This window comes from Photobacterium arenosum, assembly GCF_014841115.1.
GTDB lineage: Bacteria > Pseudomonadota > Gammaproteobacteria > Enterobacterales > Vibrionaceae > Photobacterium > Photobacterium arenosum.
In genome coordinates, this window is sequence record NZ_JACYTP010000001.1 from 402,939 (window position 1) to 458,186 (window position 55,248).

At 48.5% G+C, this 55,248-nt stretch carries 64 protein-coding genes and 2 pseudogenes (2 of these 66 running past the window's edge); 19 read left to right on the forward strand and 47 right to left on the reverse strand.

The annotated features are described in order from the left end of the window. The 8 genes and pseudogenes from IFO68_RS01840 to hisC all read right to left on the reverse strand — a co-directional run. Positions 1 to 119 carry the start of a hypothetical protein gene (locus tag IFO68_RS01840; protein ID WP_192014131.1) on the reverse strand. Its footprint begins 400 nt before the window's first position, so 119 of the gene's 519 nt are visible here — the first part of the coding sequence; the start codon lies at positions 117 to 119; its stop codon lies beyond the left edge, outside the window. 95 nt (positions 120 to 214) lie between these two features. Continuing rightward, the gene (locus IFO68_RS01845; RefSeq protein WP_192014133.1) at positions 215 to 1,252 is read right to left on the reverse strand and encodes a S66 family peptidase; all 1,038 of its coding nucleotides are present in this window, start codon (positions 1,250 to 1,252) and stop codon (positions 215 to 217) included. Between the two features lie 184 nt (positions 1,253 to 1,436). Next, entirely contained in the window at positions 1,437 to 2,285 is an 849-nt protein-coding gene (locus IFO68_RS01850) for an NAD-dependent epimerase/dehydratase family protein (RefSeq protein ID WP_192014135.1), read from the reverse strand. Between the two features lie 807 nt (positions 2,286 to 3,092). Then, a pseudogene (locus IFO68_RS01855) lies at positions 3,093 to 3,676 on the reverse strand (transposase); the annotation flags it as partial. A 106-nt stretch (positions 3,677 to 3,782) separates the two neighbouring features. Next, entirely contained in the window at positions 3,783 to 4,052 is a 270-nt protein-coding gene (locus tag IFO68_RS01860) for a Txe/YoeB family addiction module toxin (RefSeq protein WP_192014137.1), read from the reverse strand. Beyond that, positions 4,045 to 4,299, reverse strand: coding sequence for a type II toxin-antitoxin system Phd/YefM family antitoxin (locus IFO68_RS01865; RefSeq protein WP_005526636.1), 255 nt, complete (start codon positions 4,297 to 4,299; stop codon positions 4,045 to 4,047). The genes IFO68_RS01860 and IFO68_RS01865 overlap by 8 nt, the downstream gene beginning before the upstream one ends. 758 nt (positions 4,300 to 5,057) lie before the next feature. Beyond that, a complete protein-coding gene (locus tag IFO68_RS01870; protein ID WP_192014139.1) occupies positions 5,058 to 5,831 on the reverse strand; it encodes an ABC transporter substrate-binding protein in 774 nt (257 codons plus the stop codon). A gap of 33 nt (positions 5,832 to 5,864) precedes the next feature. Next, complete coding sequence (hisC, locus tag IFO68_RS01875) at positions 5,865 to 6,950, reverse strand: histidinol-phosphate transaminase (protein ID WP_192014141.1); 1,086 nt, start codon at positions 6,948 to 6,950, stop codon at positions 5,865 to 5,867. A gap of 182 nt (positions 6,951 to 7,132) precedes the next feature. Between hisC and IFO68_RS01880 the strand changes: the two genes are divergently transcribed. Then, positions 7,133 to 8,017: a LysR substrate-binding domain-containing protein gene (locus IFO68_RS01880; protein ID WP_192014143.1), complete on the forward strand. Its 885-nt coding sequence runs from the start codon at positions 7,133 to 7,135 to the stop codon at positions 8,015 to 8,017. Here the strand turns inward: IFO68_RS01880 and IFO68_RS01885 are convergent. The 3 genes from IFO68_RS01885 to IFO68_RS01895 form a co-directional block, all read right to left on the reverse strand. Next, on the reverse strand, positions 8,009 to 9,091 hold the full coding sequence (locus IFO68_RS01885) for a hypothetical protein (RefSeq protein WP_192014145.1): 1,083 nt from the start codon (positions 9,089 to 9,091) through the stop codon (positions 8,009 to 8,011). The two genes, IFO68_RS01880 and IFO68_RS01885, sit on opposite strands and share 9 nt — an antisense overlap. 49 nt (positions 9,092 to 9,140) lie before the next feature. Further along, positions 9,141 to 10,190: a hypothetical protein gene (locus tag IFO68_RS01890; RefSeq protein WP_192014147.1), complete on the reverse strand. Its 1,050-nt coding sequence runs from the start codon at positions 10,188 to 10,190 to the stop codon at positions 9,141 to 9,143. A 302-nt stretch (positions 10,191 to 10,492) separates the two neighbouring features. Further along, the gene (locus tag IFO68_RS01895; protein WP_192014539.1) at positions 10,493 to 10,714 is read right to left on the reverse strand and encodes a hypothetical protein; all 222 of its coding nucleotides are present in this window, start codon (positions 10,712 to 10,714) and stop codon (positions 10,493 to 10,495) included. Positions 10,715 to 10,980: 266 nt separating this feature from the next. Here IFO68_RS01895 and IFO68_RS01900 point away from each other — a divergent pair, with 266 nt between their 5' ends. Both IFO68_RS01900 and IFO68_RS01905 read left to right on the forward strand, forming a co-directional pair. After that, complete coding sequence (locus IFO68_RS01900; protein ID WP_370630711.1) at positions 10,981 to 11,559, forward strand: glutathione peroxidase; 579 nt, start codon at positions 10,981 to 10,983, stop codon at positions 11,557 to 11,559. Positions 11,560 to 11,722: 163 nt separating this feature from the next. Continuing rightward, positions 11,723 to 12,700 (forward strand): hypothetical protein, encoded by a 978-nt coding sequence (locus tag IFO68_RS01905; RefSeq protein WP_192014149.1) that lies wholly within the window; start codon positions 11,723 to 11,725, stop codon positions 12,698 to 12,700. A 94-nt stretch (positions 12,701 to 12,794) separates the two neighbouring features. Here IFO68_RS01905 and IFO68_RS01910 read toward each other — a convergent pair whose 3' ends face one another. Then, complete coding sequence (locus IFO68_RS01910) at positions 12,795 to 13,247, reverse strand: AraC family transcriptional regulator (RefSeq protein WP_192014151.1); 453 nt, start codon at positions 13,245 to 13,247, stop codon at positions 12,795 to 12,797. Positions 13,248 to 13,416: 169 nt separating this feature from the next. Here IFO68_RS01910 and IFO68_RS01915 point away from each other — a divergent pair, with 169 nt between their 5' ends. Then, a complete protein-coding gene (locus tag IFO68_RS01915; protein ID WP_161455251.1) occupies positions 13,417 to 13,797 on the forward strand; it encodes a PH domain-containing protein in 381 nt (126 codons plus the stop codon). 45 nt (positions 13,798 to 13,842) lie between these two features. Here IFO68_RS01915 and IFO68_RS01920 read toward each other — a convergent pair whose 3' ends face one another. Beyond that, the gene (locus IFO68_RS01920; RefSeq protein ID WP_192014153.1) at positions 13,843 to 14,511 is read right to left on the reverse strand and encodes an alpha/beta hydrolase; all 669 of its coding nucleotides are present in this window, start codon (positions 14,509 to 14,511) and stop codon (positions 13,843 to 13,845) included. Positions 14,512 to 14,623: 112 nt separating this feature from the next. On the opposite strand from IFO68_RS01920, the gene IFO68_RS01925 reads away from it, so the two are divergent. The 3 genes from IFO68_RS01925 to IFO68_RS01935 are packed head-to-tail and all read left to right on the forward strand — an operon-like array spanning position 14,624 to position 16,840. Continuing rightward, the gene (locus IFO68_RS01925) at positions 14,624 to 15,370 is read left to right on the forward strand and encodes a CPBP family intramembrane glutamic endopeptidase (RefSeq protein WP_192014155.1); all 747 of its coding nucleotides are present in this window, start codon (positions 14,624 to 14,626) and stop codon (positions 15,368 to 15,370) included. Positions 15,371 to 15,401: 31 nt separating this feature from the next. Continuing rightward, entirely contained in the window at positions 15,402 to 16,037 is a 636-nt protein-coding gene (locus IFO68_RS01930; RefSeq protein ID WP_192014157.1) for an HAD family hydrolase, read from the forward strand. Positions 16,038 to 16,075: 38 nt separating this feature from the next. After that, a complete protein-coding gene (locus IFO68_RS01935; protein ID WP_192014159.1) occupies positions 16,076 to 16,840 on the forward strand; it encodes a class I SAM-dependent methyltransferase in 765 nt (254 codons plus the stop codon). A gap of 59 nt (positions 16,841 to 16,899) precedes the next feature. On the opposite strand, the gene IFO68_RS01940 is transcribed toward IFO68_RS01935, so the two are convergent. Together IFO68_RS01940 and IFO68_RS01945 are read right to left on the reverse strand one after the other, a co-directional pair. Beyond that, on the reverse strand, positions 16,900 to 17,235 hold the full coding sequence (locus IFO68_RS01940; protein WP_192014160.1) for a tRNA-binding protein: 336 nt from the start codon (positions 17,233 to 17,235) through the stop codon (positions 16,900 to 16,902). 102 nt (positions 17,236 to 17,337) lie between these two features. Further along, complete coding sequence (locus IFO68_RS01945) at positions 17,338 to 18,048, reverse strand: AraC family transcriptional regulator (protein ID WP_192014161.1); 711 nt, start codon at positions 18,046 to 18,048, stop codon at positions 17,338 to 17,340. Positions 18,049 to 18,180: 132 nt separating this feature from the next. On the opposite strand from IFO68_RS01945, the gene IFO68_RS01950 reads away from it, so the two are divergent. Continuing rightward, on the forward strand, positions 18,181 to 18,822 hold the full coding sequence (locus IFO68_RS01950; RefSeq protein WP_192014162.1) for a DJ-1/PfpI family protein: 642 nt from the start codon (positions 18,181 to 18,183) through the stop codon (positions 18,820 to 18,822). A gap of 1 nt (position 18,823) precedes the next feature. Here the strand turns inward: IFO68_RS01950 and IFO68_RS01955 are convergent, their stop codons facing one another. The 4 genes from IFO68_RS01955 to IFO68_RS01970 form a co-directional block, all read right to left on the reverse strand. Next, positions 18,824 to 19,156 (reverse strand): DUF1840 domain-containing protein, encoded by a 333-nt coding sequence (locus tag IFO68_RS01955; protein WP_192014163.1) that lies wholly within the window; start codon positions 19,154 to 19,156, stop codon positions 18,824 to 18,826. 11 nt (positions 19,157 to 19,167) lie between these two features. After that, positions 19,168 to 19,746 (reverse strand): rhomboid family intramembrane serine protease, encoded by a 579-nt coding sequence (locus IFO68_RS01960; protein ID WP_225445001.1) that lies wholly within the window; start codon positions 19,744 to 19,746, stop codon positions 19,168 to 19,170. A gap of 66 nt (positions 19,747 to 19,812) precedes the next feature. Beyond that, complete coding sequence (locus tag IFO68_RS01965; RefSeq protein ID WP_192014164.1) at positions 19,813 to 20,622, reverse strand: crotonase/enoyl-CoA hydratase family protein; 810 nt, start codon at positions 20,620 to 20,622, stop codon at positions 19,813 to 19,815. A gap of 103 nt (positions 20,623 to 20,725) precedes the next feature. Then, positions 20,726 to 21,235, reverse strand: coding sequence for a hypothetical protein (locus tag IFO68_RS01970; protein ID WP_192014165.1), 510 nt, complete (start codon positions 21,233 to 21,235; stop codon positions 20,726 to 20,728). 109 nt (positions 21,236 to 21,344) lie between these two features. On the opposite strand from IFO68_RS01970, the gene IFO68_RS01975 reads away from it, so the two are divergent. Beyond that, complete coding sequence (locus IFO68_RS01975; protein ID WP_192014166.1) at positions 21,345 to 21,887, forward strand: DUF4136 domain-containing protein; 543 nt, start codon at positions 21,345 to 21,347, stop codon at positions 21,885 to 21,887. Positions 21,888 to 21,991: 104 nt separating this feature from the next. Here IFO68_RS01975 and aroG read toward each other — a convergent pair whose 3' ends face one another. The 6 genes from aroG to IFO68_RS02005 form a co-directional block, all read right to left on the reverse strand. Further along, positions 21,992 to 23,047, reverse strand: a complete 1,056-nt coding sequence (aroG, locus tag IFO68_RS01980; protein WP_192014168.1) for a 3-deoxy-7-phosphoheptulonate synthase AroG — start codon at positions 23,045 to 23,047, stop codon at positions 21,992 to 21,994. 273 nt (positions 23,048 to 23,320) lie between these two features. After that, complete coding sequence (locus IFO68_RS01985; RefSeq protein ID WP_192014170.1) at positions 23,321 to 24,817, reverse strand: cobyric acid synthase; 1,497 nt, start codon at positions 24,815 to 24,817, stop codon at positions 23,321 to 23,323. A 134-nt stretch (positions 24,818 to 24,951) separates the two neighbouring features. Further along, a complete protein-coding gene (locus tag IFO68_RS01990) occupies positions 24,952 to 25,887 on the reverse strand; it encodes a bile acid:sodium symporter family protein (RefSeq protein WP_192014172.1) in 936 nt (311 codons plus the stop codon). Between the two features lie 24 nt (positions 25,888 to 25,911). After that, the gene (locus IFO68_RS01995; protein ID WP_192014174.1) at positions 25,912 to 26,739 is read right to left on the reverse strand and encodes an alpha/beta fold hydrolase; all 828 of its coding nucleotides are present in this window, start codon (positions 26,737 to 26,739) and stop codon (positions 25,912 to 25,914) included. A gap of 188 nt (positions 26,740 to 26,927) precedes the next feature. After that, a complete protein-coding gene (locus IFO68_RS02000) occupies positions 26,928 to 28,292 on the reverse strand; it encodes an MATE family efflux transporter (protein ID WP_225445002.1) in 1,365 nt (454 codons plus the stop codon). Positions 28,293 to 28,420: 128 nt separating this feature from the next. Beyond that, positions 28,421 to 28,999 carry a nucleoside triphosphate pyrophosphohydrolase family protein gene (locus IFO68_RS02005; RefSeq protein WP_192014176.1) on the reverse strand — a complete coding sequence of 193 codons (579 nt, stop codon included), beginning with the start codon at positions 28,997 to 28,999 and terminating at the stop codon, positions 28,421 to 28,423. 575 nt (positions 29,000 to 29,574) lie between these two features. On the opposite strand from IFO68_RS02005, the gene IFO68_RS02015 reads away from it, so the two are divergent. Next, positions 29,575 to 30,294: a glycerophosphodiester phosphodiesterase family protein gene (locus IFO68_RS02015; protein ID WP_192014180.1), complete on the forward strand. Its 720-nt coding sequence runs from the start codon at positions 29,575 to 29,577 to the stop codon at positions 30,292 to 30,294. A 180-nt stretch (positions 30,295 to 30,474) separates the two neighbouring features. After that, positions 30,475 to 31,767: a DEAD/DEAH box helicase gene (locus IFO68_RS02020; protein ID WP_192014181.1), complete on the forward strand. Its 1,293-nt coding sequence runs from the start codon at positions 30,475 to 30,477 to the stop codon at positions 31,765 to 31,767. A gap of 56 nt (positions 31,768 to 31,823) precedes the next feature. Here IFO68_RS02020 and IFO68_RS02025 read toward each other — a convergent pair whose 3' ends face one another. The 8 genes from IFO68_RS02025 to IFO68_RS02060 all read right to left on the reverse strand — a co-directional run bounded on the left by IFO68_RS02025 (position 31,824) and on the right by IFO68_RS02060 (position 38,506). Further along, a complete protein-coding gene (locus IFO68_RS02025) occupies positions 31,824 to 32,780 on the reverse strand; it encodes a sensor domain-containing diguanylate cyclase (RefSeq protein ID WP_192014182.1) in 957 nt (318 codons plus the stop codon). A 301-nt stretch (positions 32,781 to 33,081) separates the two neighbouring features. Next, positions 33,082 to 33,591 (reverse strand): GNAT family N-acetyltransferase, encoded by a 510-nt coding sequence (locus tag IFO68_RS02030; RefSeq protein ID WP_192014183.1) that lies wholly within the window; start codon positions 33,589 to 33,591, stop codon positions 33,082 to 33,084. 63 nt (positions 33,592 to 33,654) lie between these two features. Continuing rightward, on the reverse strand, positions 33,655 to 33,816 hold the full coding sequence (locus IFO68_RS02035; protein ID WP_192014184.1) for a hypothetical protein: 162 nt from the start codon (positions 33,814 to 33,816) through the stop codon (positions 33,655 to 33,657). 65 nt (positions 33,817 to 33,881) lie between these two features. Beyond that, a complete protein-coding gene (locus tag IFO68_RS02040; RefSeq protein ID WP_192014185.1) occupies positions 33,882 to 34,472 on the reverse strand; it encodes a GNAT family N-acetyltransferase in 591 nt (196 codons plus the stop codon). 20 nt (positions 34,473 to 34,492) lie between these two features. Continuing rightward, positions 34,493 to 35,218: an esterase/lipase family protein gene (locus IFO68_RS02045; RefSeq protein ID WP_225445003.1), complete on the reverse strand. Its 726-nt coding sequence runs from the start codon at positions 35,216 to 35,218 to the stop codon at positions 34,493 to 34,495. A gap of 231 nt (positions 35,219 to 35,449) precedes the next feature. Then, a complete protein-coding gene (locus IFO68_RS02050) occupies positions 35,450 to 37,510 on the reverse strand; it encodes a PhoX family protein (protein ID WP_192014186.1) in 2,061 nt (686 codons plus the stop codon). 168 nt (positions 37,511 to 37,678) lie between these two features. Then, a complete protein-coding gene (locus tag IFO68_RS02055) occupies positions 37,679 to 38,077 on the reverse strand; it encodes a carboxymuconolactone decarboxylase family protein (protein WP_192014187.1) in 399 nt (132 codons plus the stop codon). A 75-nt stretch (positions 38,078 to 38,152) separates the two neighbouring features. Next, positions 38,153 to 38,506 (reverse strand): DUF2750 domain-containing protein, encoded by a 354-nt coding sequence (locus tag IFO68_RS02060; protein ID WP_027254236.1) that lies wholly within the window; start codon positions 38,504 to 38,506, stop codon positions 38,153 to 38,155. 248 nt (positions 38,507 to 38,754) lie between these two features. Between IFO68_RS02060 and IFO68_RS02065 the strand changes: the two genes are divergently transcribed. Together IFO68_RS02065 and IFO68_RS02070 are read left to right on the forward strand one after the other, a co-directional pair. Beyond that, positions 38,755 to 39,372 (forward strand): class I SAM-dependent methyltransferase, encoded by a 618-nt coding sequence (locus IFO68_RS02065; RefSeq protein ID WP_237795271.1) that lies wholly within the window; start codon positions 38,755 to 38,757, stop codon positions 39,370 to 39,372. Positions 39,373 to 39,387: 15 nt separating this feature from the next. After that, complete coding sequence (locus IFO68_RS02070) at positions 39,388 to 40,176, forward strand: ceramidase domain-containing protein (protein WP_225445021.1); 789 nt, start codon at positions 39,388 to 39,390, stop codon at positions 40,174 to 40,176. A gap of 1 nt (position 40,177) precedes the next feature. Here the strand turns inward: IFO68_RS02070 and IFO68_RS02075 are convergent, their stop codons facing one another. The 3 genes and pseudogenes from IFO68_RS02075 to nrdD all read right to left on the reverse strand — a co-directional run. Further along, positions 40,178 to 40,441 (reverse strand): DUF2960 domain-containing protein, encoded by a 264-nt coding sequence (locus tag IFO68_RS02075; protein ID WP_120512255.1) that lies wholly within the window; start codon positions 40,439 to 40,441, stop codon positions 40,178 to 40,180. A gap of 201 nt (positions 40,442 to 40,642) precedes the next feature. Beyond that, entirely contained in the window at positions 40,643 to 41,158 is a 516-nt protein-coding gene (nrdG, locus tag IFO68_RS02080; protein WP_192014189.1) for an anaerobic ribonucleoside-triphosphate reductase-activating protein, read from the reverse strand. A gap of 14 nt (positions 41,159 to 41,172) precedes the next feature. Continuing rightward, a pseudogene (gene nrdD / locus IFO68_RS02085) lies at positions 41,173 to 42,996 on the reverse strand (anaerobic ribonucleoside-triphosphate reductase); the annotation flags it as partial. 258 nt (positions 42,997 to 43,254) lie between these two features. Between nrdD and IFO68_RS02090 the strand changes: the two are divergent. Together IFO68_RS02090 and IFO68_RS21970 are read left to right on the forward strand one after the other, a co-directional pair. Beyond that, on the forward strand, positions 43,255 to 44,235 hold the full coding sequence (locus IFO68_RS02090; RefSeq protein WP_192014191.1) for an endonuclease/exonuclease/phosphatase family protein: 981 nt from the start codon (positions 43,255 to 43,257) through the stop codon (positions 44,233 to 44,235). Between the two features lie 203 nt (positions 44,236 to 44,438). Then, positions 44,439 to 44,567 carry a hypothetical protein gene (locus IFO68_RS21970; RefSeq protein ID WP_255558089.1) on the forward strand — a complete coding sequence of 43 codons (129 nt, stop codon included), beginning with the start codon at positions 44,439 to 44,441 and terminating at the stop codon, positions 44,565 to 44,567. A gap of 77 nt (positions 44,568 to 44,644) precedes the next feature. Here the strand turns inward: IFO68_RS21970 and IFO68_RS02095 are convergent, their stop codons facing one another. The 6 genes from IFO68_RS02095 to IFO68_RS02120 form a co-directional block, all read right to left on the reverse strand. Continuing rightward, complete coding sequence (locus IFO68_RS02095; protein WP_192014193.1) at positions 44,645 to 45,991, reverse strand: VpsR-related response regulator; 1,347 nt, start codon at positions 45,989 to 45,991, stop codon at positions 44,645 to 44,647. 272 nt (positions 45,992 to 46,263) lie between these two features. Beyond that, positions 46,264 to 46,791, reverse strand: coding sequence for a hypothetical protein (locus IFO68_RS02100; protein ID WP_192014195.1), 528 nt, complete (start codon positions 46,789 to 46,791; stop codon positions 46,264 to 46,266). A gap of 15 nt (positions 46,792 to 46,806) precedes the next feature. After that, entirely contained in the window at positions 46,807 to 47,487 is a 681-nt protein-coding gene (locus tag IFO68_RS02105) for a C39 family peptidase (RefSeq protein ID WP_192014197.1), read from the reverse strand. 148 nt (positions 47,488 to 47,635) lie between these two features. Further along, positions 47,636 to 48,184: a hypothetical protein gene (locus tag IFO68_RS02110; protein WP_192014199.1), complete on the reverse strand. Its 549-nt coding sequence runs from the start codon at positions 48,182 to 48,184 to the stop codon at positions 47,636 to 47,638. A 180-nt stretch (positions 48,185 to 48,364) separates the two neighbouring features. Next, complete coding sequence (locus IFO68_RS02115) at positions 48,365 to 48,697, reverse strand: carbon storage regulator (RefSeq protein ID WP_192014201.1); 333 nt, start codon at positions 48,695 to 48,697, stop codon at positions 48,365 to 48,367. Positions 48,698 to 48,741: 44 nt separating this feature from the next. Then, positions 48,742 to 49,407: a hypothetical protein gene (locus tag IFO68_RS02120; protein WP_192014203.1), complete on the reverse strand. Its 666-nt coding sequence runs from the start codon at positions 49,405 to 49,407 to the stop codon at positions 48,742 to 48,744. 365 nt (positions 49,408 to 49,772) lie between these two features. On the opposite strand from IFO68_RS02120, the gene IFO68_RS02125 reads away from it, so the two are divergent. The 3 genes from IFO68_RS02125 (at position 49,773) to IFO68_RS02135 (ending at position 51,899) form a co-directional block, all read left to right on the forward strand. Then, complete coding sequence (locus IFO68_RS02125) at positions 49,773 to 50,801, forward strand: transporter (protein ID WP_192014205.1); 1,029 nt, start codon at positions 49,773 to 49,775, stop codon at positions 50,799 to 50,801. 201 nt (positions 50,802 to 51,002) lie between these two features. Then, on the forward strand, positions 51,003 to 51,404 hold the full coding sequence (locus IFO68_RS02130; RefSeq protein ID WP_192014207.1) for a DUF2750 domain-containing protein: 402 nt from the start codon (positions 51,003 to 51,005) through the stop codon (positions 51,402 to 51,404). Between the two features lie 126 nt (positions 51,405 to 51,530). After that, positions 51,531 to 51,899, forward strand: coding sequence for a HopJ type III effector protein (locus IFO68_RS02135; protein WP_192014209.1), 369 nt, complete (start codon positions 51,531 to 51,533; stop codon positions 51,897 to 51,899). A 56-nt stretch (positions 51,900 to 51,955) separates the two neighbouring features. Here IFO68_RS02135 and IFO68_RS02140 read toward each other — a convergent pair whose 3' ends face one another. Continuing rightward, complete coding sequence (locus IFO68_RS02140; RefSeq protein WP_192014211.1) at positions 51,956 to 52,399, reverse strand: methyltransferase family protein; 444 nt, start codon at positions 52,397 to 52,399, stop codon at positions 51,956 to 51,958. Between the two features lie 231 nt (positions 52,400 to 52,630). Between IFO68_RS02140 and IFO68_RS02145 the strand changes: the two genes are divergently transcribed. Further along, on the forward strand, positions 52,631 to 53,053 hold the full coding sequence (locus tag IFO68_RS02145; protein ID WP_192014213.1) for a DUF3010 family protein: 423 nt from the start codon (positions 52,631 to 52,633) through the stop codon (positions 53,051 to 53,053). Positions 53,054 to 53,105: 52 nt separating this feature from the next. Here IFO68_RS02145 and IFO68_RS02150 read toward each other — a convergent pair whose 3' ends face one another. The 4 genes from IFO68_RS02150 to IFO68_RS02165 all read right to left on the reverse strand — a co-directional run. Continuing rightward, entirely contained in the window at positions 53,106 to 53,339 is a 234-nt protein-coding gene (locus IFO68_RS02150; RefSeq protein WP_192014215.1) for a DUF3820 family protein, read from the reverse strand. 46 nt (positions 53,340 to 53,385) lie between these two features. Continuing rightward, on the reverse strand, positions 53,386 to 54,003 hold the full coding sequence (locus IFO68_RS02155; protein ID WP_192014217.1) for a fumarylacetoacetate hydrolase family protein: 618 nt from the start codon (positions 54,001 to 54,003) through the stop codon (positions 53,386 to 53,388). Between the two features lie 76 nt (positions 54,004 to 54,079). Then, positions 54,080 to 54,667, reverse strand: coding sequence for a YceI family protein (locus tag IFO68_RS02160; RefSeq protein ID WP_192014219.1), 588 nt, complete (start codon positions 54,665 to 54,667; stop codon positions 54,080 to 54,082). A gap of 158 nt (positions 54,668 to 54,825) precedes the next feature. Further along, positions 54,826 to 55,248, reverse strand: the 3' portion of a protein-coding gene (locus IFO68_RS02165) for an NUDIX hydrolase (protein ID WP_192014221.1). 111 nt of this gene lie beyond the right edge of the window; only the last 423 of its 534 coding nucleotides appear in the window; its start codon lies off the right edge, out of view; it ends in the stop codon at positions 54,826 to 54,828.

Genomic DNA, 55,248 nt, shown 5'->3' on the forward strand with positions numbered 1-55,248 from the left:
GCGGAATGCAACCCAAGCAGACGGGCCGCTTTTTCTTCAAGATACCGGGCGCGGCACTGTTCGTCTGATAAAGCCGTGCGAACATGGTGATACAGCACGGCCATGTTGTCTTCTCTCATAGCATCAAGGCTTACCTGTTGGCAGTAAATCCGTTCCTGAGAGTATAGACGCTACGGCAAGCCACGAAGTATCAGTCACTTGCCATTCTTCTGGATCAGCTTAATGTCTGATGAACCCAAGCCTGTCCTTCAGCTACATGAATCTCTGCAACAGCACCGTTCATTAATGGCATATTGGGTGCCAGATGGCCGATGTCAGCGTTCAGGATGACAGGTACTGAAAGATCGCCCAGCACTTGCTGAATAACCTGAGAATGTGACAGTGATTTTCCGTGACTCAGCGGCGAACCATCCCTACCGAAAATGACCCCGTTGACGGCATCAAACACACCATTGAATTTCATTGCCATCAGCACGCGGGCCATCGCGGTTGGCGATAACTCGGCGTTTTCCAGAAACAGAATCAGGCCGTCCTGAGCATACTGCATTTTCATCTGCGGCAGATTCAGGTACTCGGTACCTGATATCAGGCCCATGGTATCGAGGCAGCCACCGATCAGACGGCCCGAAAACGCTACCGGTTCTGCTGCATCGTTTGCCGATAACACCGTCCATTGCGTTGGCTGAGTGAAAGCGAATTGTGCCTCGGGATCCTTGCCATAATTGGCCGAGGCCAGCTCATAGCAGGACGATTGCTGTAACCTGACAGATTCACCGACAGTCAGGCTCAGCAAAGAAAATATTGCGCTATTGAGCGGATCCGTCACAGCAGGATGAAGCTGCATCAGATTCGCACAATGCAGGCTGGCCCAACCGCAGCGAGCCGTTAAGACAGACGAGATAGTGCTGATATCTGAAAAGCCAATCAGCCATTTAGGTTTGGCGTGACGCAGTAAGTCCAGATCCAGCAATGGCAACAGTTCCATCGCCAGTTCACCTCCCCAGGGCGGCAGGATGGCATCAACGCGATCATCCAGCAAAAACGCCATCAATTCTCTGGCCCGCATTGGCGCCGGAGCACTGACATGGCCGGCATTTTCCCGTAAGCAGTGCCCTTCCAGCACCTTAAAGCCTCTGTCCCGCAACCCCTGGATAACCAGATCGAGACGTGCATGACAATCTTCAGGCACACCTGCCGATAATGCTGTTACTGCTATTGTACAACCGGGAACCAGTGGGGAAGGATAACGCATGGGACCTCTCTTAACCGCATATAACAAAAGCCCACACACTACGCCGGAAGGAAATTAAATCAAGTTAATTCAATAAGTAACAGATGACATAATAACATTTGCTCAACGTTGTGCTGATCGCAGATCAATAAAAAGCAAGTGTTCACTTATCCCGGCATCACTGAGTGTGCCGGTCAAACAAGTATTATGGGAGGTCATGGGCCGGCGTTATCCGCGTTTGAGACAGGTAGGCTGACAGGCTGTTGACCGGCTCGAAATCCGGGCTGATCGGCACGCTCACATTCATGGTTTCTACTTCCAGTACCTCTTCGCCGTATTGTTTGAGAAAGCTTGGCAATGACAAGCACTTCACCCCCTCCGCCCAACCGTATTCCACCAGCATGTCAGCCAGGTTTTCAGGGCTGTAGCGCTTTTCCTCAGCCAGAAAATAAAACGGCGCCAGCGTGTCCTTCTCAATTAAGGTCACGTGAAAAGCCGCCAGATCATCAAGATGAGCGGCATAATACAGGCCGTAAGACGGGATCAGGACAGGAATGCGAAGGCTTTCGCGACGATTCAGTGAAGTATGAATCGGGCATTCGTGACCACCGTACACCAGAGTAGGCACAAAAACGGGTGTCCAGCCCAGTTCTATGGCTTTCTTCAGCACCGGAACCTCTTTTTCTGCCGCAGTCAGGGACTCAAACTGGAGTTCATCGGGTGAACATTCATCGGCGCACCCAAACACTTCGATACCTGATGTATACAGCTTTCTGGCATTCGGTTTCGCAAAGCGCTCTATGCTGTCCATCAATACCGAAAAATCCGGTGCCTGCTTTTCCTGCGCATAAGGTGCCATAACAGGTCTGGCACAGCAGATCACGGCATCAAATTTCCCTGCCATGTGTTCATCCTGCAAAGCAAGCGGGATAGCCAGCGGGTTATCCTGCTCAGGATGCTGACTGAGCGCAAAGACCTGATAACCGTGATCTATCAAGTGCCGGACCACATAGCATCCGAGCACCGAATTGCCCCCTGCGACTAAGACCTTCATTTCTCCTCCTTGTCTGTTCGGTATGCCAAACATGCCTGTTTGCACACGCTAAAAAACGTTCTGTTTTCCTGTCCTTAAGTTATAAGCATAGTCGGTTGAGGTAAAGGCTTTGGCTTTGGGGGGAATAGGAGGATTTCTCTGGATCTGATGATCTGTCTGAGTTTTGCAGGTATGTCGCGCTTGAGTCCGGTGCTTATCTCACCATTATCTGACGCGCGCCAGTTACTCTTTGTGGGTGCAAAGAGTAACCAGAAAACACCTTTTATTCTTTGGCGTTGGCCGGGCCGGTTGTAGGCGCTCACGGCGCCGACAACCTAAAAATTCGTCCTGAATTTTTCCCTGAGATTGTGCCAGCCATGTACATTTTCAACCCGTTATTTCCGCGACAAGCGGGAATCCATACAGCGAGTATGATTTCTAAGGCTGGGTAAGTATGTCGCGTTTGAGTCCGGCGCTTCTCTCGCCATTGTCTGACGCGCGCCAGTTACTCTTTGTTGGTGCAAAGAGTAACCAGAAAACACCTTTTATTCTTTGGTGTTGGCCGGGCCGGTTGTAGGCGCTCCCGGCGCCGACAACCTAAAAATACATCCATGTATTTTTTCCCTGAGGTTGTGCCAGCCAAGTACATTCTCAATCCGTCATTTCCGCGACAAGCTGAAATCCATACAGCGAGTACGATTTCTAAGGCTGGGTAAGTATGTCGCGTTTGAGTCCGGCGCTTCTCTCGCCATTGTCTGACGCGCGCCAGTTACTCTTTGTTGGTGCAAAGAGTAACCAGAAAACACCTTTTTTTATTCTTTGCTGTGGGCCGGGTTGCTTCGACATTAACCCTGCCTCTTTCATCAGGTTACGCACCTTGAAACGACCAACCTGATATCCCAACTCCTGCATCATTAACTTTAGCGATCGGCTACCAGCGGAACCACGGCTCGCCTTGAACAAGCGACGAAGTTCACTTCGAAGCTTCAGTCGCTCGCAATCGACATTACGAATTCGAGCCTTATACTCATAAAAACAGGACGTGGAAATATTGAAAGCGGAGCAGACCAGTTCAGTGGATTCTTGCTCTCTTAACTGGTCTATCAGGGCGTACGTTCGAACTCGTCCGCCATCAAGAGAGCTGTGGCCTTTTTTAAAATCGCTTTTTCGCGTTCTAGCCGGTTGATGCGAGCTTCAAGCTCTTGGATCTTCTGCTGCTCAGGAGTCAAAGCCTTGTTGCTGGGAGTCTTACCACCACGCTCAGCCTGGAGTTAACTGACCCACCGGCAGAGCACTGTTTCCCCAACATCTAAAGAGCGGCTGGCTTTAGCGACCGAATAGCCTTGATCCAATACCAGACATGCAGCTTCCAGTTTGAACTCAGCAGTAAATGAGCGACGCTTTCTTGTCATTAAACACCTCTTTCTTTGGTGGCTACTTTACCACCTAAAATGGTGTCCGGGTTCATTAAACCACTACATATCCTTATTTGTTAGATGCCAGGTCGCTGAACCTTATTTAGTAGTGGTAACGACACGAAATTATCGTTATCGCTTGATCATCGACTGCATAAACAAGCCTGTTAGTGTCATCAATACGACGAGACCAAAAACCAGATAAGTTCTCTTTTAACGGCTCTGGTTTACCGATGCCCTCAAATGGGGAGCGCTTAACTTCATTGATGAGTTTATTGATGCGCTTGAGTGTTTTCTTGTCTTGAGTTTGCCAATACAGGTAGTCATCCCAAGCGTCATCAGTCCACGATAGTAAATGTTGACTACTACTCATCAATTAACTCTCGTGCAGTTGTTTTACCTGCACGGTACTGTGCTATCGAACGGTTTAGGTGTTCAGCGTTTTGAGGAGAGCGTAGTAAGTGAACTGTCTCCATAAGGCTATTGTAGTAGTCTAAAGACATAACTACAGCATCTTCAGAATCACGGCGTGTAATAACTGTTGTATCAGCGTCATTAACTACACCGTCCAAAACAGCTTTGAGACCATTTCTAGCTTCAGTAAAAGATACGATTCTCATAAGAACCTCCACATGTACATTTAATGGGACAAGTATAGTCTTCATCAATCTACTTGTACAGTAAATTGAACATGCGATATTGATAAGGCACATAACATTTTATTCAACGACACCATGTCGTATAACTCTTTTAATCAGAAGCCACTGTAGTGTTTGATCATATTAAACTAACTGCGCATTACCATATAAATATATCAGCAAGATACACGACAGCATGTCGTATATCTTACTCAAACTACTTATGCCACCCTATTGATATTCTTTACTTTTTTGTATTTCATGACTTACCCCAAACAATCAGTGTTTATACACTTGTAACTCAGAGACATCAGTCACTTTCTCCGTGCAAAGATGCCGCAGACATGCGAATACCCACCCAGCCTTAAAAATCGCACTCGCTGTATGGATTCCCGCCTGCGCGGGAATGACAGTAAGGCATTGAATTATAATTAATTTAACTATGTTTGGCGTGTGTTTTAAAAGCAGAAATGAGAAGTTTGAGGTTTGCCTCTCCCCCAGGGAAAAATTCAGGACGAATTTTTAGGTTGTCGGCGCCGGGAGCGCCTACAATCGGCCCGGACCACACCAAAGAACAAAAGGCATTTCTGGGTACTCTTTTTGCCTTTAAAGAGTACCTGGCGCGCATCTGACAATGTCAAATAAGCCACAGAATCAAATACGCGACAAACTCACCCAACCCCAGCGCAAAAAAATCCGAAGCAACCGCTTCGGATTTTTCAGAGAGTAAACGGAAACCCTTACTCACCGTAAATATCAAACTTAAAGTACTTACCGGCAATACGGTCATAGGTACCATTTTCACGGATAGCCTGAATCGCTTTGTTGAATTTATCCGCCAGTGCTTTGTCTGTTTTACGCAATGCCAGGGCTGTTCCCTCGCCAATATAAGCTTTGTCTGTTACTGCTTCACCGACAAACTCGAAATTCTGGCCTTGCTCTTTTTCCAGAAAAGCCAGCGCAAGCTGATCCGAGTTACCAAAGGCGGCATCGAGACGGCCGGTAGTTAAATCCAGATACACTTCGTCTTGCCCTGTGTAACGCTGAATTTTCGCTACATCGCCATACATGTCAGTGACATAACGGTCATGAATAGTGCCCAGCTGAACACCGATCTTTTTCCCTTCCAGGCCGGCTTTATCTATGCTGATACCAGCATCGCTACGAGCAACAAACCGGGCCGGAGTCTGATAATACTTGTCGGTAAACAATACCCGCTGCTTACGTTCCTCTGTGATACGCATAGATGCCATGATTGCATCTGACTTACGGGCTAACAGCGACGGAATCAAACCGTCCCAGCTCTGCGTTACCCAAACGCAGTCCAGTTTCGCTTCCTGGCAGAGTGCATCGGCAATTTCAATATCAAACCCTTTCGGGGTGCCATTCGCGTCTTTGTAGTTAAATGGCGGGTAAGTAAAATCGGATGCTAAACGTACCGGTTTATCCGCAGCCTGAACATTCGCCATCATTGCTGTTGCCAGGATCAGACCCAGACCTAGTTGCTTTTTCATTGTTGTCCCCTCTTACACTGTCGTGTTTATTCTTTAATTTAATGGATACTCTTTTAACGCATCCAGTGTTTCCTGCATGCTGTTTCGGGTACCGATAGAAATACGGACACAGCGAGCCAATCGCGGATCATGAGCCTGATTACGGGTCACTATGCCTTTTTGCAGCAGGTACTGATAGAGGCAATCGTCGGTACTGAATTTAATCAGAACAAAATTGGTGGAAGACGGATACACCTTCTCGACGAAAGCCAGCCCTGCCACTTCCTCAGCAAACCAGTTTCGAATGGACACCAGCTCATCCGCCTGACGACGCATGGCCTCAAGTCCTTCTTCCTGGAGTGCTTTTTTGGCGACCAGCGCACTTGGATCCGCTATCGGATAAGGAGGAATCAAGCGTGCAACATAATCCATCACACTCGTGTCAGCCAGTAAAAACCCTACTCGGATCGAGGCCAGTCCGAACGCTTTGGACAGGGTGCGAATCACAACAAGATGCGGATACTCGGCTATCAGATTCACCACACTGGTGTGCGGCGCAAACTCAATATAGGCCTCATCAACCACCACCAGAGTGGAGTCTTTGCTCGCTTCAAGCAAAGCCACAATTTGCTCGTGAGGGATAACGTTACCTGTCGGATTATTAGGCGAACATAAAAACAGAATTTTACTGTCTTTCAGATAAGGGGTAATCGCCTCCACATTCAGACTGAAGTCCTCTGCCAAAGGCACTTTCACTGTGTTCACTGCAATTGAATCGGCACAGAACTCATACATTGCATAAGTGGGAGGGCAAACAATGATTTGATCATTACCCGGCTGGCAAAACGTCCGAATCAATAAATCGATCCCCTCATCGGCCCCGCGAACCGCCAGCGATTGACATTGCAGCGCTGCGCCACCTAAGACATTTTCGCTGTATTCCAGATACGCTTTTTCAATAACGTGCGGAAGAAAATCAGGGTAGCGATTGTAACTCTCTGATTCGCCGTAACGCTCACTCTGCTCCAGCTCGTTGGCGTTAAGCCAGATATGTCCTTTCCCGCCAATGCGGCGAGCAGACTGATAGGGTATGAGGTTTTTTACTACCTCTGGAACTAATTTCGTAGCTAGCGACGTCACAACACACCTCTTCGCAATGCATGAATAACAAAATTAAGCCCAGATTTATGATTAAACATTCAACCTGAGAATCTTTATATTTTCCGTTTACATAAATTAAACAAATAAATTTGAAATAAGAATCGAAAAGTAGGCATACTAGCCATGAGAAAAACGCATGGCTTGAGAGGTTTGATTCACTGATGCGACTTCCTTCTACCCGAGAGCTTCAGGCTTTCCTGATAACCGCTGAACACTTAAATTTTACGATGGCAGCTAAACACCTGAATGTCACTCAAGGCGCTGTTAGCCGCCAGATTCTGGCTTTGGAAGAACAGTTGAAAGTCAGACTGTTTCAACGCCATGCCCGCGGGCTGACGCTGACAACCAAAGGGCATGCATTTTTACCCATGGTGCAGCATGTCATGACCCAACTGCAAAAGGCAGTCGATCAGGTGTCGAATGAGAAACAGCAAATCAAGTTAAAAGCCCCCAGCTGTATTACCTCCTGGCTGCTGCCAAAACTGATGTCATTTCAGCAGGCCCACCCTGATATTGATGTCGAGTTAACCTCTGCCATCATGCACAGCGTGAATTTCTCGTCCGAACCTTTTGATGCGGCGATTTGCTATGACGAGCAACCTCCCCATAAAGAAGTAAAAACATTTCGTCTGTTTGATGAATACTTGTCACCCATGTGCTCACCAGTGTTATTTCAACACTCTCAACTGCCCGTTTCGCCGGAGCAGCTCAGTCAGCATACCTGGCTGCATGCAACGCCACAGCATACCGACTGGCGGTTATGGCTGACACATATGGGTTATGTGGGTAAACACGCCATCCAGAACCAGCGGTTTGCCACTCTGGATTTAACAGTAAGTGCGGCTATTCAGGGCTTTGGTATCGCGGTGGGGGATGTTGAACTGGCCAAGCAAGACTTAGATGCCGGCCGGTTAATCATGCCCTGCCCGCAAAGTGTGCCTTCGGGTAAACGATATTATCTGGTTCGGCCAAACGTGACTCCGAATGCATCCTTGTCCCTGCTGTTTGACTGGATTCTCAGTGACATTCCGCCCGCCTCAGTCTGAGGCGGCCGATTGCAAAAACTGCATGCGTTGCTGCTCTTCTGGTGTGGGGGTATACGGTTCATCACTCAACAGAGACACGTCTATGGTGCCCAAGGGCCAGACAGGTTTCTGGCTGATACCATATTCCGTTTCTTCACCGGGAAAGCCCGACATTTTCTCTACCTGAAACGTTCTCAGTTCATAGTCATCTGTGTCAGACAGGACACTATTGTGCGCTTTCAATGTGACCGTCTGTTCACCTGCAAAAAGCGATTGCCTGGCGCTCAGAACGGCGACAGGCTTCCCACTCTGGGTATAAAGGTTGGCTCTGACACGGTATATCCCATCACGCTTAACCGACAAAGTGACCGGAATACTCATATCAGCACGCTCGGAAACTGGCTGAGCGACTGCAACAACTTCTGCCACCGGTATGTAATAGCGAAAATCAGCGGTAAGTATGTCGGAGCCTGTTGTGAAGTAAATGTTTGCTCTGGCTCGTATTTCTGACGGCCAGCTCTCGTCAGACTCAAAGAAAACCTGATTGCCCAGTGATTGTTCAGCGGCCAGCTTTTGATATGTATTGACATCAATCAGCTCAACAGATATCGACTCAACCGGCAAACTGCTCTGCACCGTCAGGCTCACAGGATCAGGATAAAAATGCCGAAAGGAATCAAGAAATAACGACGCAGTATGATTACCGTCCATGACGGGAGCCTGCACCGCGACAAACCGGTTCGGCTCAAGCCACTGGGTATCCTGAACCGATAGTGGCCTGGAGTAAGACGGATAAGCCAGTTCTGCAGCGTATACACTTGAAATCACAGCAAATTGATCTGCCATATCAACAGGAAGCGTTATCTCCTTCTGCTCAGGTGCAGTTTTTCTGTCATCTGAAACCGATAAGTGGGGTGTCACTATTGCTGGCTGGGTCGCCACCAAAGCGGCTTTATTGCTGGTACTAACAGTTTCTCTGGCTGCAACCTGCACAGATTCCGTATCCGTGTGCTGAGTTGGCCAAATGCTATAGATGGCAAACATCAACACAGCAGTGCCTGAAAGCCCGACGACTATTATCCTTTTCTTTTTCATATCCAACCTGCTGAGGATGGCTTTGGCCTGCGCCAAAGCCATAACGAGATCATAAGAAAGAATGCACCACTTCAGACATAGTCAGGGTGTCCGAACCATCGACATAACGGTAATAGGCGCCATTTAGCCAGTACCATTCATCGGTAGAATTCACGCGGACAAGGTTTCCATCCAGCAAACTGACCTGCTCCGCGGCCGTTGTAACTTGTCCTTCATGCTTATTATGGATCAGGCCGCTGTGGCTGTAGCCTTCCCCCATCAGTAATGGGTAATGATAAGGCATGAACTGGCTGACACCTCGAGATTGTGTTGTAAGCTTACCGTTATAGCCCACATTCACCGAGCAGCTGGTAAAGTCTCCCGCGTTACTGGCACCGCAAGTGGAATGACTGGCCACTACCCCGTCATCGTTACCGGGCAAATACCCTGAGGTAACCCCCAGATAATCACTGCTGTCGCCGGTAAAACGGATTCTGGGAACACGGCTGTCCGGCAAGGCAGCAAGCTGGCGCGCATTGGCAACACGAAGATCGTTCAATACGCCCGTATTGTTTTTGCTGGGCATCTCTCCCAGCCACAAGGACACTGCGTATTTCAGCATGCTGTTCCATGTTCCGCTGCCTTCAGCAACATTCACTGCCATGTCACCTAATTCAGACCCGCCACCGGCACCCGCAAAATCAAATGTCGCAATAATATTGAGTGGCTGCAGGCCGGCATTTTCCAGCCAGTTTGCCTGGTTATCGATCAGATAGCGCGTCACCAGATCACCGGTTGAATGGGTGACAAACACGCAACCTGGATGACATAAACCTTGCTCCGAAAACGCTTTCAGCTTAGGCCACACGTAATCTGTCGATATTTTTCCCGTAATCCGTTCGTGAGATGGCCAGTCGATACGGGCATCAGCACGGGATTGCCAATAATCTTGCCAGTACGAGGCCCCGTCCAGATTAACCTGACTACTGTCGGGTTTTGATTGCAACTGCCCAGGCTGGAAGCCATGAACCAGGACGACTTTGTAATCGCTCAACGCGGCCTGAGCAGAACCCGCCGCAAGGAGTGTTGCTAAGGTGAGGTAGGTCGAAAGTGTCTTCATAGTCATTCTTCTTCGTTATCAACATTATTCTTTCATGTGGCGCAACAGTCACTTCAGTTGCACTGCATCTAGTATTTGCGACTACGAGCATTTTTTATCTTCTTAATGTTAAAAATTTGATCTAAACCATAACTTTTTTATCACAAAGAAGACGAAAAAACGCATAAAAATGCGCACTTTCGAAAGTGAAAATGTTTGATAATTTTTAAATTTGATTTATTTTTCAGAAGACTAAAGAGATAGGGCTGATTTAAACAAGGCTGCGCTGGTCATTATTCACAGCAGAGAAAAGGAGAAACGAGTTACTTCACTCGCATGACACTATGATGGCTATCGCCTAATGTAAACTCAAGCACCTGAGAGCGCTTCATGCTCTCTACTTCACTCAGCATCGCTTCACTGTAACCTTTCTTGCTCATCCACTGGAGCGGTGTTGTAAAGCTGTCTTCACTCACTATGAATGATTCATCCTGGAAACGGCTTTCACGGACATTGACGACCCAGATCCTCTGCTGAAAGTCCATCACGGACTGAAAAGCCGTCAGCAATCGCTGCCATCCGCTGTTTTTGGGTCTGTTCAAGCGCCCTCCTACAATTAAAGTGTCTATCAATAACTGCCACACGTTAAAGCTTGTCTGTCGGATTGCAAGACTTTGTGCATCAATTCTTACTGCATGCCAAATAAACCTGGTGAATGTCTCGCAATGTTGCGATAAGACGTTAGAATTTATCAACATACAGCTTTAAATAGCCTCTCGGCTGTGGCTGGTTCACACGACAGGATTCACTTATGCTCCGCCCAATGACTAAACACCTGATTCTAGCGACTGCTATTGCCACTGCGTCAGCGACTTTCACTACAGTGCAAGCCGCTGAACCTGAATGTCCGCCATTGTTAAACCATGAGTTCACTAAACTTAACAGTGCTGATTCCGTGAATTTATGCCAGCAATTTCAAGGTCAGGTTCTGCTGGTAGTCAATACCGCAAGCCAGTGCGGTTTCACCCCTCAGTATGAAGGTCTCGAAACCTTGTATCAGACTTACAAAGACCAGGGGTTTGCCGTTATCGGTTTCCCGTCCAATGACTTCTTCCAGGACAGAGGCAATGAAGAAAACACGGCAAAAGTCTGCTACCTGGATTACGGCGTAACGTTTCCCATGATGAATCGCAGCGCTGTTCGCGGCAGCGACGCCAACCCTGTGTTTAAGCAACTGACTAACGACTCGGGTATCACGCCCAAATGGAACTTCTACAAATATCTGGTCGATCGCAATGGCAAAGTACTCACCGTTTTTGCCAGTACCACCAAGCCGAACGATCCTAAACTGACGCAAAGTATCGAACAATTACTGACGCAAGCTCAGTAACCAGACTCCCTGTTTTTGGCCTGCTGCGACTTTTTTCTATGACCCGAATCGCATCAGGCCAATGCTTTGCAATTTTCCTGCTTATTTTTGATTTCACCCCTTGTTCTTTCACGAACAACCTGCGATCTTATCGCCATTCATTACGTTCCATCACACCTTAACCATGTCAGGACACACCATCAAAGGCATCCCTTTAATTCAGGCTTCAGCCCTGTCTCTTATTACGCTTTCCGTTATTTACCCGTTATCAGCCTTGGCTGGCGATCGCCCAGAACTCAGTACTGAACAAATGTGTTCACAAGTGGGTCATATCGAGCTGGCAGCATTAACGCCGGCAGACCGCGAGGCTTATCTGCTGGCACAGGCTGATAACACACTGTACCAAGTGTGGGAAATAGCAGAGAAGGTCTCAACAGGTTCCACTTACCCCCTGACAGAAAAGAATCAGCTTACGCTACAGCTCATCTGCGAAGGCGGATTCGCGCCTGCAGAAGAGAAGTATGCCGTACAGGATGCGTTTGATCATTGGCAACATAATCAGCCATTCACATTTGATTTGTGCCAATACATCACTAGCGGTGTTGGCTCGGCTTTCTGTGCCAATCGGTTTGCCGGTGAACAGCATATTGAAAGAAAACAGCGACAGGATACCGCTATCCAACAGTTGCCTGTTTCTCAGCAGCAAACCATTAAAAACGCGGTCAGAATGGCAGAAGACTTCTTTGAGCACAGAGCAATACATGAAGAACTTCACGGTGGCAGCAGCCATACGGCCTTTCGCATTGAATCGGTATCTAACCAAAACGACAGATATCTGTCGCAAATTCTGGACACGTTAGCGGGTAACCAGCCAGAAGACATTCCATCGTTAGATGAAGCCGATTCTACATTAAGCCAGACTTATGACAGCCTGATTCAGCGCCTGAAAATGGGGCCGATTGAAGACTTTAACCTGGAAGTCACTGCTCGGGATGTTGAAAGCGTACAGAGAGCCTGGCTGATTTACAGAGAACAAACCGCAATGATGCTGGCTTCTCTGAACACTACCCTGACCATGCAGGACTGGCTGGGAATACTCACGGCTGAACGCAACCGGCAATTGTCTGAAATGCTGGAATACATGGATTTAGATAAACGCTAATTTGTTCTGATTTCTGGTATACCGTTATCCGGTTACAGCCACCAGCCCCCGACATTTCACCTGGGTTGGTGGCTGCGATACCAACAGTAGTTCCCTACTTAACCGGAATGCAGAAACTGGTGTCACAAATATCATTTGCTTCATCCACACTGTGGTACAACTCAAAACACGGTCGCTCATCATCGAACTGCATTTTGGTCTCTTCCGCTATCTCCTGATGCAGCTGTTGCCAGTACCTCCCGTATTGCGTCTTATCTGTTACTTGTTTACGTAACGTTGCGTAATCGCCACCCGGTAAATGAGTCAGCGCAATCGGGCCTTCTACCTGAGTGCTTTCAGGCACAGTGATGCCGACACGGGTGCGGCATTCTTGCGGTGGTGTTTTTTCCACATCATCAAGGTAGACGAAAATACACCGCCCTCCCTGCAGCCCTTGCTGTGCCGCCCAGCCAAACAGGGTGCTTAATGCCGGATCATAATTCTCACCGTATGGTCCCTGTACTTCGACATAAGCAAGCCAGTTCGCAGACAATTTTTCCTTTTGCATTATCATTCTCCAGTTAATGAACAACAAAAAAAGCACTGTATAAATATACAAGTCCATTCTGACCTGTCAATATACCGAGCTGGTATATTTCTGCATTGATGCGTATTGTTTAATCAGCGCCACACAAAGCAAATTACTGACTAACGCAATAATTAAAAAGGAAAACACCATGGGCCTACTGGATAAACTACTGGGCAATGCCGGAGAAATGGCGATTTCTGAAGCGACGGAAGAGCTTCAGATCATTCTGGGGCCTAATGAAAAGATTGAGCTGGCCTACAAGCTGATAAGAGACATGCTGATCCTGACCGACTGCCGTTTATTGCTGATAGACAAACAAGGTATGACAGGGCGAAAAGTGGAATATCGTTCAATACCTTATAAGTCGATTACCATGTTTCTTGTGGAATCGACTGGCAATTTTGACTTAGACGCAGAGTTAAAAATCTGGATTTCAGGCCAGCATGATCCAATCGGTATGGAATTTGGCAGCAAAACCAATATCTACCAGCTGCAAGGATTACTTGCCAGTAAAATTGCCGGGAAATAGTCCCGGCTCAGTCGGGTTAATAACAGGCCGGGCGAAAGAGCGAGGTTAATTATCGATATTTAAGGTGTGCTTCAGCCAGTCTGCAATATCTTTAACCTGTTGCATGCACACCTGATGTTCCATGGGGTAAACCCGCCACTGGGGATGAAAGCCGAGCTCCTGTAAATCTTCTACTGCCGATTTACCCATGGATGGCAGCACGACAGGATCAAAGCTGCCATGCATCACTTCGATAGGCAGTTGGCGATTATCAGGTGCCACATCAATGCTTTTAGCGGTCGGAAAATAGGTGGACAGCGCCAGTAAACCGGCCAATGGATGCGGATAGGTTAACGCGGCCTGATAAGCCACTGCCCCTCCCTGAGAGAAACCGGCCAGAATGATCCGATCACTCGCAATGCCCCGCCCACGTTCACGGTCAATCAGATCCGCCACTTTGTCGGCAGATTCCAGCAACTGTTCTTTGTCCAATTTCCGGCCGATACCCATTTCGAGAATATCGTACCAGGCTGGCATCACCATTCCGCCATTAACTGTCACAGGCAACGACGGTGCATGAGGAAAAATAAAGCGCACAGGGGAATTAGCAGGTAACTTTAATTCAGGGAGAATGGCTTCGAAATCATGGCCATTCGATCCCAATCCGTGCAACCAGATAACAGAAGCAGTGGGTTTGACCTTAGGATTGACTTCAACGCAGTCTAATTGAGGCATGATAAATTCCTTATCAATCAGTTCTGTGGTCCATGTTACGCAAGTTAACGAATGCTGACCAGCACGCATTTACCATGTACAATCAGACGCACATAAATAAGTAGGGAAAGCAATGAAAATAGACAAGAATGATTCAACCATTGACGATTTTCCTTTTTATAACGACAAACCTGCTGCCTTCAGCCCCCGCCAGTGGCTACTCCTTGTGGTACTAGTCTTTGCTGGGTTTGCGGTATTGATTACTCCCATCCCACTCTTTGCCACCCCATTTGGACAATTCATTCCCGCCATCCTGTTTTTTGCCATTCCTCTTTTCTATCTTGCCCGGATAGCTCCCTTCCACTGGCGCGCAATCTTTCGCCCGATGTCATTCAATCATCTCAAATGGATGATAGGTATTGGTCTGTTAAATCTAGTAATCAGCGTCTTGCTCGGTTTACTGGTCGTCAAACTTTTTGGTGCCAACCCTAATCATGCTTTGGCACAGTTGTCAGACATGACGACCGTAGAAAAAGTATTGTTTTTTCTCAAGACCTTGCCACAGCTGTTTGGCGAAGAAATTTTCACTATTCTGCCTTTCCTGGCGCTGATGCATGTTTTCTATTCCCACTGCCACTTTTCAAGAACGCGCTCGATTATTCTGGCATGGGTGATCACCGCCGTCATTTTTGGCCTGGCGCATTTACCCACCTATGGCTGGAACCTCTTACAATGTCTGTTAGTCATAGGAACCGCCCGGCTGGTGTTATCCCTTGCTTACCTCAAGACCAAAAGTATCTGGGTTTCTACCGGCGCCCATATTATCAATGACTGGATAATGTTCAGCATGGCACTGTTTGTTGGTGTACCCACCACATAATTAGACGCTATAGGTTCAGGAGACCGCATAAATGAAGCATGACATCTTGATTTTTGATCTGGACGGCACCATCAGTGACCCCAAAGAGGGGATCGTTAAATCATTCAATTACGCCCTCGCCCATGGCGGGCTGCCCGAATTGCCCGAGCAGAAGATAGCCAAATACATTGGACCACCACTGGACAAGACGTTTATCGCGTTAACGGGCAATCATGACCCACAATTCATCGCCGATCTGGTGGCCCGCTACCGTGAGCGATACGCAGACATAGGTTATTCTGAAAACAGGCTTTATGACGGTGTAAAAGACACCTTGCTTACCCTGCACAATCAGAAAATACACATGGGTATCTGCACGTCAAAGCCTGCTGTCTTTGCCAAACAGATTCTGACGCTGTTCGGCCTGGACGGCCTGTTCGAATTTATCAATGGTGGCGATGTCGGGATTGAAAAGTGGCAGCAACTGCAAGACTTGCGGCAGCGGTTCACGATCAGCCAGCATTCACTCATGATTGGCGACAGAGCGGTTGACCTGACAGCGGCCCGCAAGAATGGCCTGCAATCTGCCGGTGTGCTCTGGGGCTATGGTTCAAGCAAAGAGCTGGAAACTGAGCATCCCGCTTATATGTTTGAAACGCCAGCACAATGGCTGCAACTGATTCAATAACCGGTAATCGTATCACTAAATGCAAGGAATCATCTGCTATGACAGGGAATACAGAACGCTTTTCAGACCGGGTCGATGACTATCTGAAATATCGCCCCGGCTACCCGCTCGCCTTGATCGAGACGTTAGTGTCTCAAACCCATCTCGATAGTCAGTCACAGATTGCCGATATCGGCGCGGGTACCGGCATACTGACAAAATTGCTGCTCGATAAAGGGCTTCAGGTGAGCGCCATTGAACCCAATGACGCCATGCGGTTTGCTGCTGATCAGCAACTGGCAGAATACTCTGGCTATACCAGTTCGGCCGCACCTGCTGAACGCACAGGTTTAGCTGATGCGTCGGTTGATCTGATCACCGCCGCCCAGTCTTTTCATTGGTTTTGCAATGAGCAAACCCGTCGCGAGTTTCAGCGCATTGCCAGACCAGGCGCGCATCTCGCGTTAATCTGGAATCAGCGCAAGCTCTGCACACCGATTCAACAGCAGTATGATGACCTGTTGGCCCAGTACGGCACGGATTACACCAGCGTCAATCACATGAATCTGACCGACGGCGATCTCAGTCATTTCTTTGCCGATGGCCAAATGCAAAAACTGGCCTTTGAATACCGGCAATATTTCGACTTAGACGGTTTTATCGGCAGAGTACGTTCAGCGTCTTATTGCCCGCCGCAAGACAGCGCCGCTTACCATGCGCTCACTGATGCCCTGACGACTTTATTTCATACTCACCAGATCGACGGACAGTTGACCTTCGACTACGACACCTACCTCTATCTGGGTAAAATTCACAAACCATAAATCATCCACAGACAGCGGGTACTCTATCCGCTGTCTGCCCTGACCACTTTCTGACCGCTTTATCCGAGCCGCGCACCAACGGGGATATCCTGATCCGGCACAGCCAGCACGACAGAGCCATCTTCGCGATAGAATCCGGTCACCAGGCATTCCGACATAAAGGGGCCGATCTGTTTGGCCGGAAAGTTGACCACTGCCATCACCTTTTTACCGACCAGCGTTGTTGCGTCATATAAGTCGGTAATTTGCGCGCTGCTTTTACGCTGGCCTATGTCCTCACCAAAATCCAGCCAGAGCTTAAACGCCGGCCGCCTTGCTTCCGGAAATGCTTCGACGGCAATGATCTGTCCGATTCTGAGATCCACTTTTTCGAAATCCTGCCAGCAAATATCCATACTCTTTCCTGCCTCACTGATTAAAAGAGGTTAGAAATTAGCGCAGAATTATTCCGCCGTTTTTGCTGAAAAGCCGGTTTTGTATTGCCAGAAGCCGAACTCTCACCGCTGGCGTATCTGTCGGGGCGTTTCCCCCCAGTACACCGAAAAACGACGGCTGAATGCTGACACATCCGTAAAGCCTACCCGCTCGGCAATCAGGGAAACAGGTAAATCTGAATGCGCCAGCAGCGCTTTGGCTTTTGTCATACGCTGAGTGAGCAAGTACTGCCCCGTCGTCATCCCCATATGCTGCTTGAACAGCGTCTTGAACTGGCTGAGACTGAGGCAGGCCCGTACCGCCAGTTCACCAAGAGACGGTGTTCGACTGATGTCTTCATTAAGAAAACGTACGGCTTCACTTATCCGGCCATCACGACAAGCGGGAATGACCTGATTCTGCAATAAGTGATAAAACAGCGCTGACATTGACTCTATCAAACCGGGCTGTGCCGACTGTGTCAGTTGAAGTTCCAGAAACTGACAATAGGCGACCAGTTCAGGCGAAGTCGCAAATACAGGTCGGGGTAACTGCTGCATGCTCTCTGGCAAGTTGTCCAGATCAGCAACCAGAAAACGGCATTTTTCATCCGCTTTAAACTCATGCATCATCTCAGCCCGGATAACCACACACTGCCCAGGTCCGACCTTTCCAGAGTAACCAGGCAATGTCATGGTTATATTGCCATGCAGGGGCAGCACTAACTGATGATACGTATGTAAATGAGCACGCATTACCAGAGAATAACTTCGAATCGATAGTCTGACCGTCATGTAAGCGATATCTCTGTCTCAGGGCTGCCATACCATAGAGAAAATATTACCTCTGGTCTGGCAGGATTTTTTTGGATAACCAGTTAAACAACTATGCTTTACGTTAGGTTGAGCAATTTAAAGTGTGACAGGATGACAGAAGCCCTTGCCCCAGACAAACAGCGTGGAATCAGTATTGTGATCCCCTTATTTCCAGAGTTTTGCCTGCTGGATGTCAGTGGCCCGCTGACGCTGCTGAACGCGCTCGAAGAAGAGATTACAGTGACTCTGGTCTCTGAGAACGCCTCAGCCGTTATCAGTGAGCAGGGTGTCAGCCTGATGACCGAGGCCGACTTTAATGACGATCTGTTCTGCGATTTGTTACTGGTACCTGGTGGTAAAGGCGTCAAAGCCAGCCTGAACAACCCTCAGCTGCTTCAATGGATAAGCCGCCAGGGCCGCAAAGCCAGAATTTGCTGTGCCGTTTGTACCGGATCGGCACTGCTGGCTCAGGCCGGACTGCTGGATCACAAAGCCGCAACCACCAGCAAACACCAGTATCATTGGGTCAGTGAGCTCAACCATAACGTGCAATGGCAGCCTGTTGCCAGATGGGTTCAGGATGCAAACACCTTTACCGCATCCGGCACTGCCGCAGGGCTGGATATGTCGCTTGGTCTCATTGCCTTTTTAATGGGGGAGGAAGCAGCACGTAAGGTTGCCATTGACGCAGAATACCTGTGGCGCAACGATCCGGACGACGATCCTTTTGCACCACTTCATCTGGTCGAGTGAATCAGTTGTCTGATTCCCACATCACCACGACCTCATCCGCGATGGCAGATTCCAGCATCTCAATCAGCGGTCTGGCTCTTGTCATCATACTGATCTGTGGCTCTTGATCTTCCCAGGGATCCTCTTCCGCTTCTGTTTCAGCCTGCTGAACCGCTTCTTGTTTTTCTGCTTCTGCCAGTTTACTTTGCAGATTCGACAACGCTTGCGGCACGTCATCGACATCAATGATACCGGGAATATTTTCGCAGTATCCCATCATATGAATCAGTTGTTTTGCCACATCGCCAAACATGGTGATGTTGGCACTGGCTTGGGAGTGAAAGGTAATTAACATGCGTCATCCTCTTATTGTTCAACATTTGCTATGGCTTTGGCTTTATCCCGCCGGGCGAACACATAGCCGGCCATCACACCGGCCAGCGCGCCGGACAAATGACTTTCGTAGCTTATCCAGCTATGCGCGGGAATGATCCCCGTCAGCATCGGGCCGTAAAAAAACATCACAATCAAAGCAATCGCCATCGACTTGATACTACGTCTGAGCACGGCATAAACCAATAGATACGCCCAGAGTCCGTAGATAATACCGCTTAAGCCAATATGGTAATGCATGCGGCCAAATAACCACACGCCTGCCCCGCTGACCGCCCAACTGATCATAAAGACAGAGATCAATCTGGCCGTCCCTGAGCGTGACACCAGATAAGCCAGGGCTGAAAATGACACCATATTACTGAATAGGTGTGCCCACGAGCCATGAATAAACGGATAGGCTAACAGGCCTATCGCATGGTTAAGGTGTCTTGGCAGCAAGCCAAAATCCAGCAGGTAGCCATTCAGCAGTACATTGACAACCTGTACGACAAAACAAACCACAACGACTGCGCCAATAAAACAGATGGCGTCTTTGTCACTTTGATCCAACAGGCTCTCCTCCAGCGGGGTCTTTAGAAAGTATAAGCCTGCTGAACAGATAAGCCCATGGATTTGTTACCAAAATGACTGGCGTTGCCGATAGGGTTTATCCGCTTTGTTACGCTGCCTGTATCCGGCGATGTGAAAATTCTTCCCCAGAATCAATCTCAGCTGGCTGATGGTTTCTCTGGCCAGCAAATACCGTTCGCTGCGAGACCAGCTGCTGGTTGTGGTTGATTTGATGGCAGCAATCGCATCTGGCGACGCCTGACAAAACTGCTGAGCCAGCACTTGCGCGGCTTGGCGTGGGTTATCATGAATTTCCGTGACCAGGCCAAGTTGCTGCGCGCGAGAGCCGGATACGATTTCGCCGGTCATCGTGAGCTTCATCGCCACATCTTTTGCCACCAACTCGCGCAGTGACAGTAAGCCCGCCATATCTGGCACCAGGCCCCAGCGTATCTCCATGATAGACAGTTCAGATTCCGGTGTGGCAAAACGAAAATCGGCCCCCAGCACTATCTGCATGCCACCGCCATAACAACGCCCTTCTATCGCAGCAATCACTGGCACGGGAATACGGCGCCAGTTGCGCGATACCCGCTGGGCGAGATTGGCATTGCCCGGCATCCATTTTTTGAGCACTCCCAACACCTTGCTCGGTGAGGTCGCTACACTCTTAACATCCAGGCCACTGCTGAAGTTACCGCCCTCACCGGTTAAAATAATGGCACGAATATCTTTTCGCTTACGCAAAGACTGGCTGACGCTATCCAGTTCTTTGAATAACCTGATATCCAGCGCATTCAGTTTCTCAGGCCGATTTAAAGAGACGGTAACAATACCCTCTTCTTCTGTTACCAAAAGCCGTTGCCAGTTTGACATGCTACATCCTTGTTTGTTATCTGGTCAGTCCAGATAAGTGTACCTGACTGATTGATAAAATCAGCTAGCAGATGATGAAACTCTGCCCGGTGCCACACAGGAGCTACTTCTTTACAGCCTGATACCCCATGACATCAGCAAATCGCTGCCAGTCGGCAGAGTCCGGGCTGGTAAGCGGCTGATAAACATGTACAACCGCTGTTTCTCCTGCCGGGGTGCACGTTTCCCCCATCAGGGCAATGGAGGCACTAAAGAGTGGTACATCTGCTGCCTGGCACCACTCCCCTTCCATTCGACCCTTTTGACGACGACAAAACGCCTGAATGCGCGCTTGGTAGTCTTTAACTGAAAAATCACCGGACAGGCACCAAATACGCTCATACTCCACATAGCCGTCTAGCGGATGAAAAAGAAGGCCGTGTATCTCTGTCTTATCTGCTCGCTCTGCTTTGTCTGACTGGGCATCGCTCACTCTGGTCTGGTCGATGAAATGAACCGACAGGCTGACAATGTCTGTCTCGGCCCCCTGCGCCGCAGGGTTTTCCGCCAACAGACGACTACCAGCAGCAACGAAAATGATTAGCACAGCAAAACAACCACCTGCGACTTTCATTCTTGCTCCCGGATGAAAAATGTCACTCTCAGATGTATTGATTATAGAAGCCACCAAAACGCTATACTCAAAGCAACCGCGATCCCATCAGCTAGCGAGGGTAGATGGCATGAGAGCTTTACTACTGATATTTATTCCCAGTGTCCTGATTTTGCTGAGCGGGTGCAGCGCCAAGGTCTCCACTGACTACAATGCCAACGTCGACTTCAGCCAGTACAAAACCTTCCAGTTTGCTGAACCTGGAAAATCGTCGATTGTCAGTCTTGATAAAGCGCGGCTGGAAGACACTATCAAACGGGAATTAAGATATAAAGGTCTGCAACCGGTACTGGAAGCAGAGCCAAAGGCTGATATCACGGTTCACCCCTATATCCGGGAAATGACAGATTTTGACTCTTACGGCACCTCAGTCGGATTCGGAGTTGGTTACGGTTATAGCAGCATTGCCTATTCAGCCCCTGTCAGATTCCGTGAATACACCTATGGCAAGCTGATCGTTGAATTAATTGATAACAAAACCAATAAAGTTATCTGGCGTTCTATTTCCCGTCGCCAACTGACAGAAAGCATGACCCCGACAGCCAGAGACAACTTCATACAGGAACAGGTCAGTGAAATGTTCACACAGTACCCGCCCGGTCAGGGCGGCTGATATCACCTCAAGCGCCATACCTGAATACAAAAAAAAGCGAGAGCCCGGTCAGACTCTCGCTTTTTCAATCATCGCTGGCGCTGAGTGGCCGCGCCGATATCAGATCATGACTTCTGACGACGCTGTTCGACTTTATCTGCCAGCTCACGCAACACGTTTTCAGTGTCTTCCCAACCAATACAGGCATCCGTGATGCTCTGGCCGTAAGTAGCAACCTTGCCATCGACAATATCCTGACGACCTTCAACCAGATGACTTTCAATCATCACCCCGAAGATAGCTTTGTTACCGCTGGCAATCTGCTGACCCACATCTTCAGCAACCAGAACCTGGCGCTTATACTGCTTCAGGCTGTTGGCGTGGCTGAAGTCGATCATCACTTTCTGACGATGACCCGCATTTTCGAGTTGATCAACCACAGCATTCACATGCTCCGCGCTATAATTCGGCTCTTTACCGCCACGCAGAATGATATGGCAGTCTTCATTACCCGCCGTTGATACAATCGCGGAATGACCGAACTTGGTTACGGAAAGGAAATGGTGTGGCGCACTGGCGGAACCGATAGCATCAGTGGCAATTTTGATATTGCCGTCTGTACCGTTTTTAAATCCCACCGGACAAGACAAACCAGAGGCCAGTTCACGGTGAACCTGGGACTCAGTGGTACGCGCACCGATTGCGCCCCAACTGATGAGATCACCCATGTACTGTGGTGTGATCATGTCCAGGAATTCACCGGCTGTCGGCATGCCCATATCGGTCAAATCCAGCAGCAGTTTACGACCCATACGCAAGCCGTCATTTAACTGAAAGCTGTCATCCATATACGGGTCGTTAATCAAACCTTTCCAGCCAACTGTAGTACGTGGCTTTTCAAAGTAGACACGCATAACAATTTCCAGACGATCTTTCAGTTCGTCACGCAATGTTTTCAGGCGGGCTCCATACTCAATAGCCGCTTTCGTATCGTGAATGGAGCAAGGGCCAACCACTACCAGCAAGCGATCATCTTCATCATTTAAAATGTTATGAATGGCTTTACGCGCTTCATAGACAGTTTCAGATGCGTTTTCAGTGGCCGGAAACTTTTCCAGCACGGCTACCGGCGGCAATAATTCTTTAATTTCTTTAATTCTTACGTCGTCTGTTTTGTGCATACTGCTTACTTCCAATTACATATCGTGGCCTGATATGGTCAGTACCAGGCCGATCATCTACTCCAACAGGCATTTAACTTATCGCCTTCATCCTGTATGTGCAAACGCTAATTGAAAATGAATGACAAACGCTATTCTTATACTTTCAGCCTGATTTTCATGCCATTCGCCAACACAGACCTGTAAGACGATATTTACAGGCATTTTTCCTGTATCACCTTAAAATACTCTGCCTATTAATTATTAGGCAGCAGATTGAGTTACCAGAAAAAATTATACCTTTTGAAACAAATGCTTCCATTCAGGCCAAAGCGCAGCCAGATCGAGATGCTTTTCGATTTCATCAGCCAGCCGTTCAATGTTTTCCGCTTTGATTTGTTCCATGTCTGGCGTCTGGCAGTCCGATAAACCGGCCCAGCTCAGAATAGCGCTGCAGGCTGAGGGTTTATCAAACACGCCGTGTAAATAAGTACCGAACACCTGATCATCAACACCGATTGCACCATCAGCAAGATTCCCGCTGTCTGTGTGCAAATGAACCGGTGCTGAGTCCAGCGTCACACCCGATGTCACCCCGGCGTGAATTTCGTAACCACTGACCTCAACCGACGGCATGCCTGGCAGACGTAATGTGCCCTGAGAGCGTTTAAGCTGCTTTTCGGGCTCCAAAACCGTCGTAATTGGCAAGTAACCTAAACCCGGACTTTGACCCGGTTCCCCTTCCAGGCCATGCGGATCGGATACCCATTCGCCCAGCATCTGGTAACCGCCGCAAATACCCATGACCTTGCCGCCAAGGCGAAGGTGCCGGGCAATCTGCTTATCCCAGCCCTGTTCACGCAGGTAAGCTAAATCGCTGCGCACGCTTTTGCTACCGGGCAGAATAATCAGATCGGCAGCAGGCAATGGCTCCCCTTTACCTGTCAGGTGAACATTGACCTGAGGATGCATCCGCAATGCATCGAAATCGGTGTGATTACTGATTCGGGTTAATACAGGCACCGCAACCTGCAAGGGTTTGTCTACTTTTTCCACCTGTTGAACAGAAATCGCATCTTCCGCTTCGAGCATCAGGCCATGCAGATACGGCAATACACCCAGTACAGGTTTGCCTGTTTTCTGCTCCAGCCAGTCAAGCCCGGATTGCAATAAGGTGATATCGCCGCGAAATCGGTTAATGACAAAGCCTTTTACTCTGGCCTGCTCCGACTCAGACAATAAGGCAAGCGTGCCGTACAGATGCGCAAAAACACCGCCGCGATCTATGTCGGCCACAATGATAACCGGCACATCGGCAGGTTCGGCAAAGCCCATATTGGCGACATCGTTTTCGCGCAGATTGACTTCAGCCGGACTACCGGCCCCTTCAATCACCACAGTGTCGTAGCGCTGCTGCAGGCGGGCGAAAGATGCCAGAATTGAAGGCAACACAAATTGCTTGTAACCCTGAAAGCCAATGGCATCCATGTCCTCGACAGCCCTGCCCTGCACGATCACCTGGGCGGCAGTGTCCGTGTTCGGTTTGAGCAATACCGGGTTCATATCTACTGTTGGCTCAATACCGCAGGCGAAAGCCTGAACTGCCTGAGCGCGACCAATCTCACCGCCATCAGCGGTAACCGCACTGTTCAGTGCCATGTTTTGCGGTTTGAACGGCGCGACCTGAATGCCTTTTCTTGCCAGCACCCGACACAATCCGGCAACCAGCACACTTTTTCCTGCATCAGATGTAGTCCCCTGAACCATCAGGGCACGAACTGTTGATTGCATGTCTTCTCTCGTTGAATATCAGTGACACTGTAACGAACTATTTTGGCGTTGTGTCAGATTAAGTCAGAAAGGCAGCTTAATGAAAAAAGCAGCCAGTGATGATAACTGACTGCTTTTTACTCTTCCCTGTCGGTTCAGCTTGCTAACGGATCCACACTTTGAGCCGGGTTTTTTTTAGACCAGTACGCCGCCAGCATTGAACCTGAAATGTTATGCCAGATTGAAAACAGCGTACCGGGTATCGCCGCAACCGGGGAAAAGAATTTCATCGCCAGCGCCGTCGCCAGACCGGAATTTTGCAGGCCAACTTCAATGGCAATGGTACGGCAGACTGTCTCATTGAATCCCAACAGACGGCAGGAAAAATACCCAGCAGCCAGGCCAATACCATTATGAAGAATAACCGCCAGCGCGATCACCGGCCCGATTTGCGTCAGGCTTTCAGCATTGAGCGCCACGACAATCGCAATGATAATGACAATGGCAACCACAGACAGCAAAGGCAAAACAGGGGCAAGCCGACGCGTGAAGCCTGCAACAAAATGATTAATCAGCACCCCGCCCAGCACAGGTAGCAAGACCATTTTTACCAGACTGGAGAGCATCGCCATCATAGGGACTTCGACACTCAGCCCCGCCAGGGAGCCGGTCAGCAGCGGTGTCAGAAACACGCCGAGTAAGGTCGACATTGCCGTCATGGTAATGGATAACGCAACATCCCCTTTGGCGAGATAGCAAATCACATTAGATGCCGTACCACCGGCAACGCTGCCCACCAACACCATACCAACGGTTTGCTCAGGGTTAAACCCCAATGCCAGACTGAGCACTATGGCCACCAGAGGCATGACGGTAAACTGTAGCAGTACACCGACACTCACCGCTCGTTTGTTCTGTACTGCCGCCAGAAAATCCGTCATTTTCAGCGTCAGCCCCATTGTTAACATCACAAATGTCAGCAAAGGTACGATAGCGGCTTTCAACTCAACAAAAAAAGCCGGTTGCACATAGGCATAACCGGATAGCAGCACAGCCCACAGCGGAAAAAGTCTGATCACAATCCCTAGCATCTTATTCCCTCAATTATTCTAATGTCATTCCATGGTGTGCCGGAAAAATGGCAGCAAATGGCCTGTGACTTCTTCCGGTTGCTCCAGGGGTGTTAAATGGCCCGCCTCTGCAATCAGCTCAAGACGGCTTCCTGTCACACCATCCAGCATCAGGTGCGATTCCAGCACAGAACGAACTCTGTCTTGCACCCCCACTAGCAGCAGGCATGGGAGAGCAAAGTTTTCTGCATCTTCAAAACTGTCACGGCGACCAAACCACATACGCCCGGCCTGGGTCAGCGCACTGACCGCACCGCCCTGATATTGCGCTAAACGGGTACGAAACTGCGCAGCCAGTTCAGGCTGACGCCGTTCTGCATTCTGGCCGAACTGCAAAGGGGTAAAGAAATCGATAAATGCCTGGCTGAAACACTGAGCAGATTCAGCCTCACGTAACAGCGCCTGATATTTCAGGTTAACCACTTCAGGCTCTAATCCGGCAAAGCTGTCCAGCAGCGCCAGAGCTTTCACTTTAGCAGGGGCAAGCACACCCAGTTCAATCGCCCAGCTTCCACCCAGCGAATGACCAACAACACCCACTTGATCCAGGCCAAGGTGTTCCAGTAATTCATTGATCAAACTGGCATAATCAGCCAGTGTTGCGCTGGCGGACGGCGCGGCATCAGATTCGCCGTGCCCCCAGAAGTCCGGCACGATACAACGAAAATGCTGACTGAGCGCTGCTGTCTGATGTTGCCACATAGTGCTGTCCCACAGGTAAGCATGGCCCAGAAGGATCACCGGACCCTGCCCAATGTCCTGATAACTGATGCTCTTAAATCGATGCCTTTGCTGCGGGGAAATACGGTTCATTGTTTCTCCAAGTCTTCTTTTGTACTTATACCAACCTACATAAGTCTTTGATCATTCTTGCTGGTTAAAACTGATAACCACTGCGTTATGGATTTTGTCGTTAGAACCGCTCGCGAGCTGCACGCCATACCTTGTTCTGAGCGATTTTTCCTGCGCATTGATTGAACACTGACTTATCCAGATTGGTATTAATTCTGCTCTGCCATAGTCGCAGGTGTGAATTTCGCGACCACTTTATGCATGCCTTGCTGGAAACACAGCCAGGCCATCAATCCGGCGGCAAGATTACCAAACATCGCCCCGATAAACAGGCCTTTTATTCCGCCAAAGTGCGCGCCCAGCCAGATCAACGGAAGAAAACAGGCAAATAACCTTAAACAGGAAATCACCAATGCCCGCATCGGCATCCCCAGCGCATTACTCACCGAAACCATCAGCATACACACCCCAAGCGGGCCAAGGCTGACGGGCACCCAGCGAAGATGAACAGAAAGAAGCTGGCTGACGGATGGATCGCTGCTTAACACGGACGGCAGCCATACAGACAACATCAGCAAAATCGCAGCGATCGCAAACTGCCAGACCATGATAAATTTCACCGCCAGCCGGATTAATGCCGTGATTGATGCCATGTCTTTTTGTCCCAGACAACGGCCCACCATAGGCGGCATAGACATAGTGAGCGCCAGCACTACCACAATAGAGAAAAATTCCAGTCTGGATCCTAACGCCCAGGCAGCGACGGCAGCAGCACCGAAGCCGGCAACCAGTTTTGTTGCCAGCATGGAAGCCAGCGGCGGCATCAGCTGGCTGAGCATGGCGGGCGCCATAATGTTCAGGAGCTCTTTTATCGATGCCATGACATGCAGGCCCTGCCAGTTCAACGACATCCAATGCCGTTTGATAACAACAGGAAACATCACCAGCATGCCGATGGCAAATGCCACTATGGTTGCCATTGCAGCACCGACAAGCCCCAGATCCAGCGTGAAAATAAAGAGCGGATCCAACACCATGTTCAGCACGCTGGTTACCACCATCATGATACCGGGTAGCACTGTATTGCCATTGGCCCGGCACAAACTGTAGGCAAAATAGACCATGGCACCCAGCCAGGCACTGCACAGCCAGTACGGCCAATAAGCATCAATGAGTGGCCGGACGTTATCCGGCGCGCTCAGCAATGAAAGGATTGGTCCTCTCAATAACCAGATGGCAATCCCGACAACAACGACTATCAGAGCACCGGTCAGAACAACCAGTCCACCTAACTGCTTGGCACGCCGCTCGTCACCACTGCCGAGCACCCGTGAGATCACCGCCGTCGTGGCAATACCCAGTCCAACCTGAAGACCGATAATGATCATCTGTATCGGTAGCGTGAAGCCCTGGGCAGCAAGAGGCAACACACCCAATTGTCCGATAAAGGCACTGTCGACCAGTTGAAAGCTCATCAACGAAAGTACACCGAACATCATCGGCCAGGTCATAGAAAACAGCTGTCGCGACAGCGAACCTGCATGGGTGGAATCAGTGGCATTAGATCGGGGCATAATCAGCAATTCGTCAGAAAAAAGAAAAGTGTAAAGGGCTGGTACGTCAGTACGAAGACAGTGAGTGAAAGTAGTCGGAAAAATCCCCGCCTATGTGGCAGGGATCAAGCGATGATGAAACTCAGAAATTAGTTAGTTACTAATGTCACCAGATCGGCGGGACGATAATACACAGATTTCAGGACTTTCCCTTTGCGTATGACTTTGTCTTCCAACTCAACATCTTTGGCACATTTAGCAATGATGTAATCGCCTTTCTGGTTACCTGTAATCTCTACGCCCTGCTTGGCATAAAACGCCTGTGTTTCCGAAAATTCCTGCTCGTTACGGCACACCTTGCTCATATTGCTGGCATGCACTTCGTCCCAGCAGGGAACGAAATCGATATTGAGTCGTTTGGCAATTTGCAGTAACAGGTCAATCATATAACTGATACCCAAGTTGCCCTGAACCTTGCTGTCACCCAGGTGCACCAACCGTCCCATCAGCACATAAACAGTGTCGACAATGGCATCGGCCTGCTCAACCAGAGAATCAGCTTCCGCCAGTTCTGTCAGTTCTTCTACTGCCAGCGAGGTATGTAACTGGTCCATTTGCTCATTCAGCGTCGATGGATTCTCAATGTCCAGATCAAACGTAGTACGAAACTCTCTAATGTCACGATACAAGTGGTCAAACAATGCCTGATCCAGCACAGTCAGTTTCATACTAAATTCCTCATCAATCTATCGTCATCGTGCGAAGCGGAAAGTCGCTGCATCCCTCAGTTATTAAGGTGGCGGCATCAGCTACACGGTTAAAAGTCGGCGAATGGTAACACACTCATTCCGAGCTTTCATTTTTCTTCTCCGAACACAAAAGCAAGATTTCACCTTCATTTGACTGACATTTAGGCAATATTCAACTTATGCATTACACCCTGCCGCATATGCAATAGTGATTTGTGACGTAAATCACTGAATTGATTAACTTGTCGAATACAATACGCCCACGATTTCATAGAAAAAAAGCACGATTATGTGTCCACATTGCAAAAGCAAGAGTGTTCCTCTGCGTATTCGCCGAACGATGTTAGATAAAATCATTAACAAAAATAGTCATAAGTTCCAGTGCAGCCGTTGCAGCAAACACTATTTCATCAAACTCGGCAGCTATGTGGGGGCAGCGACAACGAATCGCTGAACAATACCTGGACGTTTACCGTCATTGAACTGTTATAATCCTGAGGCATATCAGATACAGTCGTTACCTGTCTCATTTTTCTTGATGGTACTGATCACACATGATTTCCGGACATCGCGGAGCCGCTGCACTGGCTCCTGAAAACACCCTGGCAGGCTTGCAGGAAGCCGCTAAACATCAGATTCAGTGGGTTGAAATGGATACCCAACTCTGTGCGGATTTTATCCCGGTAATATTTCACGACAAAAAAGTGAACCGCTGCACCAACGGACGGGGTTATGTACGTGAACTGAATCTGGCTGAATTGAAAGCACTTGACGCCGGTAGCTGGTTTAGCACCAACTTTACCAATGAACGCATTCTGACGCTGGAAGAAGCACTCACTGCCTGCCGTGCATACCAACTTAAGCTCAATCTGGAAATCAAGATTCATGATGAAGCAGACACCGAGCAACTGATCAGTAAGGTTGCAGACACCATTGCGGCCAATGGTTTCCCTGCGGAATCGCTGATATTGTCGAGCTTTTCCGTTAACGCTGTCGCCTGTTGCCAGCAGGTGATGCCTCATATCCGCCGAGGGTTGATCTGCGACAGCGTGCCGGAAGATCTGATGGGATTGTCAGAGAAACTTGAACTGTTCAGTGTCCATATGGACTATCGGTTACTGAACGAAACACTGGCGAGCACGATCAAACAGGCCGGGTTGGATCTTCATATCTGGACCATGAATAAACCGGAACTGGTTGCACAATTTTACCAGTGGGGCGTCGATATCATTATTACTGACAACCCGCCACTTCTGCTCTCTCCTCTTTCCTGAAATAAGCCGGGCTTATTTCAGGCCGGATATCCGCCTTTATTGCGTAATTTTTCAGCTAAAGCTCAAATCATCTGCCACAGGCTATGATTATTGCTCTATAATCCGTGGTTTTGGTCAGTCATACCAAACGGAATCCTCAGCTTAGCGTTTCGTTCGGTATACCGTCTGTAGGAATGTAACATGTCATTTGCTTCACAAAATTTTGCTCCGGAAATTGTTCGCGCTTTGGATGAATGTGGTTATGAAAAAATGACGCCCATTCAGCAAAAAGCGATACCTGCTGCTCGTCGTGGTGAGGACATTGTGGCAAATGCCCAGACTGGTACGGGCAAAACAGCCGCTTTTTCGCTGCCGATCATTCAGAAAATTGCCGACACCCCCAAGCCGAGAAAAAGTTATACGACGCGCGCGCTGATCCTGGCGCCGACACGTGAACTGGCAGAGCAGATTGCACGTAATATTTCAGATTACAGCCAGTATCTGGAATTACGTGTTGCTGCTGTTTTCGGCGGAAAGAAAATGTCGAGTCAGGAAAAGCAGCTTGAAAGTGGCGTCGACATTCTGGTTGCAACACCAGGCCGCTTAATTGAGCACCTGGATTTAGGTAATCTGTCGTTAACGAACCTGGAATTTCTGGTGTTTGACGAAGCTGACCGTATGTTAGACATGGGCTTCATTAGCGATATCCGCACTATTATGAGTGGCATTCAGGGCCATCCGCAAACCATGCTGTTCTCTGCCACATTCTCCAGCCTGATGAACAAACTGGCTGGCGACATCACAAATAAGCCAAAGCGTATTTCTGTCACACCTGAAAACTCCACGGCAGAAACCGTGGCGCATGTGGTTTACCCTGTTGATGAAGATCGCAAACGCGAGCTGCTTTCTGAGCTGATTGGTAAAAAGAACTGGCAGCAGGTACTGGTGTTTGTGAATTACAAAGAAACCGCCAATGACCTGGTGACAGAGCTGAAACTCGACGGTATCAAAGCCGTTCTTTGTCATGGTGATAAAGCACAAAGTGCGCGTCGCCGTGCGCTGGAAGAGTTTACGACAGGGAAAGCCCGGGTGATGGTTGCGACGGAAGTTGCTGCACGCGGACTGGATATTCAAGGCTTACCGCATGTTGTGAACTATGACATGCCATTTCTTGCCGAAGATTATGTACACCGCATTGGCCGTACCGGTCGTGCCGGTCAGCAAGGCCATGCCATTTCCTTTGTCAGCCGCGAAGAAGAACTGACCTTGCTGCAAGTTGAAAAACTCATCAAGCAACGCATTCGCCGGGTCATTCTTGAAGGTTATGAGCCTGCTAAACGTGACGCACTGATTGAGAAACTGAACACCAAAGCCTCATACCGTGATCGCAAAGGCCGTACCAATAATCCGGATCAATCTGCTGCAGAGCGCCGGATGCGATTACAAAAAGCGATCCGTAGCCGCAGTGCTGCACCAAAAACATTGAAAAAATAATTATTATAGGACACAACACCCTCCAGCCTCAGCAGCTGGAGGGTGTTTTAAAGCCATCAGGATTGCATTTTACTGAGATACATTCTTGAGTCCGCTTTCGCCAGAATCTCGTCCAGGTTCATCACTTTACCTGCCGGCAAGCTGTAGACGCCGGCACTGAAAGATAACTGATACGGGCGGTTTTGCCGGGTATTGAACACATCGACCGTCTTTTGAAAACGCTCTATAGTCTGCCGCGTTTCCTCTTCCGTTATCCCTGAATACAGTACGACAAACTCATCCCCGCCAACTCTGGCAAATAAATCGGAATAGCGAAAACTCTGGCTGATCAGCAAGGCAAAATCTTTCAGCGCATTATCACCGGCCTGGTGGCCAAATTGATCATTAATGTCTTTGAATTTATTGAGATCGAAAAATGCCAGTGAAAACGGCGTGCCATGAAGATGGCTGTTTTCCAGGCTCTTGGTCGCCAGTTTGATGAAACCGCGGCGGTTGGATATCTGAGTCAATTCATCAATGGTTGCATCATGCAGGGCAGACAACTCCTGCTCGGCCATCTTGGCCAGATCAACCAGATCCCTGATTTCATCTTTGCTCATCGAGTGGGGCTGATGGTCGAAGATACACAAGGTGCCCAGCTTGTATTTATTGTCGTAAACCAAAGAGACACCCGCATAAAAGCGGATATGGGGAGGGCCGGAAACCAAAGGGTTATCATGAAACCGTTTGTCCTGAGATGCATCAGAAACAATAAAAGGGCCATCAGCCAGGATTGCGTGTCCGCAAAATGACACTTCCCGGCTGGTTTCTATCAGTTCAGCACCGCAGCAGGATTTAAACCACTGTCTGTCATCACCAACCAGCGTCACTGTTGCAACCGGCACATTGAAAAGCCGCCTGGCAAGACGCGTTATCCGGTCGAACCTTTCTTCCCGATCCGTATCCAGCAAAGACAAGGAACGCAAGCATTGCAAACGCTCAACTTCGTTTCTGGGGTTCTCTGGTGCTAGCATAGTGACCGATCCTACGATTCAACAACTTCTCATTCAGCTAAGGCAAAATATATCATCTTGTCTTAGCTGAATGCCATTGGCTACTCGTTGCAACACAGGTAATCAGGAGGGGTAAACATTTTTTGGCTGTTCATCAACAATGCCTGTCTCTGCGGCCAGAACAAGCCTTCGAGGCAAATTCCCTGAACCGTTTTCAGGCAAGAAAACGCTCGCTGTCAAAGAGTTAAAGGCTGCTCAGCAACAGACCGACAGCGTTATACCCACTCCCGGTGCTGCCTGTAGCATTAAAGCCCACAAGGTTTTAACACGTTAATTGTTTATAAAAAAATACCGTTGCATCGAACTGACCTGACGCACTCAGGGCAAAATCAGGGATTCTTCCCGCTTCTGTATAGCCCAGCTTACGATAGAGGGATGAAGCAACATCCCCTTCCCGGGTATCCAGCACAATCAGGCTGCGCTGCAATTGCTGACAGCATAATTCAGCTGTGGTCATCAATGCTTTTCCTACCCCTTTGCCGCGGGCAGCCGTGTTAACCATCAGTTTTTCCACTTCAGCCCTGTGGCACCCGTTACGTTTTGACGTCAAAGCAAGCTGCACTGTGCCAATGACTGCATCCCCTTCACAGGCGACAAACAATTTACGCCCGTCACCTATGTCATTCGCCACCCCAAGCCAGTAAGCCTCGGCTTCCTCATCGCTTAACGGTGGCAAAAAACCTATTGAAGCACCGTCATCCACGCAGTTTTGCAACAGCGGAATTAACTGCGCCTTAAAAGGTGAAACGTCCTGAATCTCAATCACATCCATATTAGTTACCCTACAATCAAAATACTCTTTTACCTGCTAAATACTGTCTCTAGACAAGCGTGATCAAGGAGTCTGAATCACGCAGATCGGGAAATCACCCGGGTTTCTGCCGCCGCCCATATCCAAACACACATCTTCATAGCGAAAACGTTCAAATTGCATACCTGCCCAGAAAACAGCCAGCAGTATGGCCAGAGCAGCAACGACTTGCATCACTTTTTTCATAACAACCTCTCTCAGGCAAACTGAACCTCAGCCTGAACATACAGACCTCACCTGGCACAATCCGCTCAGGTGAGGCTATTTCCACATCCGGGTGCAGCGAAAGACAGCCCCGTTTTTTTCCAGCGGTGAAGATCCATTTCCATAGTGACAGCGTCCCACCAGCGCCCTTTAAAGTAACGGTGGGAATGCAGCCTTTCGGTTTCGATCATACCAAGACGACGACAAAGTGCTATTGCCGCTTTATTGGCCGCCAACGTTTCTGCATACACTCGGTGAAGACCTAAATCTTCAAAACCAAAGTTGACTAACCCTATCATTGCTTCTTCAGCAATGCCCTGCCCATGACAGGCTCGCAGCAAACCGCAGCCAACCGACGCATCACCGCTGTTATCTATGCGTAATCCCGCAGTACCGATCAAAGGAGACACTGGCTCCTTGCCTTGTGCCAGACGGATCGCTAACTGATATTTTGCCCGGGGGCGTTCTCTGGCCTGCTCAACAAACAGAGTGACCAGATCACGCATAGCCTTCTCATTGCAATCTTGTTCACTGTAAAAACGCTGATACTTTTCATCTTGTGCCATCGCCAGATACGCATCTGTATCTGACGGCAGGAAATCCGTTAAGGCTAACCGTGGTGTAGGTAGTACAAACATGCGGGCGATCCTTGAATCTTTTAATGATTATCTATAAAGCGGCCCTGACGTAAAAATGCCATGGTCTGAGCAATAACTTCATGATTGTTCATGATAAAGGTATGGCTGACCGGCAGGACCAGATGCGATTTCATCCCCTCGACCTGGGTACTGACGACCGACACTTTACCGTCATGAGGCAAAGGCAACAGCCAGGAGGTCAGCAGGCTGATACTGTAATTGCCGGCAATCACGCCCAGCTCAAACTGAACTGGTCCGAGCGTATTAGGCACACTGACCTTATCCGTGCCCAACTGTTGTCCCGCCGGGCCGTAAATCCACTGATACAGTGTTAAATCACGCATGGCATCCACAATTTCACTGCCTTTGTTAGGCGGAGCGAGCATCACGACCCTGCCAAGGCCTGCTATGCGATTTGCCGACAGATACTGCCGGACTAAGATGCCGCCCATTGAGTGTGTAACAAAATGAACCGGTTCAATGTGCTGGCACTGAGACAGAGCTGCTGGAATGACGGACGCCGCAAGGGACTCAATACTTGCCGTTGTCGACGGGTAATCCATATTCACAGTCTGATACCCTGCCAGCTCCAGTGCCATTGTCATGGTATCCATCGCGTTTGCTGTTCTGGCAAGACCATGCAACAGGATCACACATCCCGGCGGCTGTGATGGCGCAGCCTTAACAGCGACAGATACCACAGTCATAACAAGCAGCAGAACAACCTTCACACCTTCATTTCTCATTCGCTATCAATCCTGACGGTGACCCCGGCCAACCTGGAAGACGCTTCAAAACATCCTTTAAAAATCAGAGATCTATTATGCATCAGGGTGAATTTTAATGGAATCTTCGTCAGGGAAAGTCGCGAAAAAATGTATCGAAGGGAAGAGATTGAAAGAAAGATATCAAAGGAAATCACAACGAAAAACCCGCAGTCAGACTGCGGGTTGATAAAGGGTTAGGACACCGTGACATCAAATGCCAATCTCTCCGCCATCATTACGACGAATCACTACAGTGGCGGCACGAGGGCGAACCGTCTGGCCCGACGGGGTTTCTGTCGTCGCGTTATCAGAATACGGCCAATTGTCCGGATGCTGAATATTAATAAAGACAGACTTATAGTCAGGACTGATAGCAAAGCCCGTCACTTCACAACCGTTAGGGCCGACAAAAAAACGTTTCAGCTGGCTTTGGTTTGCGCCGGTGACCGCTTGCTGCTGACCCTGACTGTCCACCATAGCTGAGGGTACAATCGCCAGCATCTGATCGTTGGTGTAACTGGTGACATCCGCCGCGCCGTTATCCGTCTGCACCCACAGGATACCGCGCTCATCAAATGCCAGGCCATCCGGGCTGGCAAACATATTGAGATCAGTCAGGCCAGACAGATTAGTGTCGGCGTCTGCACTGGCGGGTGAGCCAAACAGGAAAATGTCCCAGCTGAACGAGGTCATATCGCTGCCTTCGTCCCAGCGGATAATATGACCAAAGTAGTTGTTCAGGCGCGGGTTTGCGACGTTGGCTTCTGTGCGGCTCGAATTGTTGGTCAGCGTCATATACACAGTACCGGTGAAGGGATCTATCGAAGCCCATTCCGGTCTATCCATTGGCGTTGCACCCACAAGATCAGCCGCCCCGGCGGTATTGAGCAAAATAGCGGCCAATGAATCGAACGTATCGCCGAGCACACCACCGCCTGTAGTCGGGCTGTTCATCGTCAGTGGTAACCAGCTACCTGCACCGTCTTCTGAAAACTTCGCCACATACAGGGTGCCGTGATCCATATACTTATCGCCCGCAACGCGGCGGTTTGACGGATTGGCATCTGCCGGGTCCCATACCGCGTCAGAGACAAATTTATAGATGTATTCGAATTTAGAGTCATGCCCCGAGTAAAAAACAATCGGCTTTCCTTCCTCCAGCTTGCCGAAGGCGCAGCCTTCATGACGGAAACGGCCCAAAGCGGTACGTTTTACCGCACGGGCATTCTGGCTGTACGGATCGATTTCAACGATATAACCAAAGCCATTGGCTTCGTTGCGGTAATCGGCGGCGGCACTTGCTGCGGTTGGCGTAACATTAAAACGCGTGAATTCATCAAGGCGCTCATCGGCATCACCGGCCAGATCATCCCAGCCATAACGTGTAGCCGAGCCTGATACACCGATGCGATTCTGCTCTTCGGTCTTGGTACCTTTATTGACAAAATAACCCGGCCAGTTCTCTTCACACGTCAGATAGGTGCCCCAGGGGGTATAGCCGTTACCGCAGTTGTTCAGTGTGCCACGGGTCTGGCTGCCATCGGGTGAAAAGCGGGTTTCGAGGTAAGAGGTGTACGCCAGCGGGCCTGCCATATCCATCACAGTAGCCGCCGTAAAACGTCGGTTAAGCGGATCGTTATCGACAATCGCCCACTGATTCCCATTCAATTTTACGCGAACCACACTGACGCCGTGAGCGTTGATCTCTTTGCGGATTTCTTCAACACTGGTGCGCAGATTGGTGCCAGAATCTTTACTCGGGCCGTGAGGGTGCAGCGCATTCGAATCGATGTACTCATGGTTGATACACAGTAAACCGTCATCGGCGGCGTCGTTAAGCGGGAAAAAGTGCATGCCGTCATGATGCATCCCCATCGCGTTTGCCTGGTCCTCTGCTGAGTTATTGCCTGTGTTATCCCAGGCGCTGGCTTTATTATTCAGAGGTGTGCCCCAGGGCACCAACACCTGGGCGGAATAACCGGCCGGTACTGCTACGGCGTCCAGTAAAGAGCCGGGAATGGAATCAAAATTCAGCACGGCTGTGCTTCGGTTTGGCACTTCAGGATTTGTCCCCGAGCCGCCGTTAGATTTACCAGAGTTACTGTCGCTGCCACAGCCGGCCAGACCAAAAGTGCTCAAGGCAGTCAGTGCACCCAGACCAAGCGTGCTTTTCAGTGCGGTACGGCGGGAAAGGTGCTTATCAAGCACCTGTTGAAACGTTTCATTGCCACTTTTGTTATAACATGTTGGATCAAATGTTGCCTTGCTCATCAGACTTCCCCAGTTAAGTGCATTATCAGTTTTTATGTATGAACGGGCACACATACTGAGCGCATAGTGTTACAACTGGGCGTAATCTTAATGACGCTTCGATTTCATTATCTTTAAAAACATGATCTTACAATGAGCGAATTCAAACTGGCTTCAGGCTGCTTCTGCTTAGTCGCTCAGCTCAGTGTGAATGATGCCTGACTCCTGAAACACGCTTTTTGCCACTGTCATGCCGTTAATCGCGGCCGGAAAACCGGCATAGACGGCCATCTGCAATATCACTTCGACAATCTGCTGAGGCTGGCAGCCAATATGGAGTGCCCCTTTGATATGACTGGCCAGTTGCGGCTGGCAGTTGCCCATCGCCGTTAACGCCGAAATGGTCGCCAGCTCGCGGGTCTGGAAATCCAGCCCGTCTCTGGAAAGCACGTCACCAAACGGAAAGCTGATAATAAAATCGGCCAGCTCTGGACAAATTGCCTGAAAGGTTTCCTTCAAATGCTGCTCTGCATCCGGGTCGAGTTCGTTGAGCCTCGCCAGCCCGGCCTGATAACGTTTTGAATCCATAAATCGCCTGCTTTTATAAAAAATAGCGCCAAAAAAACCGCCTGCCGGCGGTTTTCACTGTATATTCGAAGGGGATTACAGGTACTGTTTAGCCACTTCCTGCGGCTCCATTTCAGCACCTTCCAGTTCCTGGTTCCAGTTCAGACCAACCAGTACTCCTTCTTCAGAAAGTGTGATCATCCAGTCCTGCACAAACACGTCTAACGGCAGCTGAGATGGCTGAAATTCAGCCCATTCTTCCACACAATGAAATTTTGCATCCGCTTCAGTGGACCAGAACGGCATGACTTCCGACTCTTCAAACTCGCTTGAGTCAACTGACAACCAATCCCCTTCTTCATTACACAGGCCGTACACCACATGCGTCTCTTTAGACTCAGTGAAGAACAATTCAGCATTCGCCTGTACGTCTGCAGTTAATTTCGTCATGATGATTTCTCTCTTGAGTGGGGGCTCGCTGGTTCGCGGGCTTGTTGGCGCAAATAGTAGCAAAGTTTGTGCGCAATGTAAGATCAAATTCTTGATGCGGCACAACGGCTTTACCTCTGTCCGTCTGCCGGGGCCATTGATTACTGGTCTGAGAATTCGCAAGCAGAGGATGAACAGAGATTGTCGCTGTGTCTAACTATTGAACGCTGGCTTCAGCACGCACCGCTTATACTTGAAATGACCACGAAGTGAGCATTATCGAGGTATACATGGCCACAATAGACTGGCAAACCTATCTTTTTCCATCCTCTCTGCAAGCGCCCCGTACGCACTTGGTTGAAGCGCATCAATTACTGGGTGAGCGACTCAGAGGGAAAGTGGCGGTTGACTGCGGGTGCGGCCATGGCAGAGATACCTTCTATCTGTTAGAACAGCGTTATCGCGTGTATGCCTTTGACAGTAATCTGGAGAGCCTGAGGCAGTTATCCACACACCCTCTTGCTGCCTCCAACCCGCTACTGGATCTGCAGCACTGCTCTTTCAGCGAATACCGCTTCCCTAAAGCCCATCTGGTGAATGCCAGTGCATCTTTGTTCTTCTGTCCGCGCGCCGATTTTTATGGTGTATGGCAGAAAATTGTACAGTGCGTCAATCCGGGGGGCATCTTCTGTGGTCACTTTCTGGGCATGAATGGTGATGATTCCGACTTTTCAGACAAGATAATGACGCACAGCAAGCCTGAGCTGGAGCGGCTGTTCAGCCAGTTCTACGTCGTGTCCTGGCAGCAACGCCATGAAGTCTCTTCGCAGCTGACGGGCGAAAAGCGCCAATGGCACATTCATACTTTCATTGCGATGAAAAAGTAGCAGCCATTGACTGTCATGCCTGGTTCGGATCAACGAAAAGCGGGGCTGTTGATTGGGTCGGCACTGTTGCTCATTGTTGTGACCCTGTACTGGGCACCGATTACCCAGCCAGCCAGTTTTTACGATTATGCCGATAACCACCAGAGATTGGGTATCAACAACTTCACCAACGTCATGTCCAACCTGCCGTTTGCCGTGGTCGGGTTGCTGGGTATCAGGCTACTCAGCCAGATCCCGTCGCGACAGGCTGATCAGGTTATCGAACCTGAAATATCCAGCGCGTATTTTCTGTTTTTTCAGGCCCTGTTAGCCACCAGCCTTGGCTCAGCGTTTTACCATCTCTCGCCCGATCCGTTCGGATTAATGTTAGATCGCATTCCGATCAGCCTGGCTTTTGTTAACTTGTATTGCATTGTTTTAAGCGAGTACATTTCGCCGAGGTTAGGACAGCGATTGCTGTTCCCATTGAATGTCTACGGGCTGCTTGCCGTTGTGTACTGGTATTTGATGACGACCACTCAGGGAGATGCAGCGGATTTAAGTGCGTATATTCTGATTCAGTTGCTGCCCATTGTGCATTTGCCACTGATTCTGATGCTGTATAAAGAAAGGCGCCCCGGTAGCAGATATTATCTGGCGGCACTGGTGACATATGGATTCGCCAAGATTGCGGAGCTGCAAGACACAGGTATATTTATGCTGACTGAAGGGTGGATAAGCGGCCACAGCATCAAGCATTTGTTGGCCGCTCTGGCAGGTTGGTGGATTTACCGCTTACTGCAATTGCGTACAGCAAAAAGATAAATTATTTTTCACCAATTCCGCGATGTTGTTTCGGTGCCAGCGTTATTTTGCCGAACCCCAGCTTACGGAAATGGCTGTCACGAAAATCTCTTACTGCCTTCTCGCCGCTGGACACAGCTTCTACCTGCTGTTCCATTTTCAGATATCCTGTTAAATCAATCCCTTCTGCGGCGGCAACCGCCTCATGAATGGAGCGAAACTGGCTGTAGGAAAAACTGATGTGCTTTTCCTGATCCTTATAGGTGTAAATAATTGTTCGTGACATAGCAGGACTCGAGTCGTTCTTGGTTTGTATCGGGTGGCGAAGTGTATCGAAATTTCCCCGCTAAGCCCAGCACTGGTCGGTGTTTTAACCATGGGTTTATCCACCTCTGTATTATTCATGCACTATGTTTTCCCACAGTTATACACAGAAACAGTGGATAACTTTAGCAGTTATCAGTAAAACCCATGAAAATTGAATGGGTTAATATCCGAACTGTTGATAATTATTCATTTCTACCCATACACCTGACGGCCCGGCTTTGCGCAATACCCGCTGGTTGCTGCTGCCCCGCCAGATAAGTGACGCATGATGTAATGCCTGAATAAACGGGCCATCAATCATCACGTCAATATAAGATGTCACCCGCCTTTGCTCTGCGGTCAGGTTTTCCATCAGGTACCCGGTCCACAGCCAGATATCTTTATCCGGGCATTCCTGTCTGACCCGTTTCACTAATTGACTGATGCTGACCAGATTAGCCGGATGAAGCGGATCGCCACCAGACAGCGACAAGCCCCGGCGTAAAATACGCGTGTCCTGCAAATCAGCGATGATGGCATCTTCCATTTGCTGATCGAAATACCTGCCGCTGCTAACCGGCCAGGTCGCTTGGTTATAGCAACCCCGGCACTGGTGCTCACAACCTGAGACAAACAAGGTACAGCGTGTGCCCGGGCCGTTGACCACATCGCAGTTATAGTATTGATGAAAGTTCACTCTCACTCCCGGCGTTACATATGTTTGACACGACGACGGACTTCTTCCTGCTTTCCGGTATTGAAAGGCCGGGCATCCGGGCTGCCAAGATAACCGCAGACCCGTCGAATAACAGACACTCTGGCAGGCTCTCCATTGCCGCATGCAGGGCAGGTAAACCCCTTGCTGGTGCAGCAAAACTCCCCCGAAAAGCCACACTCGTAGCATTCATCGATAGGGGTATTTGTCCCGTAATAAGGTACCCGGGCATAGCTGTAATCCCACACATTCTCAAGCGCTTCCAGGTTATGCTGCAGATTCGGATACTCGCCGTAGCAGATGAATCCCCCGCTGGACACTGCGGGGTAAGCCATTTCAAAGTCAATTTTGTCGTAAGGATTCACTTTCTTTTCGACATCCAGATGAAAACTGTTGGTGTAGTAACCTTTATCCGTTACCCCTTTAATTTCACCGAACTGTTTTCTGTCCAGCGCGCAAAAACGGCTGCACAGGTTTTCACTGGGTGTGGCATACAAACTGAAACCGTAACCGGTTTCCTGCTTCCAGCTGTCCACGGCTTGTCGCAGAAAACGAACGATGGCCAGCGCTTTTTCCTGCCTGCTCTGGCTATCAAAAATATGCACATCACTGCCATACAGTGCATTGACTGTTTCATGTAGGCCAATATAACCCAGCGAAATTGATGCCCGGCCGTGGCGAAATAAATCGCTGACATCATCTTCAGGGCCAAGCCGTACGCCGCAGGCACCTTCCATGTACAAAATGGGCGCCACTTTGGCTTTCACACCGTTTAACGATGATATTCGGTACGCCAGTGCGTCTCTGGCGAGCTGTAACCGCACTGACAGTAACCGGTAGAAGACCTCTTCCTGACCATGGGCTTCCAGCGCAATACGCGGTAAATTCAGGCTGACGACGCCCAGATTACACCGCCCTTCATGCACGATCTTGCCATCGGCTTCAAAACGATCCAGAAAACTGCGGCACCCCATGGGCGTTTTGAACGAGCCCGTCACCGATTCTACCTGTTCGACATTCAGAATATCGGGGTACATGCGTTTTGACGCACACGCCAGCGCAAGCTGCTTGATATCATAATTGCCGTCCTCCGGTTTATGGTTGATGCCGTCTTTAATGGCAAACACCAGTTTGGGGAACACGGCGGTTTTTCTGTTTTTTCCCAGGCCGGCAATGCGGTTTTTCAGCATGGATTCCTGGATAAGACGTGATTCCCAGGACGTGCCAAGACCAAAACCAAAAGTGACAAAAGGCGTCTGCCCATTAGCGGTATGCAAGGTATTCACTTCATATTCCAGCGACTGAAAGGCATCAAAGCATTCTTTTTCCGTCCTCTGCCGGGCATATGCTCTGGCATCGGGGATCTCCCATTCCCGGGCAATGTCCAGGTGCTTTTGATAACTTCTGGTGACATAGGGTGCCAATACTTCATCAATACGGTTCACCGTTGTGCCGCCATAAATATGGCTGGCGACCTGGGCGATGATCTGAGCAGTCACCGCTGTTGCCGTTAAGATAGAGCGAGGCGTTGCGATATCGGCATTCCCCATCTTGAAACCCTGGGTCAGCATGGTTTCAAGATCGATCAGCATGCAGTTAAACATGGGGAAGAAAGGGGCATAATCCAGATCATGAAAGTGCAGATCGCCACTGTCGTGCGCATCGGCAATATCCTGAGGCAACAAAAATTGACGAGCATAGTGCTTTGCCACTATCCCCGCCAATAAATCCCGCTGAGTAGGAATGACTCTGCTGTCTTTATTCGCGTTTTCATTCAGCAGTTCAGCATGGGTTTGCCCCATCAGTCCGCGAATATCTTGCAACATCGCTTCCAGCCTGTTGTCGCTGTCCTTGTTCACTGTCACCACACACCCCACAAACACAAAATAAGCACACTGTTTTTAGCACAAGACACAATATGTTGTGCATTAAGCGACAGATGCCGCAGCTTTGCTTTGATCTGAATCAGGAATGCTTAAATGTCGGTTACACTTTGATATGTGTTTCATTTCAGTGCAGGAGAGCGTCTGATGGCGGCAAGGTTAACAAGGGTAAACAGAATTCGGCCAGACGTTGGAATGACGTTCATCCTGATCCTCTGTGTCAGTTTTTTCAGTATATTCAGCTATGCATCAGACAGCCAGTCCTCTTTTGGCCGCGAACAGCCACAACGGCAATCACTGACTGTTATGAGCTGGAATCTGGAATGGTTTGGTACGCCCCGGGTACCCCGCACCGATGCCGATTATGCCTATTTTACTGATGTGATCCGCCGGGTCTCACCGGACATTATTGCGTTTCAGGAAGCAGACAGTAAGGAAGCCGTTGAGCGAATCCTGCCCAAAGATCAGTACTCGCTGTATCTTTCCGACCGGCACGGCAAAGCCAGCGAAAGCTTCAGAGACGGCAATCAGTACACTGGCTTTGCTATCCGGCAATCCCTGCCCGTCAGTGACCCGCAAGATATCGCCAGTCTGAATATCCGCACCGCGCCCAAATCAGGCGAACGAGCCAGAAAAGGCCGCCTTCGCTACGGAACGTATGTGATTGTTCATCCTCAGTCAGGCACGCCCATACATCTGCTGAGCGTACATTTAAAATCGGGCTGCTACACCAGCAAGATCAACAGACAGTCTGCGTCCTGCCGTGTCCTGAGCTATCAGGCTGGCGTACTGAAAAACTGGATTGATCAACGTCTGGCAGCTAAAGAATCGTTTTTGATCAGTGGCGACTTTAATCACCGGATGGCAGACAGCGGTGACTGGTTGTATCGTTCCCTGAGCGCCCCTTCTTCAGATCGTCATTCTGTCCATCTGCTGACAAAAGACGTGAACGCCTCGTGCTATGTTCGTCTGAACCGCTCCAAACGCAAGGCAGAATACCGGCGATACACCGCTTTGATCGATCACTTTGTGGCGTCTGCCGACATTGCTGATGTCCTCAGGCAGGGAAAGGTCTATCAGTATCCGTTTTCCCAAAAAGATGTCAGCCGCTTAACGCTGTCGGATCACTGCCCGCTGGTACTGGACATCCCTTTGCTGCCGGGCTCCGGCCTTTAAATAAAGCGGATACTAAGGTCTCGGGCTGATTTGTGGGCGATTGATTTATAGGCGACGAATTTGTGAACAAGAGTCAATGATAGCCAAGCGACTCTGCACATCGCCGCATTGTCATGTTAATGTCATCTCAAACACATAGTGTTTCTGGCAGACAAAAACAGAAACCATGATTAGTAGTAAACGATAAGCAGTAAGGAACACAAATGGACAGTATCAACCTGGCAACACTCGTTGTGCCAACCATGGATGAGCTTATGGTTGACCAGCCAGAGTGTGTCTACACCAATACAGATTCAGATGAGCACAACGAAATCATTTTGTTGTCTCACTAAGAACTCATCTCGTTCAAACCGTATATAAACAAACACCCCGCACTTTGGTGCGGGGTGTTTCACTTCCTGCTTACGGATTATTCACGCATAAACGACGAGTTATAGTGACGTACATCAGGCACAATATTGTGCTTGTTCAGTAACCGGTACATGGTTGCACGTGACACACCTAAATCTTTGGCTGCCGAAGCAACCTGACCCCGGTGTGTTTCCAGTACCGCCACCAACACGTCTTTCTCTGCTTCATCCTTAATATTACGCAAGCTTTGCTTGAAATTAGCCTTGCTGGGCAAATCAAAATGCTCAGCCCTTACTTCGTTCCCCTCCGCCAGCAACGCTGCCCGTTTGACCTGATTAATCAGCTCACGGACATTGCCCGGCCAACTGTAGCGCAGCAAGAGTTGCTTGGAGTCTTCCGAGAAACTCGATGCCATGGTGCTGTATTCCTTGGCAAACTTCTGCAAAAAGGTTTCTGCTAACAAGAAAATGTCAGAACCACGCTCTCGCAAGGTCGGTACTTTTATGTGGAAGACATTCAGACGATAAAACAATTCTTTGCTGAATTCCCCTTTAGCTACCAAGGCGTCCAGATCTGCGCTGGTTGCCGCAATAATGCGAACATCGCAGGCTGAATCGCCGTCCAGAGAATCATTGCCAGGAGCCTGAATGAAGGACAAGAGTAATTCCTGAAATTCTTTGGTTAACTCTTCCACATTATCCAGCATAATGGTGCCGTTAAAGCCTGTGCCTTCCTCATCAGGCTTTGACACATGCCTGAGGAAGTTCAGCTTTTCATCATCTTTGCTGAGTGCCCCGCAATTAATCGTCACAAAGGGGGCATGTTTGCGTTTGGACAGGTTATGAACAGACTTGGCTATCAGCTCTTTGCCCGTGCCATTCTCCCCGGTAAGAAACACGTTAACTTCTGTTAACGCCACACGACGAACCATGTCACGTAATTGTTTGATCGTTTTTGACTCACCAAACAAGCCCATCTCGTGCTGGGTGGTAATCTCATGCCAGGAACTGGATTCAATATCCAGCATGCCTAGCTGATGACCAACAGTATCCAGCAGATGGCTGCCTGGTACGGGTACAGTGAAATAGTCGACACAAAAGTTATTGATAAACTGACATATTGCATCTGTTTTCAATTGCTCTTTTTTAATCAGAGCAATCCATCTCACTTGTTTGGTTTTATTTGCCCTCAAAGATATGCTGTTTAAGCTAAAATCATTATTGCTTAAATCAACGATACAAATACATGGGCTGAACTCTTCCAGGATTGAATCAACCGTTCTTAAATCATAACAGCACTGGGTTTTCCAACCTGACTGTTCGAGAAGCGCTATCCAAGGCTCGTAGTTACATCCTATTGCCACTAGTCTGCCATTTAGTGCTTTATTTTGACATTGACCTACCATCAGAAGTCACCTTCATTTCAATGCACATTTATTATTAATGTTCATTGAAAATATAGGCAAGAAACCACTGATACGCGCGGTATCAATAGTAAGAATTGTCTTAATAAGCGTCTTCTCACAACATAATAGGCCAATATTCAACCATTTAAGATTCGAGGCATTTCTGGAACTTTTTACGATCGTATACCTGGCTGGATAAAACTGCATACAAAAAAGGTACAGCAGCCTGCTGTACCTTGACACTAACAACACAAATTGGAAGGAAACAACTATCAATACCCTGTATGCAAAATCGCATTCTCAAGTCGGCTTTTCATTACACTATGCTGGATGTATCCGTTAATATCAGCATCAATGTCTATGTTTCTCTCAATACGAATATTGCTGCCATCCAGGCTGTTTTGCACCACCTGCATGATGCTGTTGGGCAATAAACTGGGCCGTTCAAAAGAGTTGTTATCCCCCACCTGCTTCAAAGTGAGCATTTCGCCACTTGAATAGGCTGACCCTGCGGTAGTGGTGAGCATCCCGTTGCTGATGGTGAAATTGGCAATATGCGAGCGTAATATCTCTTCGCCGTTAAGGGCCGTGATAATACTCAGCCCGATGCTTATCAGCGAACCTTCCGCCGAGAACCCCCCTCGTATTGCAGACATTTCCGATTGTGTCATGGCAATCATGCCCGAATCATTCAATACCAACAAACTCGATGGCTTGGTGAATGCGTTCGCGGAAGTATTTGCCATGACAGCAGCACCTCCCAGGGTGGCTGCTACAACATAGTAAGATAGCTTGTTCATACTAGCCTCTGCCTTTTAGTAATCGTTTGTACCCGGCAATGTAATACTGAACGTTGACAGCGAGTCCCTTGCGACAGCATCAGATACTGGTGAAGGGTTGTACACACTGTAGTTTTCTTGGGTAATGAAACTTTCGCGCCCCTCTTTCACTTTATTTTTCACCAGCAATACCGAGCCGCGATAATAAGGTTTAAATTCACTGAGCTTCATCACCATAGTGCCACGCGACGGATCGCCCAGAATAATCTGTTCACTGTTGATACCTTTAATCACCACAAAGTGCATATAGCCATCGAAATTGACAATGGTTATGGCGGGCACCCCGAGTGTTTTAAATTTCTCAAGCGGAAGACGATAACCATTGGCATCCAGGCCAACAGACTGCATGTAAGCCTTCATATCGAACATGGAAAATCCCTGTTTCTCTATTTTTTCAGGATCACCATTTGCAAACATCGACTTGAATACCGTATTTTCATTGGTCTCAATGCCGTAGTGATAGGTCATCAGTGAAGCCACCGCCGCAGAGCCGCAACTAAAGTCGTACTGCTGGCGCATGACATCACCAAAGAGCTTCTCCTGATAACTTTGCACTTTTACATTGTATGCGCCTCGGCTTGGGAAATAGTCCAGAGCACTCACGGTTGTGCTGACCATTAATCCTGCCAATGCCAGGGTTGCCAGTTTTATTTTCATCACCACACCCTTCGCTGTTATTAACCTGACGCCGCTCTTATTGTCGTCAGGCAGGAAATCATTCTTATCTATCGGAGATTCTCAAGGCTATTGAAAGGCTCCATAGGTAAAAACAATGAAAGGGCCGCCTTGCGACGGCCCGGTTTGGTTAGTAACTAGCAGAGCCAGACAGTGTAGCGTTGGTGCTGGTAGATTGCTGAACCATAGAGTTATTACCTGCGTTCTGACCAGCAATGCTGATACCAGACGCATCACTAAACGAGTTGACCATAGTGTTATAGTGTTCAACATCAACAGTACCGGCTTTACCATCACAGCAAGCACCGCCATAGGTCACTTCGTTTCTAATCACTTCACCATCAATTTCCGAATCAGCGAGTACTTTATCCATGCTGTATGATTTTTTGAAAGTTTTGTCGATTTCTACATCAGACACTTTCTTCACAACCCAGGAATTATCGCTGTTATCTTTAATGGTTTTGGATTTATCATTACCGATATCACGCATATAAAGATCATCGTTATCTTCATTGAAAGAATAATCGATTTCTTTTGATTTGCTGATATCGACAGTCAATGTTTTCTCAACAGTATCATTGAAGCTGCCTTCGATGTTATCTGCATCTGGATAACCATTTGCAAACGCCATAGGCGATGCAATAATCGCTGCTAATAACAACACGTTTGATTTACGCATGATGTTACTCCAATTATGTTCCCCATAACGCATGAGATTTAAATAAATCTCATGCTGGGTAAATGTTATAGATGTTGAAGCAATGATGTTAGCCCTGCGAAACCAAATATCAATTACTAGTAATTTAACATTTAGTTTTATTCCCGGATTAAATAATCCAGCTTAGATACACTAACAGTGTTACTTCAATGTCAGGTTAACCACGGTCGCATTTTGAATTAACACATTATTACCGGTGTTTTGGACTACGTTGAATACCCCTGATGATCCGCTGAAGGCTCCGCCATCAATTACGTTATTACCAGTTGTATTGCCATACGCGCCATTACCCACGACATCACCGTACATATCCGAATCGGCTTGCATGTAGTCAATGTTGAGCTCGTACTGCCCACCTCGAGTCTCATACATTGAACTATCACTCAACGTATCGGAACTTGTTAGAATATCCAACTCATCAGCAACTGCACCCCAAGATAACAGTACAGCTACGGTCAGCGTTAAATATCTCATGACGTCCTCCTGAGAGCTGTCTCTGACACCCCTCAGCTAATGTGTTATTGGCCCAGAAGTACAGCGTTAGTGCTAGCACTTTGTTGAACCAGCGAGTTGTTACCGGCGTTTTGACCTGCCAGGCTGATACCTGAAGCACCGGCAAAGGCACCAGACATATCATTCACATGGGTCACTGTCAGCGAACCGGCATTACCACCGCCGTGATTGCCACCATTACCGTAACCACTGTTACCATAACCACCATGGCCCCAGTCTTTATCATCACAGCAAGCACCGCCGTATGTGACGTCATTAGCAATGACTTCACCTTTCAGGTCAGATTTTGCCATGTAGAAGTTTTTATCAATATCGATTTTCCAGGTTTCAGTGTGCTTAAAGTTACTTTCGAAGTGGAACTTTTTGCTGTTATCACTGTTATCTGTGTACTTAAAGCTTTTATCGTTATTGATGTCCTTCATTTTCAGCGTATCGTTGTCCTCATTGAAGCTATCTGTAATGGTTTTATCACTGTCATAAGTCAGCGTGGCTGTCTTAGTGATATCATCATTAAATGAATCAACGATGGATGAATCATTATCACCATAACCACCATTATGACCACCGTAACCACCACCGCCGTAGCTAGGTGCTTGAGGATAGCCACTAGCCAGAGCCAGTGGAGATGCAACTACGACTGCCACTAACAGCGCGAGATTAGATTTACGCATGATTAAGACTCCAAATATGTTGAGTTTTTATTTTATTGCTCTCCCGTGTTGCCACGAGAGATAACTTAATACTAGTTTTCGCCACTTTTTAGTTTGTATTATTTTTAATAAAAACGATGGCAATAAAAAACATGCGCATTCCTTTATTCACCTTGCCTGAGCGTGCTTATTTCTAAGAATGGATTCACCATTCTCATTACTAATAATTGTATTGAGATTAATACTGTTTTTATCAGGATTCAGAAGTAAGACAAAAATAACCTTTTATTGATCACTTTTTATCGGATGCTTGACTATTCTTATGACAAGTCAGTGCAACTGACTGCCATTTTTGGGGTGACCTTTGCAAACAAAGTGAGGATATCGTGAGAAAGTTTAACACACACAGCCTTTTAGCGCTGATAGCGATCTTTTCAACCACGGTTGCTGCAGAGGAATCTACAACAACCCAACAAAAGTCGCGTCAGGTTCAGACAGTTACAGACATTCTGGAAAGGCCAGGGGTACTGACACCGAAAGGGTCTTTCGTTCTTGATTCTTCCTTAACCTATACCCAGAACTCCTCCAATACCGTCTCGGTGGTAGGTTATACCGTACTGCCATCACTCATTGTTGGCCTGATACGGGCCAGTGATATTGACAGAACCACCATGACCTTTGGCCTCACCGGGCGTTACGGGATCACCAACCGGTTAGAAGTCGAAGCCAGAATTCCCTGGGTTTACCGTAACGATTCCATTTCTGAGCGGGATATCAATGGACCTTCCAACAGTCCCACCACTAAAACAGTTGAAGGTAACGATCTGGGTGATATAGAAGCAGCATTTAAGTACCAGTTCAATATGCTCGAAGCTCCCTATTGGATAGGTAGTCTTCGCTTCAAAAGTACCACAGGGAGCTCACCCTATGATGTACCTATTGATAGCACCAATGATTTCAAAGAGTTACCTACAGGCTCAGGCTTTCCAAGCATAGAGCCGGGCGTCACTATGATCATGCCACTTGACCCTGCCGTGCTGTTTCTTAATGCCAGCTATATCTGGAACATTAAAGATGACGTCAGCATTCAAATTCCTGCTACGGATGAAGCCCCAAGTACGCAAATCAATACCATTGACTTGGGGGACACCATCTCACTGGGTGCAGGTATGGGTTTTGCCGTCAACCCCAAATTCTCATTCAGCATTGGCCTGAACCACAAAACCATACTGAAATCGAAAGTGAACGGAGGGTATCCTGACGATGCGAAATTACTGCAACTGGATACTATTTCGTTCGGTGCCAACTATGCTGTAAACAGAGAAACCACCATCAACGTAGGCGCAGCAGCAGGGTTAACGGCTGATGCTCCTGATTTCCAATTGACAGTCCGGATACCTTATACGCTGAAATAACTTCAGACTTCTCATCAGAAATGCCAGTCTCTGCTGGCATTTTTTTCGCCAGGCCTTCCCCCCTTTCTTCCCATCCCGCTTTCCACTATGCTTAGAGCAGTTGATTCTGGGCGATCTATAGGGCCGTTTTTCTGAATGTTGCCAATAGCTCCGCCAAGTCAACTGATCATAATAATCAACATCCGAAAACAGGGTCCAACTATGTCCACCACCCCTTTATCCACCGAACAAATTGACACTATTTTGCAGTACGATGCGGAAAAAAGATGTCAATACCTGCTGAAAGAAGTGACCAGTCAGGGGCAGATCTGGATTCTGACCGACGAACACGGCTGTGTCATGTTAAACAGCGAGGATGAAGACTGTGTGCCAATTTGGCCAAATCAGGAGTTCGCACAAGCCTGGGCGACAGGAGACTGGGCCGAATGCAAGCCTGAATCGATTTCAATTAATAAATGGCACAGCCGCTGGACGCCAGGCTTGGAAGACGACGAACTGGCGATTGTCGTGTTTCCAAACCTGGAGCAGGAAGGCATTATCCTGTACCCGGAAGAGCTGGACGACGCGCTAAGACAACAGTCCAAAAAATCAGGTAAACGTTAAGCAATACAACAATAAGCCTGAATTCACTAATAGCTTTTGCATATCCGACGCATGATGCCGGTTATGCAGGGCTGATACGGGGGGATTCCCCCCGTTTTCCCCCATATAACTGAAGCAGGAGAACAGATGGATACGCTGCTCGCAACCATCAAGGAATCACCCACGAGCGTTATTTTCGACAACGTTCTGAGTGTCATTGACCAGCACTACGATTACAGGCCGACAGCATTCAGCAACGGTCTGGGCAATGAAACGCTTGCCAACGAAGCGGGCAGCAATGAAGGCTCGTGCCGTATTTTCGCCTTTGCCCAGCAACACAAACTCTCTGAACAGGAAACACTTGCCTGTTTTGGACACCACTATTTTGATGCTGTACTGAATAACCCTGATGGCACAGATCATATGAATATACGGACATTCATGAAATATGGTTGGCGCGGTATTCGCTTTGCCGGCCAGCCGTTAATGCCTAAGCATTCCATTGCGGATTGTTAGTCACCAGAACCAAAACAGGGAGCGCATAGCTCCCTGTTTTATGACCAGATGCCTTATCAGCACCATCGCCTGACATGCTGGCAATACTCCTGATATTGCTGGCCAAAAGCGTGTTTCAGTACCCTTTCCTCTGCCGCAATCTGCACATAATTCATGTAAATGGCAAACACAGGAATCATTATCAGGCTGGAAAAGGCTGACAAATTAAGAAAAACCGCTATCAGTAACAATAGCAACCCCAGGTAAATCGGATTTCTTGATATCCGATAGACGCCAGACGTCACCAGCCGTGTTGTTTTTCTTGGGCTTAGTGCCGTCTTCGCGCGGGCAAAAGCCATGATACCTGCCAGCCCGAAACCAACAGCCAATAAACTGAACACCCATTCTAATAAAATCTTGCCGGGAAAACTGAAACGCCATACCGGAAAATACTGAGCCAGCAAATACATTGCAGCCAGGGTAATTAAAAACACTAAAGGGGGCGTAAGTCTGAATCTCATCTTATATCCCTTAATCACAGTCAACAGCTTGATATGAAAAGTATAAGCACATTTATACGCAAGCAGAAAAGATTGTTTAAAAAATGTTAAACCCCTTAACCTTTCTCTTGTTTCACCCAAATGCTACACAGCGAAACCCGGTAAAAATTCAGCTTCTCGCAGTGATTATCACTGACAGCCTGTCTTATCTTGGCTTACAATAGCCGCCATAGTCATTATTCGAGATATACCATGAAAATTTTTGCCGTTGAGCTGAAAGGTAAAGAAGCTAACCTTTGTCTGCTGTCACTGAAACAAGGGATGTTTTCAATTCCTGACTGCCGATCGCAGAAACTGGTGCTTAGCGATGCCTTTGACAACCAACAGATGCGTCAATTTCAGAAAAGCTTCAAAAAACTGGTCGAAGACTACCAGGTGGAGCACATCGTCATTAAAACCCGTGAAACACGTGGCAAGCACGCGGGAAGCGCTGAAAGCTTCAAAATGGAAACCGCTATTCAGCTGATTGACGATCTGGATGTCACTTTCATCAGCAATGCCGAAATCAAAGAGAAGCTGAAAAGAAGTCCGTTGTCAGTAGATTTCCGCGGCACAGGATTGCGCCAGTTTCAGGAAAATGCTTTTGTGGCAGGCTACGCCTTTCTGAGCCAGTAAACACAACAGGGAGCCAGACGGCTCCCTGTTAATTTCTGATAGCTGATGTTGATCAAGCCTGAGCATCCAGGCGAAAACCTTTCAATGGCCTGATAACCTCTTCTAACCCTTCAATTTTCATTTCAAGCGTTATCGCCAGCAATCGACCAAGCTCGCCATCCGGGAAACCCTGCTTGGCAAACCAAAGCAGATAAGGTTCAGGTAAATCGATAAGTACCCGACCACTGTACTTACCAAATGGCATTTTCATATTGGCCAGTTTGACTAAATCACGTTTTTCGAACATGGATGCGTACCGCTTTGTGTTAACTTGTCTTCAGCTGAAATAGGTGTCAGTCCTTTGCTGTCCAGCCAAAACTGACCAGCTCTTCCTGATTACAGGTTAATGCACCAAGAAAGTCTTGCCCGGCTATCACCTGACCAACTCCTTCGGGTGTCCCGGTCATTACCACGTCGCCATCCTCAAGCGGAATGACCTTCTGCACTTCAGCCAGGATAACTTCCGGTGAGTAAAGCATGAATGTTGTGTCGCTCTTCTGAACCAGGGTGTCATCTATGTGCAGCGATAATCCAAGCGGGGAATCCGAATCAGGTAAAGCGACAAACTCACTGAACAATGCGGCTCCTTCAAACACCTTGCTGCGCTCCCACGGCAAGCCTTTAGCTTTCAGCTTAGACTGCAAATCACGCTTGGTAAGATCCAACCCAAGAGCGGCTGCGCTGAACTGGCCGCCATGATAGAGATACGCAATCTCGGCTTCATAATGCAGCACTTCACCACCATGAGTCGCGTGTAATTCATCTCCAATCGCCGTGTTAGGCTTCATGAAAATGACCATCTCTTCGGGCATTTCATTACCTAGCTCTTCTATATGGGCGGCATAATTTCGCCCTATGCAGATCACTTTTCCCGGCTGAATTTGCTTACCACTGACCGTCACGCTCTTCATAACCACTCCCTGTATTCAATGTGAATATGGCAGAGCATAATGAGCGTGACCGCCAAGGTCAAAATAATTCAGAGGGTTATGATTCAGGCACAAATGCCAGATTCACAAAGACTGGGACACTTGGCAATATTCCATTCAAATTCGCGACTTCTTGTAACGCGGTAATTCCCTTTTCTAAGCCGAATGCTTTAGCATCAATGATAATCGGGCTCTGGCTGCTGACCATCAGCGTGCCGTCAACCAGACGTGTAATTCGTAAATCCGCATTCACCGGATTGATAGCACCATGAAGATTGAGCTTAAGAGACACTTGCTGAGTCAGGGTTTCTCCCGGCTTAAGATCCGCCAGCCCGGTAATGTCAACCTCGCCTTCCAGCATTGCTTTGGGGAAGTCCGACACCTTGAACAGCATCGCTTTCATACGTTCATCACGGATAGGGATTTGCGTGTCCACGCTGGATAAGTCCAGCATCACCTGCACTTCCCCCTGATCAGTGATAGAGCCGTCCAGCTCTTTGAAAGCATGTTGCTCAATGACGCTGTTATTTTTCACCGACAGGAAACGCAACTGCGATTGGCTGTTATCCAGCTTCCAGGCAGCTGATGCACAGAGAGGAAATACCGCCAGAGCGACAAAAATAATGTTGCGAACTGATAAAGCCATAACTATCTCCAAAAATACGATTACTTGGATATAATCATAGGCAGTTTCCGTCCATTCCGCGTGTAAAATAACGATGAAGTTACCATTTATCGAGCGAATTCACTTTTTGTCTTGGTTAATGCAATCAATTACTTGCTTGCTTTAGAATGACACCAAAGTCAGGCATTCTCAGTCACAGTTAGCAGCTCATCGCGGATACATTTAAGCAAAAACAGCTCGCGCTCCACAGACAGCCCTTTTTTATCGTTTTTAGCAACCGTTTCTTCGTTGTGAGCAATCGCGTCATGGATATTCATCCAGACAGGTTTCATGCCATTCTGGATTTCATACGATTCCAATTGCGTTTCACCTAACTGACTGTCAATACGGCAAGTGAAGCAGAATGATTTCATATGCATGATATCAAACTCAGGTTTATACCATGGCCGGTACTCTTCGTAGAGACCAAAAGGGACAATGTCACGGATATTGCGGGCGCCGGTTTCTTCTTGCAGCTCGCGAACCAACCCGGCCTCAATATCTTCCCCTTCATCAATACCACCACCGGGTAAGGTGTAGTCGTGATACCTTGCGGTGTACAG

Excerpts from the sequence above, each read along its gene's own strand:
- IFO68_RS01965 (WP_192014164.1), bottom strand. The coding sequence starts at position 20,622 with ATGTCAAACTGGCAACGGCTTTTGGTAACAGAAGAAGAGGGTATTGTT.
- IFO68_RS01930 (WP_192014157.1), top strand. The coding sequence starts at position 15,402 with ATGAAGCATGACATCTTGATTTTTGATCTGGACGGCACCATCAGTGAC.
- IFO68_RS01880 (WP_192014143.1), top strand. The coding sequence starts at position 7,133 with ATGCGACTTCCTTCTACCCGAGAGCTTCAGGCTTTCCTGATAACCGCT.
- IFO68_RS02025 (WP_192014182.1), bottom strand. The coding sequence starts at position 32,780 with ATGCTAGCACCAGAGAACCCCAGAAACGAAGTTGAGCGTTTGCAATGC.
- IFO68_RS01945 (WP_192014161.1), bottom strand. The coding sequence starts at position 18,048 with ATGACGGTCAGACTATCGATTCGAAGTTATTCTCTGGTAATGCGTGCT.
- IFO68_RS01845 (WP_192014133.1), bottom strand. The coding sequence starts at position 1,252 with ATGCGTTATCCTTCCCCACTGGTTCCCGGTTGTACAATAGCAGTAACA.
- IFO68_RS02135 (WP_192014209.1), top strand. The coding sequence starts at position 51,531 with ATGGATACGCTGCTCGCAACCATCAAGGAATCACCCACGAGCGTTATT.
- IFO68_RS01970 (WP_192014165.1), bottom strand. The coding sequence starts at position 21,235 with ATGAAAGTCGCAGGTGGTTGTTTTGCTGTGCTAATCATTTTCGTTGCT.
- IFO68_RS02075 (WP_120512255.1), bottom strand. The coding sequence starts at position 40,441 with ATGTCACGAACAATTATTTACACCTATAAGGATCAGGAAAAGCACATC.
- IFO68_RS01990 (WP_192014172.1), bottom strand. The coding sequence starts at position 25,887 with ATGCTAGGGATTGTGATCAGACTTTTTCCGCTGTGGGCTGTGCTGCTA.
- IFO68_RS01940 (WP_192014160.1), bottom strand. The coding sequence starts at position 17,235 with ATGGATATTTGCTGGCAGGATTTCGAAAAAGTGGATCTCAGAATCGGA.
- IFO68_RS01950 (WP_192014162.1), top strand. The coding sequence starts at position 18,181 with ATGACAGAAGCCCTTGCCCCAGACAAACAGCGTGGAATCAGTATTGTG.
- IFO68_RS02030 (WP_192014183.1), bottom strand. The coding sequence starts at position 33,591 with ATGGATGTGATTGAGATTCAGGACGTTTCACCTTTTAAGGCGCAGTTA.
- IFO68_RS01955 (WP_192014163.1), bottom strand. The coding sequence starts at position 19,156 with ATGTTAATTACCTTTCACTCCCAAGCCAGTGCCAACATCACCATGTTT.
- IFO68_RS02140 (WP_192014211.1), bottom strand. The coding sequence starts at position 52,399 with ATGAGATTCAGACTTACGCCCCCTTTAGTGTTTTTAATTACCCTGGCT.
- IFO68_RS01895 (WP_192014539.1), bottom strand. The coding sequence starts at position 10,714 with ATGGACTTTCAGCAGAGGATCTGGGTCGTCAATGTCCGTGAAAGCCGT.
- IFO68_RS02005 (WP_192014176.1), bottom strand. The coding sequence starts at position 28,999 with ATGAAACTGACTGTGCTGGATCAGGCATTGTTTGACCACTTGTATCGT.
- IFO68_RS02035 (WP_192014184.1), bottom strand. The coding sequence starts at position 33,816 with ATGAAAAAAGTGATGCAAGTCGTTGCTGCTCTGGCCATACTGCTGGCT.
- IFO68_RS02055 (WP_192014187.1), bottom strand. The coding sequence starts at position 38,077 with ATGGATTCAAAACGTTATCAGGCCGGGCTGGCGAGGCTCAACGAACTC.
- IFO68_RS02060 (WP_027254236.1), bottom strand. The coding sequence starts at position 38,506 with ATGACGAAATTAACTGCAGACGTACAGGCGAATGCTGAATTGTTCTTC.
- IFO68_RS01905 (WP_192014149.1), top strand. The coding sequence starts at position 11,723 with ATGTCAGGACACACCATCAAAGGCATCCCTTTAATTCAGGCTTCAGCC.
- IFO68_RS01865 (WP_005526636.1), bottom strand. The coding sequence starts at position 4,299 with ATGAGAATCGTATCTTTTACTGAAGCTAGAAATGGTCTCAAAGCTGTT.
- IFO68_RS02100 (WP_192014195.1), bottom strand. The coding sequence starts at position 46,791 with ATGAACAAGCTATCTTACTATGTTGTAGCAGCCACCCTGGGAGGTGCT.
- IFO68_RS02120 (WP_192014203.1), bottom strand. The coding sequence starts at position 49,407 with ATGCGTAAATCTAATCTCGCGCTGTTAGTGGCAGTCGTAGTTGCATCT.
- IFO68_RS02130 (WP_192014207.1), top strand. The coding sequence starts at position 51,003 with ATGTCCACCACCCCTTTATCCACCGAACAAATTGACACTATTTTGCAG.
- IFO68_RS01890 (WP_192014147.1), bottom strand. The coding sequence starts at position 10,190 with ATGAAGACACTTTCGACCTACCTCACCTTAGCAACACTCCTTGCGGCG.
- aroG (WP_192014168.1), bottom strand. The coding sequence starts at position 23,047 with ATGCACAAAACAGACGACGTAAGAATTAAAGAAATTAAAGAATTATTG.
- IFO68_RS02015 (WP_192014180.1), top strand. The coding sequence starts at position 29,575 with ATGATTTCCGGACATCGCGGAGCCGCTGCACTGGCTCCTGAAAACACC.
- IFO68_RS01985 (WP_192014170.1), bottom strand. The coding sequence starts at position 24,817 with ATGCAATCAACAGTTCGTGCCCTGATGGTTCAGGGGACTACATCTGAT.
- IFO68_RS01925 (WP_192014155.1), top strand. The coding sequence starts at position 14,624 with ATGAAAATAGACAAGAATGATTCAACCATTGACGATTTTCCTTTTTAT.
- IFO68_RS01850 (WP_192014135.1), bottom strand. The coding sequence starts at position 2,285 with ATGAAGGTCTTAGTCGCAGGGGGCAATTCGGTGCTCGGATGCTATGTG.
- IFO68_RS01935 (WP_192014159.1), top strand. The coding sequence starts at position 16,076 with ATGACAGGGAATACAGAACGCTTTTCAGACCGGGTCGATGACTATCTG.
- IFO68_RS02155 (WP_192014217.1), bottom strand. The coding sequence starts at position 54,003 with ATGAAGAGCGTGACGGTCAGTGGTAAGCAAATTCAGCCGGGAAAAGTG.
- IFO68_RS01860 (WP_192014137.1), bottom strand. The coding sequence starts at position 4,052 with ATGAGTAGTAGTCAACATTTACTATCGTGGACTGATGACGCTTGGGAT.
- IFO68_RS02020 (WP_192014181.1), top strand. The coding sequence starts at position 30,475 with ATGTCATTTGCTTCACAAAATTTTGCTCCGGAAATTGTTCGCGCTTTG.
- IFO68_RS02070 (WP_225445021.1), top strand. The coding sequence starts at position 39,388 with ATGCCTGGTTCGGATCAACGAAAAGCGGGGCTGTTGATTGGGTCGGCA.
- IFO68_RS01900 (WP_370630711.1), top strand. The coding sequence starts at position 10,981 with ATGCTCCGCCCAATGACTAAACACCTGATTCTAGCGACTGCTATTGCC.
- IFO68_RS02110 (WP_192014199.1), bottom strand. The coding sequence starts at position 48,184 with ATGCGTAAATCAAACGTGTTGTTATTAGCAGCGATTATTGCATCGCCT.
- IFO68_RS01920 (WP_192014153.1), bottom strand. The coding sequence starts at position 14,511 with ATGCCTCAATTAGACTGCGTTGAAGTCAATCCTAAGGTCAAACCCACT.
- IFO68_RS01915 (WP_161455251.1), top strand. The coding sequence starts at position 13,417 with ATGGGCCTACTGGATAAACTACTGGGCAATGCCGGAGAAATGGCGATT.
- IFO68_RS01885 (WP_192014145.1), bottom strand. The coding sequence starts at position 9,091 with ATGAAAAAGAAAAGGATAATAGTCGTCGGGCTTTCAGGCACTGCTGTG.
- IFO68_RS21970 (WP_255558089.1), top strand. The coding sequence starts at position 44,439 with ATGGACAGTATCAACCTGGCAACACTCGTTGTGCCAACCATGGATGAG.
- IFO68_RS02105 (WP_192014197.1), bottom strand. The coding sequence starts at position 47,487 with ATGAAAATAAAACTGGCAACCCTGGCATTGGCAGGATTAATGGTCAGC.
- IFO68_RS02095 (WP_192014193.1), bottom strand. The coding sequence starts at position 45,991 with ATGGTAGGTCAATGTCAAAATAAAGCACTAAATGGCAGACTAGTGGCA.
- IFO68_RS02045 (WP_225445003.1), bottom strand. The coding sequence starts at position 35,218 with ATGAGAAATGAAGGTGTGAAGGTTGTTCTGCTGCTTGTTATGACTGTG.
- IFO68_RS02000 (WP_225445002.1), bottom strand. The coding sequence starts at position 28,292 with ATGCCCCGATCTAATGCCACTGATTCCACCCATGCAGGTTCGCTGTCG.
- IFO68_RS01870 (WP_192014139.1), bottom strand. The coding sequence starts at position 5,831 with ATGAAAAAGCAACTAGGTCTGGGTCTGATCCTGGCAACAGCAATGATG.
- IFO68_RS02090 (WP_192014191.1), top strand. The coding sequence starts at position 43,255 with ATGACGTTCATCCTGATCCTCTGTGTCAGTTTTTTCAGTATATTCAGC.
- IFO68_RS01975 (WP_192014166.1), top strand. The coding sequence starts at position 21,345 with ATGAGAGCTTTACTACTGATATTTATTCCCAGTGTCCTGATTTTGCTG.
- IFO68_RS02115 (WP_192014201.1), bottom strand. The coding sequence starts at position 48,697 with ATGAGATATTTAACGCTGACCGTAGCTGTACTGTTATCTTGGGGTGCA.
- IFO68_RS02150 (WP_192014215.1), bottom strand. The coding sequence starts at position 53,339 with ATGTTCGAAAAACGTGATTTAGTCAAACTGGCCAATATGAAAATGCCA.
- IFO68_RS01995 (WP_192014174.1), bottom strand. The coding sequence starts at position 26,739 with ATGAACCGTATTTCCCCGCAGCAAAGGCATCGATTTAAGAGCATCAGT.
- IFO68_RS02050 (WP_192014186.1), bottom strand. The coding sequence starts at position 37,510 with ATGAGCAAGGCAACATTTGATCCAACATGTTATAACAAAAGTGGCAAT.
- IFO68_RS01910 (WP_192014151.1), bottom strand. The coding sequence starts at position 13,247 with ATGCAAAAGGAAAAATTGTCTGCGAACTGGCTTGCTTATGTCGAAGTA.
- IFO68_RS02160 (WP_192014219.1), bottom strand. The coding sequence starts at position 54,667 with ATGGCTTTATCAGTTCGCAACATTATTTTTGTCGCTCTGGCGGTATTT.
- IFO68_RS02145 (WP_192014213.1), top strand. The coding sequence starts at position 52,631 with ATGAAAATTTTTGCCGTTGAGCTGAAAGGTAAAGAAGCTAACCTTTGT.
- IFO68_RS02040 (WP_192014185.1), bottom strand. The coding sequence starts at position 34,472 with ATGTTTGTACTACCTACACCACGGTTAGCCTTAACGGATTTCCTGCCG.